Below are 56508 nucleotides of genomic sequence, written 5' to 3'. Positions count from 1 at the left end.
CACGGGCATCGGACCGTCCAGGCCGACCGGCGTGCCCCCGGGCGCGAGGGACCCCGCCCTCCCCTTCCCGGACCACGCACACGATGCGTGCCGCCGGACCGCGGAGCGAAAGCGGGCGACCAGAACGCCCAACACCGTTCGGGGCGTTCGGCTGAGCATGAACCCTGGCAACAGGAATCACTCCCGCTCAGCCCCTAGGAACGGTGTAACGGCTCGTGGACAAGGCTTCGGCGACCTCGTGGGCGGCGCGACGGGTGTGTCACGATTGAGACTTTCCACGGTGCACCCAGGGGGGAATTGGATGTACGTCAGCAGGGGGGCCAGGAGGGCGACCCGCGCACGGGTTTCCGCGGCGGTGCTGGGGGCGGCACTGCTGCTCGCCGCGTGTTCGTCCTCGGGAGAAGGAGACAAAGGGGGCGAAGGCGACAAGGTCGGTGCCGGAATCACCCAGCAGCCCAAGGAGGCCGACCCGTTCTGGGTCAACCCGGACGGCAACGCGGCCAAGCAGGTCGCGGCGTATGTGAAGAGCGGCAAGGACGACGAGGCCGAACAGATCCGCAAGATCGCCCAGCAGCCGACCGGCGAGTGGATCGGTCCGGAGAACCCGGAGCAGGAGGCACGCGGCTTCACCGAGGCCGCGGACAAGGCCGGCCGTACGGCCCTTCTGGTCCTCTACAACATCCCGCACCGCGACTGCGGCCAGTACTCCCAGGGCGGCGCCGCCGACGGCAACGCCTACCGGACCTGGATCGACGGTGTGGCGGCGGGCATCGGTGACCGCTCGGCGACGGTGATCCTCGAACCGGACGCGGTTCTGCACCTGGTCGACGGCTGCACCAAGGAGGAGTTCCACGAGGAACGCTACGACCTGCTCACCGGCGCCATCGAGAAGCTCAAGTCCCTGAAGGACACGAAGGTCTACCTGGACGCGGGCAACGCGGGCTGGGGCCACCCCGACGAGATCTTCGAGCCCTTGAAGTGGGCCGGCGTCGCCAAGGCCGACGGCTTCTCGGTGAACGTCTCCAACTTCTACTCCACCAAGGACTCCATCGCCTACGGCAAGCAGCTCTCCGCCAAGGTGGGCAACAAACACTTCGTGATCGACACCAGCCGCAACGGCAACGGCCCGTACAAGGGCGGCGACGAGAACGAACGCTGGTGCAACCCACCGGGCAGAGCGCTGGGGGAGACGCCGACGACACAGACGGCGGACCCGCTGGTGGACGCCTACCTGTGGGTCAAGCGCCCGGGAGAGTCGGACGGCGAGTGCAAGGGCGGCCCGAAGGCGGGTCAGTGGTGGCCTCAGTACGCGTTGAAACTGGCGCGAGGGTCGGACACCTAGGGACGCGACCAGCCCAAAAAAACGCTCCCGCACCCAAAAGCAAAGGTGCGGGAGCGTTTTTGGTATTACGGCACTCGAACCCACTGTGCCTTGGACGGCGTCCCCTGATCGTCATCGACGAACAGCATGTACCACCCGGACTGCACCAGATTCTTGTTCTCCGGCACAGTCACCTTCACCTTGTCCCCGGAGACCGTGAACTTCAGCTCGATGGACCGCTGATCCACATCGGTCACATGAGTGGAAGCGCTGGGCCGCATCAACCGCACCTTCTTGATCACAGAAGCCTGCGGAGAGGTGAACGTCCCGGAGGCACCCCGAGCGATCGTCTGCGGCCCCCCGGACAGCGAAGGCCGCGAATCCCGGTACAGATAGGGCGGCGTATAGATCTCGATCCGCTGCTCAAAGACACCCGGCTTGGTGTTCGCCTTGTCCCCGTACAGCGAGTCCGACCCGAAGAACATCACCCGCCCGTCCGGCAACAGCAGCGACCCGGAGTGGTAGTTGCGCCCCACGAGAGGGTCGGCCACCGACTCGAACGTGTTGGTGTCGGGGTGGTACAGCCGAGCCTGAAGGATGTTGGAGTCACCGCGTCCGCGATAGTCCTCCGACCCCCCGGACACCAGCACGCTGTCGTCGGGAAGGATCGACGCCTGCGGATACCGCGTCCCCTTCTCCAGCGTCGGCCCGTCCACGAACTTCGGGCTGTCCGCCTTCATGTCCACGATCCGCGTCCGGTTGCTGGACAGCTTGGACTCGCCGACCCCGCCGCCTCCGATCACCATGAACTTCTCGTCCTGTGCCGGCGGCAGCAGTACGGTCCCGGAGGTCTCCATCTCGTTGGCGTCGCTGAGCCCGGGGATCTTCGTGAACTTGTTGGTGTCCACGTCCCAGATGCCCGGCACCCGGCCCACGTTGTCCGGCCCGTACCCCGCGTTCGACCCCGAGTAGAAGACCTTTCCGTTCTGCATGAGGAACAGCGCCGGGTACGTCGGGAACTGACGGACCTTCGGCAGGTACGTCCACTTCTTGGTCTTCGGGTCGAAGACCTCGTTCTTGCCCGGCACCAGCTGCCCGATGTCGTCGAGCCCGGAGACACTGAGGACCTTCCCGTCGCTCAGGGTCGTGAGCGTCGGATACCAGCGTGCCTCCTTCATCGGGTCGACCTTGATGTACTTCTCGGCGACCGGGTCGAACTCGAAGGCGTCCCGGATCCCCTGGAAGTCCTTCTTGTCGAGCGCGATCTTCTGCGCGATGCCGTAGGTGTTACGGGCATCGGCCCCGGTCAGACCCTGGATCCGGTAGTTGTCCTGGGTACCCGTCTGATACTTGGCACCGCTCTTCTGCGCCTCGACGTAGATACGCCCGAGGCCGGGGTCGTTGCGCAGGAACTTCCCGGTCTTCTTGTCGAAGACCTTCGTCGCCCGCTCCACGACGACCGGGTCCTTGGAGACGAAGGTCTTGCCGTTCTCCTTGCCGGTGAACTTGGTGCCCGCCGGCAAGGTGATCGGCTGGTCCGGGTTCTCGTTGTGGACGATCATCAGGCCGCCGGCCTTGGTGACGTCACCCTTGAGCTTCTCGTACCGCTTGGTGCCACCGGCGATCAGCAGATTGCCGTTCGCGAGCTGGGTGTGCCCGGTGCAGAACAGGTCCTTCGGTGTCGGCACCTTCTTGATCGTGCCCTTGACCGGGTCCCAGATCCGGGTGTCGAACTTCTTCGCGTCGAAGTTGTCCTGGTTGTTGCCCGAGCCCGCCACCAGCAGCACCTTCCCGGTGCGCAGCAGCGCCGCGTGGATGGTGTTCTGCCGGTACTTCTCGGGGAAGTCGACGATCTCCCACTTGCCGTTCTCGGCTTTGTACTCGGGCTTGTTGATCTGGTACTGGTGGTATTTCTCCGTCCCGAAGCGGTACAGCCACGGGCCGTTCATCCCGGCCAGCGCGAGCACCACCGCCGTACCGATCGCGAGTCGACGGGCGCGGCGGCGGCCTGCACGGTCGTTCATTCCTTACGTCCCCCAAGTCCACCAAGGGCGATCTGCATGGTCTGGTCGTTGCCCCCGTCGCCTGCGGTGCCCGGGTTGGAGGCGGCGGCCCAGGTCGGCTTGTGGGCCGGGGCGTGCGGGGCCGGGGCCTGCTGGGCAGGCAGCGGCTGCGGCTGGTACTGCGCCGGAATCTGAGCCGGAATCACCGGCCCCTGGGGCTCCTCGGCGGTCGCGGCGGGTTTCTTCTTCGCCTGTCGCAGCATGTGCCGCCAGGTGAAGATCGGTGTCGCGGTGATCAGCATGGCGAAGGTCGCCCAGATGATCATCGCGGGGTGCGAGTGCCCGAGGGCGACACCGGCACCGATCGAGCCACCGAAGATCAGGATGAAGTACCAGTGGTAGCGGAAGGTCGCGAACCACCGGTCGGGGCTGGCCGAGTCGCCCTTGGGCGTCACCACGAACTTGCTCTTGCGCCGCAGCAGCGAGTCGACCAGCGCCTTCGCGTACAGCGGGGCGGACAGCGCCGACATCACCATGCCCGCGACACCGCCGGAGCCCTCGGGCTCGTGCGGGGAGACGTTGTGGCGGCGGTTCCAGATGTACAGGCCGATCTGGAGCGCGGAGGCGTTGCCGTAGAGCATCAGCCACACGGTCGGGTCGATGTTCACACCCGAGGCGCCCAGGCCCAGGAACAGCGCGCAGCTCAGGGCCGCGAGGATCCAGTTGAGGGCGGACATCGGGTAGAAGATGATCATCATCGTGTAGTTGAAGAGCTTGCTCGGCGGCAGCGAGTACCAGCCCTTCCAGTACTGCTTGAGGATCGTCTCGTACGTCCCGCGCGACCAGCGCATCTGCTGGGTGAAGAAGTCGGTCCAGGCGCTGGGGCCCTCACCGACCGCGAGCACGTCCGGGGTGTAGACCGAGCGCCACTTCCTGCCGGTCGCGGGGTTCTTGGCGCGGTGGATCTCGAAGCCGGTGGCCATGTCCTCGGTGATCGAGTCGTACAGCCCGCCGATCTGCTTCAGCGCCTTGATCCGTACGGCGTTGGAGGTGCCCACGAACATCGGGGCGCCGTACTTGTTGCCGGCGCGCTGGATCAGCGCGTGGAAGAGGAACTGCTGGGACTCGGCGGCCTTGGTGACGAAGTTGTCGTAGTTGCCGTAGACCTGCGGGCCGATCACGAAGCCGATGTCCGGGTCGCGGAAGTAGCCGAGCATCCGCTCCAGGTAGTTGGGCAGCGGCACGTGGTCGGTGTCCACGGAGGCGAAGTAGTCGTACTGGTCGCCGTGCGCGTCCAGCCAGGCGTTGTAGTTGCCGTGCTTGGTCTTGGCGCGGTGCGGGCCCTTGGGCCGGTTCCACTTCTCGACGCCCTTGCGGGAGAAGTGGTGCACGCCGAGCCGGGCGCACACCTCCTTGACCGCGGGGTCGTCGCCCTCGTCCAGGAGCCAGACGTGCATGAGGCCGCGGTGGCGGATCTTCACCGCGGCTTCCAGTGTCTTCGTCACCATCTCCAGCGGCTCCTTGCCGGGCACGAAGGAGGTGAGGAAGGCGACTCTGGTGCCGGTTTCGGGCACCACCGGGATCGGGTCGCGGGCGACCAGGGTGGCGTGCGCGTTGGACAGGACGTTCATGCAGCGGAAGAACTCGATCAGGCCGATCGAGACCAGCATGACGATGTCCAGCGCCGGCAGCCAGGAGAAGGCCGGGTACTCCCGCTCGGTCCAGTGCTCGGGCTGCAGCAGCCAGGCCAGCAGGACCAGTGAGAGCAGCGGCGCCGCGGCGAGCATCAGGGCGACCCGGATGCGGTGCGGTTCCTGCGAGATCAGCGAGCGGTACTGCACCTTGTAGGGCCGGCCCGGATCGGGCTGCGTGAGGGGGCCGGCCAGTCTGCTGTAGTGCTCGTAGTCGTATTTCGGAAGCGTCTTCTTTATCCGGCGCAGTGTGCCGGTCCGATGCGAAGGCAGCCTGAGCTGAGTGGTGTCGGACGGGTCGAAGTTCTGCCGGGCGCCCGTCGGCGTCGACGTCATGAGTCATCCCCCCACACGCGGACGAGCCGCGTGTCGTCGTTTCCTTACGCCTGCTCTGGTCCCCCTCGACCTTCACAGACGTATCAGTGGTGGGCCGCAGTCACCACAATCTTCACAGCATTAGACAGGTAACAGCGACCTTCCGGTTGCAGACGCCCCCCTCGGCGTCCTCCGAAGCGGGGCCCCTTTCCCCGCAACACCGGCAACCGGATCCTTGCCCCCCAACTGCCGCGTATCCGCAGCATCTTGAAAAACCAGGGTTCTACGGTGCTCATCATGATCGCAAGATGCGAAACGCGGTGTTTACCGGTCATACGCGATCAATGTGGCGCCTGTCATACAAGAAGGCCCCTCGCCCAGGCGAGGGGCCTCCCATGTCGGTGCGCCGCCAGGGCCTCGAGCCCCGGACCCGCTGATGCTGCGTCTTCCCGGGGGATGACCCCCCGGGCCCCCAGCCACCCCTGTCGAACCCCGGTCGCCCTGGTGTGCCGGGGCAACTCGCCCAAGCATGTCAGGCCCCCCGCTTTCGTGGGGGGCCTGGCATCGTCGGTGCGCCGCCAGGGACTCGAACCCCGGACCCGCTGATTAAGAGTCAGCTGCTCTAACCAACTGAGCTAGCGGCGCCTGCTGACCTGCAGAACTCTACCGGAAGCGGGAGGGTGCTCCGGACCCCGGTACATCGTTCGGACCGTCAGCATGCGCGTCCGGGCGACAGTTGAGAAACTGACGAATGTGCACAGTTGCGGACATATCTACCTGGAGCGTGAGGGGCGTCGCATGGGGACTCCGGTATTCGAGGAAATCGATCCCGCGAGCGACTGCGACTGCCCTGGATGCGTCCACTGGCGTCGCGTTCTCCCACGTTCGACCGGCGGTCACCCGGCCGCCACCCGAGTCGTGATCCTGGCCGCCGCGGCCTCCACCGCCTTCGGCGCGGTCCACGCGGCCCCGGCCTTCGCCGCCCCCCAAGATCCCGCCCGCCCCGGCGTTCCCGGCGTTCCCGCGGGTGACGAGCCCGACACCCCGCAGGGCGGCAAGGCTCCGCTGGACGACCCCCGCGGCAGGCCGGCGGTCGTCAAGGCGACGACCATCACCCGCGCCGACATCATCAGACGGGCCAAGCAGTGGGTCGCCGCGAAGGTGCCGTACAGCATGTCCGAGTACTGGAGCGACGGCTACCGTCAGGACTGCTCGGGCTTCGTGTCCATGGCCTGGAACCTGCCGGGCAACGAGTGGACCGGCAGCCTCGGCCAGTACGGGATCAAGATCGCCAAGGACGACCTGCAACCCGGCGACATCCTGCTCTTCCACAACACGGACAACCCCGAGCAGGGCTCCCACGTTGTCATCTTCGGCGGCTGGACGGACTACACGCGCACCTACTACGTCGCCTACGAGGAGGCCCGCCCGCACGCCCGCGAGCAGGCCACCCCGTACGCCTACTGGAGCAACTCGGACCGATACGTCGCCTACCGGTATAAGGGGCTCGCGGACGGCACCGCGGGCGCCGGGACGGATCCCGCCGAGCCCGACAACGCCAAGCCGGGCTCACCGGCCGTGACGCCCTACCCGGGGAGTGCCTACTTCGGGCCCGGGGCCCACAACAAGTACGTCACCCAGCTCGGGCGGATGCTCGTCGCACGCGGCGCCGGGCGCTACTACACCTCCGGTCCCGGACCCCGCTGGGCGGACGCGGACCGCAGGGCCACCCAGGCGTTCCAGCAGGCGCAGGGGTGGCGGGGCAAGGACGCGGACGGGCTGCCCAGGGCGCGGACCTGGACGCTGCTGGTGACGGGCGGCGGCAAGGACATCGAGGCGGGCGGTCGGACGAGGGCGGCGGGTCTGCAGGCGCCTTCCTCGCACGGCGTTCCCGGTTACCCGGGGCGTGCGATGTTCCGCCCCGGGGCGACCAACAAGTACGTCACCCAGCTCGGCAGACAGCTGGTGAAAAAAGGGTTCGGCAAGTACTACACGACCAGGCCGGGACCGCGCTGGGGCGAGCCGGACCGGCGGGGCGTCGAGGCCTTCCAGCGTGCCCAGGGCTGGCGGGGCGGCGCGGCGGACGGCTATCCGGGGCCGGAGACCTGGCGGCGGCTCTTCTCGTAGTCACCCGACGCGTCATCACCCGGCGCGTCATCTCGTCATCACCTGGCTCGTCATCACCTGGCGGTCATCACCTGTTGTGACGCATCTGGCGCGGAGGCTGGAGGCACCCATGAGCGCGACCACTTCACACACCCCCGAGTCCGAGGGGCCGTCACGGCCCGCCCGGCTCATCCAGAACGAGGCGACCACCGAGATCCCCGTCCATCTGCTCTTCCGCGACGACCCGGACCCGGTGTCGGTCCCGCTGAGGCCCGCGGTGGTGGCACGCCGGCAGGGCACCGGGGAGCAGCCCCGCCTGCGCAGAACCGGCCAGGCCACCCCGCGTCCCGCCCCCGACGTCGACCCCGGGCTGGCCGAGCGCCCCGCGCGGGTGCTGCCGGGCTCGGCGGGCGTTCTCGCCGGCGCCTGCGGACTGGCCGGGTGCGCGGTCACCTCATGGTGGGCGGGGCTGCTGCCGCCGCTCGCCTTGAAGGCTCTCAGGATCCCGGAGTTCGCGGGCGCGGGCCTCGGCCCGGCGCAGTGGGCGGCGTACGCGGGAGCCGGTGCCCTCGGCCTGTTCGGTTTCGGCGGACTGGCCTGCGGTCGTACCGGGCGCGCCTGGGTGCTCGGGATGTTCGGCCGCTACCGGGGGACCGTCCGGCGCACCGGCCTGATGTGGGTCAACCCGCTGCTGCTGCGCCGCCGGGTCGACGTGCGGCTGCGGCACTGGCGCGGCGAGCCGATGCCGGCCGCCGACGCGAGCGGGGTCGCGCTGCGGGTCGTCGTCCTCGTGGTGTGGCGGGTGCGGGACACCGCGCGGGCCACGCTGGGCGTCGACGACCACGAGAGGTTTCTGCGCGAGTGCGTGGAGGCCGCGCTCGCCCGGGTCCCGGTGGAGGCGCCGGGCTCCGGCCGCGGCTCGGTCGACGCGGCGGGGGAGGCGCTGACCCGGCTGGTGGCCGCGGAGACCGCGCCCGTCGGCGTCGAGGTCTTCTCGGTCCAGCCGCTGCGCGTCGAGTACGCCCCCGAGGTCGCCGCGGCGATGCACCGCCGCCGCATCGCCGCGCTGGACGCCCAGCACCGGGCCACCATGCTCACCTCGGTCGTGGACTCGGTGGAGGACACCGTGACCCGGCTGACCATGCGGGGCCTGGTGGAACTGGACGACTACGAACGCAAGGCGCTGGTGAAGGACTTGACGGTGGCGTTCTGCGCGGGGCGTGGCGAACAGGGCGCGTGATTGGTATGGACATGGTCAACGCACGGTAATAATCTGGGACTTGGTCTAGACCTGCAAGCTCACTGAACTTCCCCCACGTTCTCCAGGAGCGGCAGCATGCGCAAAAAGACCAAGTGGTACGCCGCCGTGGTGGGCCTCGCCACCACCGGAGCCGTCGTGCTCTCCTCCGGCGGCGCCAGCAGCCACGGCTACACCGACCTCCCCATCAGCAGGCAGAAGCTCTGCCAGAACGGCACCGTGACGAACTGCGGCGACATCCAGTGGGAGCCGCAGAGCGTCGAGGGCCCCAAGGGCTTCCCGGCCGGCGGTCCGGCCGACGGCCAGATATGCAACGGCGGCGTGAGCCGCTTCAGCCAGCTCAGCGCGCCGAGGACGCCGTCCGGCAGCGCCTGGCCGGCGACCAAGGTGACGGGCGGCCAGAGCTACACCTTCCGCTGGCAGTTCACCGCCATGCACGCGACGACCGACTTCAAGTACTACGTCACCAAGGCGGGCTGGAACCAGAACCACAACCTGGCCCGCTCCGACCTCAACCTCACCCCGTTCCTGACCGTCCCCTACAACGGCCAGCGACCTCCCTCGACCCTCTCCCACAGCGGCACCCTGCCGTCCGGGCTCAGCGGACGGCATGTGATCGTCGCGGTGTGGACGATCGCCGACACGACGAACGCCTTCTACGCCTGCTCGGACGTCACGTTCTGAGCATCACTTGAGACAGTCCAGGTGTCCCCCGGGGTAGGTTCCCCACACGATCACGCGATCGGTGCCTGACCTCGGGGGATCTGTCATGGACGCCTTCTTCTACCTCATTCCCGTCCAGATCATGGCCGTGGCCCTGTTCGGCGCGTACCTCGGGGTGCGGCGCTGGCACCGGGCGCGCAGTGCCTGGAGGAGCGGGCTGACGGCCGAGGCGCGGTGCCTGCGGGTGTACGCGACGGCGCACGGGGGCGGTGACTCCCGGGTGTACACCAGCCTGCGCCATGTGTACGAGTTCAGGGCCCGTGACGGCCGGGTCGTCCGGTTCGAGGAGGAGGGCGGTCCGGGGACGACGCTCGAGGGCGACATCGTCACCGTCCACTACGCCGACGGCCCGGATGTCGTGGCCACGGCCCGCCCGGGCCGTGGCGGGCACGGGTGCGCCGCCTGCGCGGTGGTCGCCTGCGCCGTCGTGGTCGTACTGGTCTGCATGGTCGTCATGGTCACCCTCACCGCGCTGTCCTAGACCCTCCACATCTGACGGCTCGTCAACTACCGTACACGCCCATGGAATCCAGGAGGCGTACGGTCGCGGAGCTCGTCGCCGACCGGTGGGGTGACGACCGGCCCGGACTGTGGTTCGAGGGGCGGGCGCTCACCCACCACGAGGTCGCCGCTGGTGCCGCCGCACGGGCGGCACTGCTCACCGATCTGCTGCCGGGCGCCGGGGCCCACATCGGTGTGCTGCTCGACAACACGCCCGAGTACCCGCTGTGGCTGAGCGCCGCCGCCCTCGCCCGTGCCGCCGTCGCCGGCGTCAACCCCACCCGCCGGGGCCCCGAACTGGCCCGCGACATCCTGCACACCGAGTGCCGCCTGCTGATCACCGAGGCGTCCCACCTGCCGTTGCTGCGGGACCTCGACCTCCCCGGCGTCCGTCTGCTGGTGACCGGCACCGAGGAGTGCGACACCCTCCTCGCGCCCTACGCCGACGCCGAACCCGACGCCTCCCACGCCACACCCGACGACCGGCTGCTCCTCTACTTCACCTCCGGCTCGACCGGCGCCCCCAAGGCCGCGCTCTGCTCCCAGGGCCGCCTGGCCGCGGCGGGGAGGTCGCTGGCCGACCAGTTCCGGCTCGGTCCCGACGGCGTGCACTACCTCTGCATGCCGATGTTCCACGGCAACGCCGTGATCGCCGACTGGGCGCCCGCGCTGGCGAGCGGGGCGGGGGTCGCGCTGAGACGGCGGTTCTCGGCGTCGGGGTTCCTGGCGGACGTGCGCGCGTACGGGGCGACGTACTTCACCTATGTCGGCCGGGCGATCCAGTACGTCCTGGCCACCGAGCCCCGCGAGGACGACCGGGACAACCCGCTGCGGCTCGGCTTCGGTACCGAGGCGGGGGCGGTGGACGCGGCGGCCTTCGAGCGGCGGTTCGGGGTCCGGCTGGTCGAGGGGTACGGGTCCTCCGAGGGTGGCGCGGCGATCCAGTGGGCGCCCGGCACGCCGGAGGGTGCGGTCGGGCGGGCGGGACCCGGGCTCGTCGTACTCGATCAGGAGACTCAGCAGGAGTGTCCCCCCGCACGATTCGATGCGGCCGGGCGGCTGCTGAACGGGGACGAGGCGATAGGCGAGCTGGTGAACCGGGCCCCGAACCCCTTCGAGGGGTACTGGCGCAACCCGGAGGCGGAGGCCGAGCGCCGCCGGGGTGGCTGGTACTGGACCGGGGACCTCTTCTACCGGGACGCCGACGGCTATCTCTACTTCGCGGGCCGTACCGACGACCGGCTGCGCGTCGACAGCGAGAACCTGGCCGCCGCGATGATCGAGAACATCCTCGCGCGCTACGAGGGGGCGGTGGCCGCCGCCGTGTACGCGGTGCCGGATCCGGTGACCGGGGACCAGGTGATGGCGACCATCGCCGGGACCTTCGATCCGGAGGCCTTCGTGGACTTCCTGGAAGCCCAGCCGGATCTCGGGACGAAGATGGCACCCCGGTTCGTGCGGGTGGTGGAGCGGATGCCGGTCACCGCCACGAACAAGATCCACCGGGCGCGGCTCAGGAAAGAGGGCGTGCGGTGCGCGGACCCGGTGTGGTGGCGGCCACCCGGGACACGGACGTACCGGAGACTGGAAGACGCCGAAGGGCCCCTCGCTCTCACGAGAGGCCCTTCACCGGTGCGCCGCCAGGGACTCGAACCCCGGACCCGCTGATGCTGCATCCCTCTGGGGGATAACCCCCAGACCCCCAGCCGACCTCGCGGCACCTTGAAAACCTCGAAGGGCCCCTCGCTCCCACGAGAGGCCCTTCACCGGTGCGCCGCCAGGGACTCGAACCCCGGACCCGCTGATTAAGAGTCAGCTGCTCTAACCAACTGAGCTAGCGGCGCATGACTCTCGCCCTCCGCCTTCGGCGGCTGGCGACAGAAAAATACTACCTGGTCCCGAGGGGTGCTTCTGACCAACCTCGGACGGCCGCTCTCAGATCGCCAGGGACAGCAGTACCGGCGTCGCTCCCCTGTTCAGGCGGTCCGTCGCCTGGCGGAGCCGGTGGGCCTGGTGGATCGGGAGGGACAGCGCCAGGCAGCCCACCGCGGAACCCGCCGTGATCGGGACGGCCGCGCAGACCGTGCCCACCGCGTACTCCTGGAGGTCGAGATGGGGGACCGTGGGCGGCTGGGCCTCCAGGCGGGAGAGCAGCAGCTTGTCGTTGGTGATGGTCCGCGAGGTGAGGCGGGTCATGCGGTGCCGGGAGAGGTGGTCGCGGCGGCCGTTGTGGTCGAGCTGGCTGAGCAGGCTCTTGCCGAGGGCGGTGGCGTGGGCGGAGGAGCGGAAGTCCACCCACTCGTTGACCGCCGGGGTGGCGGGACCGTCGGCGTACTGGGCGATGGTGACCTCGCCGTCGACGTACCGGCTGATGTAGACGGCCGCGCCGATCGAGTCGCGCAGTTCGTCGAGGGTGTGCTGGAGCTTGTCGCGAAGGGCCTCTTCGCGGTCGTGCGCGGAGCTCAGCCTGGTCAGGGCGGCTCCCGTCACATACGCGCCGTCGGCGACCTGCTCGACGTACCCCTCGCGGCGCAGCATCCTCAGGAGGGTGGTCAGCCGCTCCGGGTCGAGGCCGGTGGTACGGGCGAGTTCGACGTCGGTGACTCCGGCGGTGTGCCGCGCCACCGTCTCCAGGACGCGTAGTGCGTCCTGGGCCGAGTGGTACGGCGCGGTCGGTTCGTGCTTCAGCGCCACGGTTTTCCCCCTGCGCTCGCTCGGTCGCACTACTACTGGGCCGTAATCCAGACAGCGATCCCCTCCACGATAACCGGCAATAGACTTGTAGTGAGCGGCTGTTGACGAGATTCCGTCCCCGGGTCGGGCCTCTCAGCAGGGGCGCTGACACCCTGGCACATGCCAGAGACATGACCCGGGTCCGGGACCTCGAAGATTGAACGCCGTTCACCTCTTGTAGTCAGAGAACCGCGCTGAGAAATTCCCGGGTGCGGTCCTGCTCGGGCTCGCTGAAGATCTTCTCCGGCGCGCCCGACTCGATGATGCGGCCCGAGTCGAACATCAGGACCTGGTCGGAGATGTCCCGGGCGAAGTTCATCTCGTGGGTCACACAGAGCATCGTGATGTCGGTGGTGCGGGCGATGTCCCGTAGCACGTCGAGGACGCCCGCGACCAGCTCCGGGTCGAGCGCCGAGGTCACCTCGTCGAGCAGCAGCACCCGCGGCCGCATCGCCAGCGCCCGCGCGATCGCCACCCGCTGCTGCTGCCCGCCGGAGAGCTGGGTCGGCCGGGCGCCGGCCTTGTCCGCGAGGCCCACCAGGTCGAGCAGCTCACGCGCGCGTGCCTCCGCCTCGTCCTTGGACATGCCGAGCACGGTGACGGGCGCCTCGGTGATGTTGCGCAGGACCGTCATGTTCGGGAACAGGTTGAACTGCTGGAAGACCATCCCGATCTTCTTGCGCACCTCGCGCAGCTGCTTCTCCGGCGCCGGGAACAGGGTCTGGTCGTCGACCGTGACCGTGCCCTCGTCGGGCTTGGTCAGCGTCATCAGCATCCGCAGGATCGTGGTCTTGCCGGACCCGGAGGGACCGATCAGCGTCACATGCTTGCCGGAGTCCACGGAGAAGTTCAGCCGGTCCAGGACGGTGTTCGACCCGAAGCGCTTGGTCACGTTCTCGAAGCGGATCAGCTCGCTGCCGTCCACCGGCGGGTTGGCGCCTGCGTCGGGTTCTTTCATCAGGGGAGTGTCAGCGGACAAGACGTCGCTCCAGGGATCGCAGAAGAAGGGAGGCCAGATAGGAGATGACGATGAAGGCCACGCCGATCACGGTCAGCGGCTCGGTGAACTGGAAGTGCTCCTGGGCGAACAGCCGCGCCTGGCCGAGCATCTCCAGGACCGTGATGACCATCAGCATCGGTGTGTCCTTGAGCATCGAGATCACGTAGTTGCCGAGAGCCGGCACGACCCGGCGGATCGCCTGCGGCAGGATCACCACCTGCCAGGTCCGCACGCGCGGCAGGTTCAGCGCCGTCGCCGCCTCCCACTGGCCGGTCGGTACCGCCTCGATACCGGCCCGGTAGACCTGCATGGTGTACGTCGAGTAGTGCAGCCCGATCCCGATGACACCGGTGGCCAGCGCCGAGAGGGTCACGCCCCACTCGGGCAGCACATAGAACAGGAAGAACAGCTGGACCAGTAGCGGGGTGTTGCGCACGAACTCCGTGACCACCCCGACCGGCCAGCGCACGAACCGTGAGGGCGCGCGCATCAGCAGCGCCCAGACCAGGCCGAGCGCGAAGGAGATCAGCGAGCCGAGCGCGAGGGCCTGAAGGGTGACCAGCAGCCCGTCCCGGAACTGCGGCATGAAGTCGCTTACGGCACTCCAGTCCCATGTCATCCGACACCACCTCCGACGGGCTCGGGCACCTGGACCTCACGCGTGGGCTCCTTGCCGACCCCCGCCTTGAGCTTCTTCTCGAGGCCCCGCATCAACCGGGTGAGCAGGAAGGCGATCACGAAGTAGATGAGCAGCAGATACGTGTAGATCCCGGCGCTCTCCTGGAGCGCGAGCCGCACCAGGTTGCCGCTGAACGCCAGATCGCCCATGCCCATCACGGACACCAGCGCGGTGCCCTTGAGCAGCTCGATCAGCAGGTTGGAGAACGGCGGGATCATCTCCGGCACCGCCTGCGGCAGCAGGATCAGCCGCAGGCGCTGCCAGGGCGTGAAGCTCAGTGCGATCCCGCCCTCCTGCTGCGCCGGGTCGACCGCCTTGAGCGCCCCGCGCACGATCTCGGAGCCGTACGCCCCGTAGGTCAGTCCAAGTGCGAGGGTGCCCGCCCACATCGGCACCAGCTGCCAGCCGAAGGCCGGTGGCAGCACGAAGAACACCCAGAAGATCATCACCAGCGCCGAGGTCCCGCGGAACACCTCGGTGTAGAAGCCCGCGAGGAAGCGGACGATCCACAGCCGGTGGGTGCGCAGGACGCCGACCACGAAGGACACGGCGGCGGCGAGGATCGCGCTGAAGAACAGCAGCTGGACCGTCGTCCAGATGCCCTTGAGTACCAGTTCCCAGAGTCCGGAGGTCATCCGCCGCAGAGCTCCTTCGCGGTCAGGTCCGTCATCTCGGCCTGCGTGAACCCGAAGGGCTTGAGGACCCGGAACAGCTCCCCGCTCTTCTTCAGCTTCCGCAGTTCGGCGTTGAAGGCGTCCCGCAGGTTGGTCTCGGTCCGGCGGAACGCGAAGGCGCCCCCGTCGACGTGCGGCTTGCCGCCGACGGTCGGGGTGAAGGCCTTCGTGGCCTCCGCCTTGGCCGATTTCTTCACCACCTCGCGGGTGGTGAGCGCGGTCCCGGCGAACACGTCGACGCGTCCCGCCTCCACGGCGTTCAGCCCCGCGACCTGGTCCGGCACGATCAGGATGTCGCTTTCCTTGTATCCCGCCTCGACGGCGTACCCGATCTCCGCGTAGCCGGTCCCGGTGGCGAACTTCGCCTTCTTCTCGACGACGTCCTTGTAGTTGTGAAGACCTTTGGGATTTCCCTTGCGCACGATGAAGGAATCGAGCATCTGGTAGTCGGGATCGGCGAAGATCACCTGTTCACAGCGTTCCGGGGTGACGTACATCCCGGCCGCCACGACATCGAACTGCTGAGAATTCAGCCCGGGAATGAGCGAGCCGAACTCGGTGGGCACGGGCTGCACCTTGTCCACCCCGAGCCGCTTGAATATGACCCTCGCGAGTTCTGGTGCCTCGCCGGTGAGGTCGCCGTTCTTGTCGATGTATCCGAACGGGATCTCACCCGCGATTCCCAGCCGTACGACACCTGCCGCCCTGAGCCGGTCGAGCAGTTCACCACCTCCCGTGGTCGAGGCGGTGGCCACGCGTGAGCAGCCCGCGGCGCCCAGCGCACCGAGCGCCGCTACCCCCGCGAGCAGCGATCGGCGGGTGGTCCCGGATATGTGTTCGCCATGTTCCAGTGGTGGAGCCATGGCGGCGCGGCTACCCGACCGGATGCGACTTATGCAGATCGATTTGAGCCCCGTTCCGGACCGAGGCCCTCTTGACCGGCGGGGGACCATGGAATGCATGGCTGACCGCTACATCGAAGTCTCGCTGGTCAAGCGGGGAATCACCGCCACGGCAAAGCTCCTGGACGATCGGGCGCCGATCACCTGCGCGGCCGTATGGGATGCCCTCCCGCTCGCCGGTGACGTCTATCACGCGAAGTACGCACGCAACGAGATCTACGCCCTTTTCCCGCCTTTCGCAGAATCAGAACCACCCCTGGAAAATCCGACAGTTACTCCGATTCCCGGAGATCTCTGCTATTTCTCCTTCGCGGGCACCGAACTCGGCACCAAGTCCTACGGCTACGACCGCGAGGTCCGTGCCGGCACGACCGTCGTCGACCTGGCCCTGTTCTACGAACGCAACAACCTGCTCCTGAACGCCGACGTGGGCTGGGTGCCGGGGATCGTCTGGGGCCAGGTGGTGGACGGACTGGACGCCCTGGCCGAGGGCTGCAACGACCTCTGGCGCGCGGGCGCCCTCGGCGAGAGCCTGCGTTTCAGCCGGGCGTGACGCTCCTTACGCCGACCGGGGCGGGTGGCCGGATGCCTGCCGTTTCCGCCTCGTAGAGTGCGTGAGCCGCCCGTAGCACCAGGTCGTCCCGGTGCCGGGCCGCCACGATCTGGAGTCCCACCGGCAGCCCGTCGGCGTCGGTCCCCACCGGGACGGACGCCGCGGGCTGCTGCGTCATGTTGAAGGGGTAGGTGAAGGGCGTCCAGCCCGTCCACCGGTGGTGCCCCGAGCCCTTCGGGACCTCCGTGCCCGCCTCGAACGCGGTGATCGGAAGGGCCGGAGTGACCAACAGGTCGTAGGAGTCGTGGAAGCGGCCCATCCGGCGCCCGAGTTCCATCCGGACGTCGACCGCGGCCAGGTAGTCGAGCGCACTCATGCGCGCCCCCAGGCCGCAGATCGCCCGGAGCCCCGGGTCCAGCACCTCCCGCTGGTGCGGCCCGAGATGCTGGGTCACCCGGGCCGCCCCGCTGAACCACAGGGTGTGGAAGGCGTCCACCGGGTCGGCGAAGTCGGGATCGGTCTCGGTGACGTACGCGCCGAGTCCGGCCAGGCGCTCCACGGCCCGCCGTACCGCCGCGGCCACCCCGGGCTGTACGGCCACCTGGCCGCCGAGGGACGGCGAGTACGCGACCCGCAGCCCGCGCACCCCGCCCGACAGGGCCGCCGTGAACGGACCGGCCGCCGGGCCCAGTGCCGACCAGTCACGGGAGTCCGGCACCCCGATGACGTCGAGGAGCAGTGCCGCGTCGGCCGCGTCGCGGGTCATCGGGCCCACGTGGGCGAGGGTGCCGAAGGCGCTCGCCGGGTACAGCGGCACGCGGCCGTATGTCGGCTTGAGGGCGAAGATCCCGCAGAACGCGGCCGGTATACGGACGCTGCCCCCGCCGTCCGTGCCGAGCGCGAGCGGCCCCGCGCCCAGGGCCACGGCCGCCGCGGCGCCCCCGCTGGAACCGCCCGCGGTGCGCGTCGGGTCGTAGGGATTGCGCGTCACGCCCGACAGCGGCGAGTCCGTGACCCCCTTCCAGCCGAACTCGGGGGTCGTGGTCTTGCCGAGGAAGACCGCTCCCTGCTCGCGCAGCCGGGCGACGGACGGCGCGTCCTCGTCCCAGGTGCCGCTCTCCGGGATCGTCCTGGAGCCCTTCAGCGTCGGGGCGCCGCGCAGCAGCAGGATGTCCTTCACCGTGACCGGGACACCGTCCACCGCCCCGGACGGCTCCCCCCGTCGCCAGCGGTCGGCCGAGGCGCGGGCCTGCGCCAGGGCCTCCTCGCCGGTCAGCCGCACGAACGCGTTCACCTCCGGCTGGATCCGTTCGGCCCGGTCCAGAGCCGCCCGGGTCGCCTCCACGGGGCTGAACTCGCCCTTGCGGTAGCCCTCCACGAGTTGTATGGCGGTCAGTTCGGTGAGGTCCTGCATGTGCCCCTCCGCTCGACGTTCAGTGCCCCGGCACGTACCCGCGTTGCTTGTCGACCACGTTCGGCAGTGATCTGCCCGCCTCCCAGCGGTCGTACAACTGCAAGAACTGCGTGCCGAGTTCATCGCGCCAGCCGACCGTGTCACCGCTCATGTGCGGGGACACGATCAGGCCCGGCACCTGCCACAACGGACTGTCGGACGGCAGCGGTTCGGTGTCGAACACATCGAGGGCGGCCCCGGCGATCCACCGCTTGGACACCGCCTCCACCAGCGCGTCCTCGACGACCAGCTGGCCCCGGCCGATGTTGATGAACCGCGCGGAGGGCTGCATCATCCCGAAGCGGCGGGCGTCGAACATGCCGTGTGTGTCCGCGGTGAGCGGGGCGGCCGCGATCACCCAGTCGGCGCGGGCCATCAGACGGTCGAGGTCGTCGGGGCCGTGGATCCCGGTGCGGGAACGCCGGCCGACGAGGGCGGTGGTGACACCGAGCGCCTTGAGGGTGCTCACGATCGCCCGGCCGATGGGCCCGGAACCAACCACACAGGCACGGGTCCCGGCCACCCGCTGGGACTCCCGGTGCCGCCACACGCCCTCCCGCTGCAGCTCCAGCGTCCGGGGCAGGTCCTTCGCCATCGTCAGGACCAGCGCGGCGACGTACTCGGCGATCGGCTGGTCGAAGACCCCGCGGGCGTTGGTCACCACGGTGTCGGAGACGGCGAGTTGCGGGCACATCAGATGGTCCACGCCCGCGCTCGCCGTGTGCACCCAGCGCGGCCGCGGGCCCTCGCCCGGCCACGCGTCACGCACCGCGGTCGAGGTGAAGTCCCAGACCAGCAGCACGTCGGCGGACGGCAGCCGCTCGGCGAGCGTGGTCCCGTCCGCGTGCTCGATCCGGGCCCGGCCGGTGAGCGTTCCGAGCCGGGGCAGGGGGTCGGCGTCAAGGACGAGAAGGGTGGGGACGGACATCGAGGCACCGTTTCTACGGATTATCGCGGGGGCTGCCGGGCGTCTGACATGGGCGGGAACGCCGGCGGTGACACCGGTGTGACGTGAGCGTGACATGGGCGGATTGACCACGCTCGCACCCGAACCTACCTTCGTCAACACGGGCGTTGTGCACGTTCCGCTGTCCCCCCGTCTCTCACCGTGAGGCCGGTCTCTGCCATGGACGTTTCTTTTCTAGGTGGTCCGCGCCCCCAGCGCGGTGTCGGTGTCGTCGCCCCCTTCGACTTCGCGCTGGATCGCGAGCTGTGGCGGTGGGTCCCCGACGAGATCTCGCTCCATCTGACCCGCACCCCGTACGTTCCCGTCGAGGTCAGCCTCGACCTGGCCCGTCTGGTCAGCGAGCACGAGACCCTGCACGAGGCGGTGCGCACGCTCAACGCCATCGCCCCCGAGGTGGTCGCCTACGCCTGCACCTCCGGCAGCTTCGTCGGCGGGATCGCCGGGGAACGCGCCATGTGCGCGGCCATGACCAGGGCGGGCGCGGTCCCGTCGCTGACCACGTCCGGCGCCCTCCTGGACGCCCTCGCCGAACTCGGCGTCCGCCGGGTGGCGCTGGTGACGCCGTACACGGTGTCGGTGACCAGGTCGCTGGAGGAGTACGTCGCCGAGGCGGGCGTCTCGGTCACCGGATGCGCCTACATGGGCCTGACCCGGCACATCTGGAAGGTGCCTTACCGCCAGGTCTCCGAGATGGCCCACAAGGCCGTACGGGGCGACGCCCAGGCGCTGTTCATCAGCTGCACCAACCTGCCGACGTACGACGTCATCCCGCAACTGGAAGCGGAACTGCGCATACCAGTGATCTCGGCCAACCAGGTGACGATGTGGGCCGCGCTGCGCCGACTGGGTACCCGAGCCGTGGGACCGTACCAGGCGCTGATCGATCCGGCGGCGAGGTGCGGCCCCGTGCGCCCGGAGATTCCGGGACTGCCGGAAGTCCGGGGCCTGCCGGACGAAGAGCAGCAGCAGGAAGGCTGGACATGACCGCTCTCGGATTCCTCTACCCGGGCCACTCCGCCGAGGACGACTATCCGCGCATCGAACAGCTCCTGGGCAGCGACATCCGCCTGGACGTCGTCCACACCGACATCGGCACCGACGCGCACCGCGTGGACGCCCTCCTGGAGATGGGCTCGGCCGAACGGCTCGCCGCGGGCGTCGAGGGACTGCGCATGTCGGGCGCCGAGTCCGTCGTCTGGGCCTGCACCAGCGGCAGTTTCGTCTACGGCTGGGAGGGCGCCCACGAGCAGGTGCGCACCCTCGCCCTCGCGGCCGGCATGCCCGCGTCCTCGACGTCGTTCGCCTTCGTGCACGCGGCCCAGGAGATCGGGGCCGGGCGGGTGGCGGTCGCGGCGACCTACCCGGACGACGTGGCGGGCCTGTTCGCGGAGTTCCTGCGGGCGGGCGGAGTCGAGGTCCTCCAGGTCCGCGGCGCCGGGATCATCACCGCCGCGGAGGTCGGCACCTGGGGCGAGGAGGAGGTCTTCGCGCTGGCCCGGGAGGCCGACTCACCGGACGCCGAGGCGGTGCTCCTCCCGGACACGGCCCTCCACACGGCCAGCCACATCCCGGCCCTGGAGAAGGAGCTCGGCAAACCGGTCCTCACCGCGAACCAGGTCACGGTCTGGGAGGGGCTGCGGCTGACGGACCGCCGGGTGAACGCTTCGGCCCTGGGGGCGCTGTTCACCAGGGAGCCGATCGTCCAGGTGTGAGACGCGCCTGTTCAGGGTTCACCGCCGACGGTCCTGGGCGGCCTCGGCGGTGAGTTCCGTGTGCATGGCGCGCAGTCGCCGGTGCTGACGGTTTCCGTACAGGACGAGCCAGCCCAGGAAGACCGCGGCGAACAGGAACATGCCGAGGGTCTGCGGCAGGGTCGCGGTCAGGGCCGTCAGCACCACGACCGCGCAGGACAGGACGGCGAGGACGACCTGGGCGGCGACCCGGTGGCGGGTGCGGTGCAGACGCCGCTCGACCAGGTCGCGCATGGCCTGCCGCTCCTGCGGCGCCGTGGGGACCTCTCCCCGGCGCAGCTTCCGGTCCAGCGACACCAGGCCGTCCACGGAGCCTCCGGCGGCCCGCTTCTCCCGGCGCCGCACGACGAGCATGACGCCGATCCCGCCGACCGACCCGAACACCACGTACCGCAGGGCGGAGGCGATCGAGCGCTCCGGGGACAGCAGCAGGACCACGACGCACGCGACCAGGAGGGACAGGACGACCTGGACCCACACGTGCTTGCCGAGAAAGGAGTTGACGCGTTCCACGGCCTGCCTCCCCCGTCACATCCGGTCACGGCGGCGGACGGCACGCAACCGCATCGTCAGGCCGACGGCCAGCAGCACCAGGGCCACCGCGCAGTAGGCCCACGAGCCGGTGCCGCGCACGGCGTCGACGGCGGCCAGGACCGCCCACAGGGCGGCGACGACACTCAGCGCGGTCCACGCGATGTCGGCGATACGGATGGACAACTGGGCGCGCTGTCTGGTGCCGGGTTCGAGCGGTCCGAGTTCCGACGGCCGCGACGGGTTCTCTCGCGTCATGGCGATCCCTCCCGAATTGTGGATTTGTGCGCTCTGAGTACCCGGGGGCCGGTGCGGCAAGCGGTCGACGCAGGTCGGGATGTGGAAGCCGACGCTCCAGGAATCCTCGGTCCCGTCCGGGAATAAACGGGGACACTCTCCTGTTATCTCCTGACTGACAGCGCACGGCTCATGAGCAGGAGGCACCCCACCGTGGCGGAAGACGAGATCCGAGGTACTGCACAGGGCACCGCCCCCGTACCTCTCTCGGTACTCGACCTGGTCACCGTCGGCGCCGGACGCACGGCCACCGACGCCCTGCGCACCAGCGTCGCCATCGCCAAGCTCACCGAGTCCCGCGGCTTCCACCGCTACTGGGTCGCCGAGCACCACTCCATGCCGGGCGTGGCGTCCTCGTCCCCCGCGGTGATCCTCGCCCACCTCGCCGCCCACACCACCCGCATCCGGCTCGGCTCGGGCGGCGTCATGCTCCCCAACCACGCCCCGCTGGTGATCGCGGAGCAGTTCGGCACGCTGGAGGCGATGGCCCCGGGACGGATCGACCTGGGCCTCGGACGGGCGCCCGGCACGGACGGCGCCACCGCCGCGGCCCTGCGCCGCGCCGACAGCCTGCACGAGGGCGCCGACGACTTCCCCGAGCAGCTCGCCGAGCTCACCCGCTTCCTGGACGACGACTTCCCCGACGGCCACCCCTACCGCCGTATCCACGCCGTACCCGGCCCCGTCCAGGCGACCTCACCCGGCGGCGTCCAGTCCCCGCACCGCCCGCCGCTCTGGCTGCTGGGCTCCTCCGGCTTCAGCGCCCGGCTGGCCGGCTCCCTCGGCCTGCCCTTCGCCTTCGCGCACCACTTCTCGGCGCAGAACACCATCCCGGCCCTGGACCTGTACCGCGAGTCCTTCCGGCCCTCCGCGGTCCTCGACGAGCCGTACGCCCTCATCGGAGTCTCCGCCCTCGCCACCGACGACGAGAAGGAGGCCCGCCGCCAGGTCCGCGCCGCCGCGCTCAGCATGATCCGGCTGCGCACCGGCCGCCCCGGCCTGGTCCCCACCCCCGAGGAGGCGGAGGCCCACGAATTCAGCCCGATGGAGGAGGAGTTCGCGAGCTCCTGGAACGCCAACGTCATCCACGGCACCGCCGACGAGGTCCGCTCCGGCCTCGACGACCTCCACAAGCGCACCGGCGCCGACGAGTTGATGCTCACGGGCAACGCGCACGGCGGTGACGTACGCCTGCGCTCCTACGAGCTCGTCGCGGACGCCTACGGACTGCCCACGACCCGCTAGGCCTTCACGCCCATCAGCCCGGAGATACGATCCGGCGACACCGGCCGCGAGTACAGCCAGCCCTGGCCGGTGTCGCAGCCGATCCGGCGCAGCCGGGTGGCCTGGGCCGAGGTCTCGACGCACTCCGCGGTGACGGTGAGGCCGAGGCGGTGGGCGAGCTGGATCATCGCCTCGACGACGACCTCGTCGGCCGGGTTCGGGGGGACGCCCTCGCCCTCGTACTGGAAGCCGCGCACGAAGGAGCCGTCCAGCTTCAGGACGGAGACCGGCAGGCGGCTGAGATAGGCGAGGTTCGAGTAGCCCGTGCCGAAGTCGTCGATCGCGATGCCGACGCCCATGTCGCTCAGCGCCTGGAGGGCCTGGAGCGGGCGGCCCGCCGAACCCATCACCGCCGACTCGGTGAGTTCGAGCTGGAGGAGATGGGGCGCCAGGCCGGTCTCCGCGAGGGTCTTCGCCACGTCCGCGACCAGGTCGGAGTCCCAGACCTGACGGACCGCCACATTGACGCTGACGAAGATCGGCGGCTCGTCGGGGTGGTCGAGCTGCCATGAACGGGCCTGGCGGCAGGCGGTGTCGAGGATCCAGCGGCCGAGCGGGACGATCGAGCCGTCCTCCTCGGCCAGTGCGATGAACCGATTCGGCGTCAGCATCCCGAACTGCGGGTGGTTCCAGCGCACCAGCGCCTCGACCCCGCGCAACCGACCGTCCTCCATGCTCACCAGCGGCTGGTACTCCAGCTGGAACTCGCCGCGCTCGATGGCGGGACGGAGCGTGGAGGCCAGGGCCTGGCGCGTCATGCGGTGGGCGTTGCGCTCGGGGTCGAAGAGCGTCCAGCGGTCCCGGCCGTCCGCCTTGGCCCAGTACAGCGTGGTGTCGGCGGCCTGCATCAGACACGTCGCCGAGGTGCCCTCCGCCCGCCGCTCGACGACCCCGATCGACGCCGACACCGACATCCGGTTGCCGGAGACGTCGAAGGGCGCCTGGACGGCCTTCAGCAGGGACTCGGCGAGGTCGGCGAGCTGTTCGGTGCCGGTGGAGTCCTCGACGAGCAGCGCGAACTCGTCACCGCCCAGCCGCGCCACCAGGGGAGCGGTCGCCCGCCCCTGGCCGGCCTCGTCCGCGCAGCGCGTGAGCCGCTCGGCGACGGCGGCCAGCAGCCGGTCGCCGACCCGGTGGCCGAGGGTGTCGTTGACGGCCTGGAACCCGTCGAGGTCCAGATAGCACAGCCCGATCCGGCCCGTGCCGCCCTGCTCGTACGACTCCGGCTCCAGCGCGGCCGTCAGCCGCTCGAAGAACAGCGTGCGGTTGGGGAGCCGCGTCACCGGGTCGTGCATCTGCAAGTGCCGCAGCCGGGCCTGGAGTTCACGACGGGCCGTGATGTCGGCGACGGACAGCAGGACGCCGGGGGACCCCTGGGAGCCTTCGGCCAGCGGCGTGATCGTGATCTGCGCCCACACCGAGTGCCCGTCGGGATGCTTGAGCCGCCGCTTGCAGCGCAGCTTCGCCTGCCGGCCGCGCAGCACCTCGCGGTAGGAATGCCAGGTGCGGGCGTCCGAGGTCAGATCCACCAGGTCGGCGGCCTGGGCCCCGGCCAACTCCTCCGGTACGGCGCCGAGCAGCTCGCCGAAGGCGGGATTGGCGTCGACGACCGTGCCCTCGCGGTCCACTACGGCCATGGCCAGCGGCGCCGCCTCGAACGCGGCACGGTGCGTCGGGGGCTCCGTGCGAGCAGGTGTCGTGATATCACTCTCTGTTACGGCCGACCCGTCGGGGTCTGCCGCGGGCGCCGGCCCTTCGGACGTTCCGTTCACCGCTAGCTCCCGCAGTGCACTCGATCGCTGTCCGCGCAGGAAAGTGTGCCGATCATAGAGGCTGCCCCCGGGCCCTTCCAGCCATTGCCCACTCCGGAGGACCGGCAACCCCTTCTGGCAGATCGTTTCTGCCCGCAGCTGGACGGGTTCTTGGGTCTTGGGACCGGTTGTGACGTTCCGTGAGCGATTCGGGGGTGTCGGCCGGTCCGGCAGGTCGCGCCATCTCACTCGTCCGGTGCAGATAAACAGGGCGTACTACTGCAAAACCACACAGGCTGGGTGCGGTATCCCGTGAAACCGCTCCCGGAGGTCCCGTTGCCGCGCCCGTTTCCGCGCACACTCCCGCGCCCCCGACTGCGCAGCACCGCCGCCGTGTTCACCACCATGGCGGCCCTCGCCTCCACCTCCCTCGTCACCGGCCCCTCGGCCGCCGAACCCTTCTCGTCCGAGCCCTGCACCCTGGAGCGCACCGAGGCCCACCACTCGGAGGGCCTCGACACCTGGAACACCGCCTATCCGCGCCCGGCCCGCGCCCTCGACGCGGTCATGGTCTTCCTGTCCTTCCCGGACGCCTCGCCGGTGACCGCCCCCGCCCAGCTGGCCGCCGATCACTTCCCGGCCACCACCCGCTTCTTCCAGCACGCCTCCTACGGCCGCTTCACCCTGCGCCCGCACCCGCTGCGGCACTGGATCCGGATGCCGCGCCCGTCGACGGCCTACGCCATACAGCGCGACTGGAGCGCCGCGGACCGGGGGGCCTACCTGCGCGACGCGCTCGCCGCGGCCGACGGGCAGGTCGACTTCTCGCGCTATGACGTCGTCTACTTCGTCGCCGACCCGGACGCGCCCGGCGTCGACTCGGACGCCACGAAGGTCGTCAACCTGGACGTACCGCTGCGCGCCGACGGCACGGACATCCGCCGGGTGGTCACCGTCTTCGAGAAGCACCCGCCGGACCGCCTGGTCCTGGCCCATGAGACGGGGCATGTGTTCGACCTGCCGGATCTCTACCACCGGCCGATGGACGGCAAGGGCGACTGGGACACCTATGTCGGTGACTGGGACCTGATGGGCAGCCAGTTCGGGCTCGCCCCGGATCTGTTCGCCTGGCACAAGTGGAAGCTGGGCTGGCTGGAGCGGCGGCAGGTGGTGTGCGTACGGGGGCCGAAACCGACGCGGCTGACGCTGGAGCCGCTGGGGGCCGGTCCTGGCAACGCCGGGATCTTCGGGCCCGGTCGCGGCACCAAGCTCGCGGTCGTGCGTACCGGGGCCGACAGTGCGCTCGCCTTCGAGGGACGCGCGGCGATGGGCGACGACGCGGCGGCCTGCCGGCAGGGTGTACTGATCTACCGCGTCCACAGCGGCGCCGCGTCCGGCGGCGGCCCGATCCAGGTGATCGACGCCCACCCCCGTACCGAGGCCTGCTGGGAGAACTCCGTCTACCCACCCCTCGCGGACGCCCCCGTCGACATCGGCGAGACCTTCACGGTCCCGGGCGAGCACGTACGCGTGAAGGTGACCGGACGAACGGCCACCGGGGCGTGGCACGTGGAGATCGCGCTCGGGTGACTTCCCGGCCGACGGCGCGGTGGGCCACGGGGTGTGGGTGGCGGAGCCCCCACAACGCGCGGCGCAGCCGCGCAGAAACGTCGAGGGCGAGGCCGGTTCGCGCTTTCCGCGAACACGCCTCGCCCTCGACATCGTGCGCCGCCAGGGACTCGAACCCCGGACCCGCTGATGCTGCATCTTCCAGGGGGCGACCCCCGGACCCCCGGCCGCCCTGCGGTGCCGTCAAGAATGAAGGCCCCCCGCAGTTGCGAGAGGCCTTCACTGTCTGTGCGCCGCCAGGGACTCGAACCCCGGACCCGCTGATTAAGAGTCAGCTGCTCTAACCAACTGAGCTAGCGGCGCCTGCTGACGTCGTAGACCTTAGCATCCTGATCGGCGGGGGGAAAAATCGATATCCGCACGGCGGCGCGAGCCGCTCGTACCGCCGCCCAGAGCAGGATTTCCGGGCCCGGCAGCCAGGGGTGGCGGGTGTCGGGGGCGACCAGCCAGCGGGAGGTCGGCGTGGATTCCGGGGCGCTCAGCGGGGCCGGGACGGTGACCGCGTCGCCGATGCCGTGGCACAGCAGCGGCGGGATCGCGGCCGTACGGCCGATCTCCTCCCACCGCAACAGCGACGGCAGCCGCTGAGCCGTGCCGGGCGCCGCGAACAGCAGCATTCGCGCCCGGAGTGTCGCCACCGGCCCCGAGCCCGGCCCCTCCTCCCAGAGCCGGTCGAGCATCCGGCGTCCGAAGATCGCGGGGGCGCTCACCACGTCGAAGGCGGTGCCGCAGGGCAGAACGACCGGGGCCGCGGGGCGCTCCTCCCACAGCGCGAGGGTGCTGCGCGGGTACGTGCCCGCCGAGGCGAGCCAGGCGGCTCCCTCCGCGGTGACGCCGGAGACGTCGAAGCGTGTGTCGGAGAGCGGTTCGTCGCGAGTGCTCATGCCACCTACATCTACCGGGCGTGAGCAGGCCGTTCCACAGGGTTGCGGAAAATCGGGACAGGAGGGGCCGAGGAGGGGTATCTTGCCTGCCTGGCATATGCCAGGGATTGTTTCGGCGGCTATGGCGCGGCGGCGAGGGCGGTGCCCGTGGCTCACACGGGGTCGGCGTGCCCCGCTCCGCCCTCCGCGCCCCGCAGCAGATCCCGGCCGAACTCGACCATCTTCTTGGCGTAGTCCTCGGTCCACTCCGCGCGCTCGGCGATGTCGGCCGTCGTGAGCCGGTCGAAGCGCCTGGGGTCGGCCAACTGCGCCGCCGCCATCGCCTGGAACTCCACGGCACGGTCCGCCGCCGCACGGAAGGCGTGCGCCAGCTCGGTGGACCGGCTCAGCAGCGCGCGCGGGTCGTCCATCGACTCGAGGTCGAAGAAGTGCTCCGGGTCGTCGGCCACCTGTGCGGGCTCGAACAGCAGGGGCGCGGGGCGCAGCCGCGGTTCGTTCCGACGCGGCGTGGGCTCCGCCATGTCTTCATCCTCCTCGTACGTCGTCCGTACCGGCGGCCCGTCTGTGCATGGGCCACCGTCCATTGTCCCGCGCCCATGCAAGAGGGCGGGGCGCCTCCGGCGGTACCAAGGTCTACGGCCCGCGCGATGTTCCCGCTCACGGTCGCCAGGCCACCCGGTGCTCCGCCAGCCGTGCCAGTACCGCGTGGTTCGCCTCCCAGCCGTCCGGAAACTTCACCAGCGTCCCCAGCTGGACCGGCTCCGTCGACGGGTAGTCGTCCAGGAGCTCGCTCACGCCCGCGCGGCACACCACGACGCACGCGTGGCGGTGTCGGGAGGCCAGGACGCACAGGCGGCCCGTCTCCAGATGGAAGGCGGTGGCGTCGGGGCGGCCGGAGAGGGGGTGGAGGACGACCGTGACGTCGTACTCGCGGCCCTGAAGACGGTTCGCGGTGTCGACGGTGACGTCCATGACGCCGAGGTCGGCGAGCGCCGCGCGGACGGCCGCCGCCTGGTCGCGGTGGGCCGTGCCCACGGCGATGCGGTCGGCGGTGAGCGGCGCGGGGTCCGGCGAGCGCTCCGACGTGGCCGCCCCGCCCCGGTCCAGCAGCCGTCGCACGACGGTCGCGACGGCCCGTACCGCCTCGGGGTCCGTGCGCGGAGTGTGCCGCGCGGGCAGCTCCAGCAGGCCCCAGCCGGACTCCGCCGCCGCGTCGATCACCCGGTCCGGGCCCGAGCCGTCAGAGGGGACGCCGAAGGTGAGCCGGCGGTCGCCGTGGTCCGTGCCGCTGCGGAAGGGCGTGTACGGGTAGAAGGCGTCCGAGACCAGGGGCGCGGCCGAGGCGGGCAGCCGCCAGGACACCGGCAGGCGGTGCTGGGGCAGCTCCGGGTTGTGGGCCAGCAGGGTCGTCACCGCCGAGGCCGAGGGGTCGTACGACAGCCCCGCCCACTGCTCGCTGCCCACGATCGCGAACGGGTCCAGCTGCCCGGGGTCGCCCACGAACAACGCCCGCTCGAACAGCCCCGCCACCGCCAGCAGCGCGTCCGAGCGCATCTGGTACGCCTCGTCCACGATCGCGTGCGCCCACGGCTCGTCGACCTTCACATGCCCCCACTTGGCGGCCGTGGAGATCACCACGGGCAGCCCGGTCAGATCACCCGCCTTCGCCGACTTCCGTACGTTCGCCAGCGCGTCCAGCGCCTTGTCGTACGGGTCGGCGTCACTGCTGTGCAGCCGCCCGACCGGCAGTTCGGGATTCTTCTCGGCGAGCCGCAGGACCAGATCGTCCACCTGGGCGTTCGTCTGCGCCACGACCATCAGGGAGCGCCCCGCGTCGGCCAGTTCCAGCGCGGCACGGACGACGAGGGTGGACTTGCCGGCGCCGGGCGGGGAGTCGACGACGACACCTCGGTGGGTGCCGTGCAGGGTGTCGCGGAGGATCGCGTCGGTGGCGCGGGCGGCTTCGGCACCGGGGTCGAAGGTCCGGGTGGTCACAGGAGGTCCTCCGGGGTCAGGGGATCGGCGGTCTCCTGCACGGCCTCACCCGGCGGCCCGCCGTGCGTCCACGGTGTGTCCTCCGGGTCCGGCAGCTTCGCGCCGCCGCGCTGCTCGTGCTCGAAGAGCGTGAAACACACCCGGTCGCCCTTCTCGGGCACGGACCCGGTCTCGGGCTCCTTGCCGCGGCCCATCTTGTCGAGGATCTTGAGGACGACGAGGGCGCCCTCCTCCTCGTACCCCACGAACTCGGCCGACTGTGGCTTCCCGCCCAGCGCGCGGTACACCTTGGCCCGCTCGCCCAGATGCGGCCGGTCGTCGGTCCGTACGGTCACCAGCGGGCGCGGGCTCGGCCGCTTGCCCTCGCTGTACGTCATCACGACGTCCGTGACCTCCCCGGCGAACGCCTCCCCGGCCAGCCGCCGCCCCGCCATCACCAGCGGGTCGTCGAGCGCCTCCTGCGCCTCCAGACGAGCCTGTTCGCGCTCGCGCGCGGCGAGCTTGTTGGCGGCGGTGACCGCGTCGTCGCGGCGCGGCTGCGGGGGCTCGCCCGCCACGACCCGGTCGCGGTGGCTCGTGAACGACCAGCGGTCGCGCGTCCACCGCTCCTCGGCGTGCGCCCCCTCGGGCAGCGTCCGCAGCAGGTCGATGCCCCGCCACACCGCGTCCCAGGTCGGCCGGGTGCGACTCGCGACCAGGGCCCGGATCTCCTGCTCGGCGGCGGTGAGCGCGCCGAGCCGGTCGTCGGCCTCCAGACCGTCCTCGGCGGCGGCGAGGGCGGTACGCGCGCGGTCGTAGCGCAAGAGGGCCGGGGCGAGCAGCTTGTTGTCGAACGCCGGGTCGGTGGCGGGCCCCGCGGGCGGGTGCAGCAGCTGGCCGTGGTCGTCCCGGGCGAGCTCGGCCTCCAGCGCGGCCTCGGCGCCCGAGCGGCCCTGCGGCGGGTCGATCCACGAGAGCAGCGCCCCCAGGTGCTGGTCCTCCAGCGTGGACTGGCCGGTGGACCAGTGCCGGCCCAGTACGTCCGTCATCGCCAGCAGCAGCGAGGAGCCGGGCACCCGGGCCCGCTCCCCGAAGTGGGTCAGCCACCGGCCCAGCAACGGCACCCGGGGCGGGGCCGGATACGGGGTCTCCGGGTCCTGCTCCGCCGTACGCCGGAAACGCATGGAGCGTCCGAGCAGCCGTACGAAATCGATGCCCGCGCGGCTCGGCAGGATCAGCTGCGGGGCGTCCGCGCACAGCTCGACCTCGACCTTGACCCGCTTGCCGGTCTCCGGATCGGTCTCATTGCGCTCGGCGGACTCCACCGATTCGGCGTATCCGTCGACGTACGGCAGCACGATGTCCGCCAGCTCGGCCAGGAACGCGAACCTGAGCTCCCGGTCCCGCGGCTGCGGTACGACCAGGAGCTGCGGCGCGTCCCGGTCGGTGCCCACGAGCGCGCCCAGCGGGGCACCGGCCTCGCCCGCGGTGGTGAGCGGGACGAGGACGAGGGGGCGGTCGGAGAGGTGGCGGTGAAGGACGGTCGCGGCGGGCTGGGCGCGGCCGGTGCTGACGGCTTCGAGGCGGGCGAGGGTGGCGATCAGCGACACGCGGTCACCCCCAGCGCCTCCGCGCGCAGGTCGGCCGCCCTGCGCAGGGCGGCCACCGCCGGATCGTCCGGATCGCCGGCCTCGCCGCGGGCCGCGGCCAGGACCTCCTCGACCGTCGTCAGGCCGCCCAGTTCCGCGCGTACCGGGCGGCCCAGGGAGGTCACCGCGCCGGCCGCGCGGGAGCGGTCCCGGCAGTGGAAGGCCAGTTCGCACGCGGACAGGCATTCGGGGGCGTAGGTCGCCGGGACCGACTCGACGGCCGCGGTCAGTTCGGCGGCGGGCTGGTCGGGGTCGAAGCAGGTGCCGTCGGGCAGGGCGTCGGCGATGTCCTGGATGCGGGTGAGACGGGCCAGCTGGCGGGCGGTGACCGTGCGCTGCTTGCGGATGTCGACGGCCGAGGCGGTGGGCAGGTTGGAGAAGTCCTTGGGGCAGACCAGCAGAACCCGGTGGCGGACCCTCGGAGCCGGTTCCAGACGGGCGGCGACCTCCTCCAGTGCCAGGACGTACACCGCGGCCTGGCGGGCGGCCGCGCCCACCTTCGCCGGGTCCGCAGAACCGTCCAGCATCGGGAAGGACTTGATCTCCACGACCGTCCAGCTGCCGTCCGGGTGCACGACCACCGCGTCCGGTTCCAGGAAGGCGGGGGAGCCGGCGACGTCGAGCGCGAGCATCGGGTGGTCGAGCAGCGTCCAGGTGCCTGCTGCCGCTGTGGCCTCGCGCAGGGCCAGGGCCGTACGCGCGGTACGGCCCTCGGGGCCGATCGCGGTGAGGTCGGGGACCCGGGCGTCGGCGGGGGGCTGCGCGGTGCGGTCCAGCCGCTCGTGCACCAGCCGCAGCAGCTCCGCGCCGCCGTCCGCCTTGACCTTCGCCTCGAAGGCGTTGCCCCGCGTCAGGGCGAACTGCGACTGCCCGAAGGCGGACGGCGCGCCCAGCGCGCTCGCCACCGCCGTCTTGTTCACCCCGGCGCCGTCGAGGATCGCGCGCCGCTTGCACCCGGGGTTCGCGGCGAGGGCCGCGAGGGCGCGCGCGTCCAGTGCCTTGGCCGCTACCTCGGGCCCGCGCAGCTCAGCGAGCCGCTGCCGGAGCGCCGTCCCCCGCTTCCGCGGGAGAGGTACTCGGCTCGGTTCCGCTTCCGAAGCCTGACTCGCGCTGCCGTGGAATGTGCTCACCCGCGGAAGTCTGGCATCCGTCACTGACAATTGAGGGCTCCGCGTCCCGCGAGACGGCGGTGACGGGGGCTATCCGGGCCCGGACGCCCGCCGTGGCCCGCTCCGCGGCCCGTGTGACGTACGGGGCGAGCAGGAACCCGACGCCCATCACGGCCGCGCCCGCGACCGCGTCGAGGAAGTAGTGGTTCGCGGTGCCCATGACCACGATCGTGGTGATCAGCGGGTAGGCGACGGCCGCGACCTTCGTCGTACGCGTCCTGCCGTAGCGCCACAGCATCACACCGCACCACAGGGCCCAGCCGACATGCAGGCTCGGCATGGCCGCGTACTGGTTCGTCATGCCGCCCATACCCCGCGGGGCGCTCGCCTCGCCGCCCCACCAGCCGTACGAGCTGTACTGGGCCATCGTGTCGACGAAGCCGTGGCTCGCGGACAGGAGGCGGGGCGGGCAGGTCGGCAGCAGGGTGAAGCCGATCAGACCCATGAACGTGGACGTCATCAGCCAGGTGCGGGCCGCGCGGTAGTGCAGGGCGCGCGAGCGGAAGAGCCAGACCAGGATGGCCGGCGTGACCAGGTAGTGCAGCGAGGCGTACCAGAAGTCGGCCGGTACGCCGATCCAGGTCTGGCTGGTGAACAGCCGGTTGAGCGGATGCTCGGCGTTGAGGTAGAGGAACTTCTCGACCTTGAGGATCGCCAGGCCGTGGTCGACGGCGCCCGTGACATCGCCTCTGGCGAGGAGCCGGCCGGCGCTGTAGCAGGCGTACACCAACAGGATCAGGGGCAGCTCGGTCCACCAGCGCAGCCGCGTGTCCGGGACTGCCTCGGTGCCTGGTGTCTCGGTCAGCGGCATCCGATCCTGTCCCCCTTCGTTTCGCGCGGCGTCCGGCGGTCCTTGACCGGTCGTGCCACTTTACGGCGTATGTGCGGGCCCATGTGGAGTGCCCCCACGCAGCGCCTTCGGCCCTCAAAGACGCTGAGATCGCCCGTCGGGTTGCTCCTGCACAGCGTGCGCGATGATGGAGGGGTTCCGCCTCCGCTTTCCCCCGGAAAGGTCTCTTCATGGCTCCGCGCATCCTGCTGGCCCGGCACGGACAGACCGAGTGGTCGCTGTCCGGCAAGCACACCGGCAGGACCGACGTGCCGCTCCTGGAGGAGGGACGGCGGGGCGCCAAGCTGCTCGGCGAGCGGCTGCACCGCGCCCCCCACGACGGTCTCCCCGGGGTGGAGATACGCACGAGCCCGCTGGCACGCGCGCGGGAGACCTGTGAACTCGCCGGGTTCGCGGAGCGGGCGGCCACCTGGGACACGCTCATGGAGTGGGACTACGGCGCGTACGAGGGCATGACCCCCGACGAGATCCAGGCCGTCCGGCCGGGGTGGCTGATCTGGCGGGACGGTGTGCCGGACGGGGAGTCCCTGGCGGAGGTCACCTCGCGCGCGGACGAGGTCGTCGCCTGGGCGCGTTCCGCCGACCGGGATGTGCTGGTGTTCGCCCACGGGCACATTCTGCGGTCCATCGGGGCGCGGTGGCTGGGGTTGCCGATCGACTTCGCGGCGCGGGTGCGGCTGAATCCGACGTCCCTTTCGGTGCTGGGCTGGGCTTATGACGAGCCGGCGATCGAGAGCTGGAACGACCTGGGGCATCTGGGCTCGTAGTCGGGCGCGGATCCGCCGTGGCGACCAGCCCCCACCGGCTCGCAGCCGGACAACGACCCGCTCACGCGGTCCTCGGCATCGACGCATGACGTTCCAGGAACGCCGACACCCCCGACGCCCGCCGATGAGGCAGCAGCACCCTCGCCGTTCCCGCCAGCATCGTCTGGATCCTGGACGACTGGACCTCGCCCAGCAGATCCAGGACCCGCAGCCCCGCCGCCGCACTCTCGTCGGGGTGGCCGCCGCGGGCCAGGTCGTCGGCCAGTTCGGCCGTGTACAGCGCGATGTTGCGGGTGAAGTGCGGATCCTGGAGATCCGCCGCCCGGCCCGCGTGCCGGGCGGCCCGGCGCCAGTCGCCCAGCGTCGACCAGCACTGCGCCTCCAGACCCTCCAGCTCGGCCTCGCCGTAGAAACTCATCCACTCGGGGTCGGCGTCCGAGAGGCCTCGTTCGAAGAAGGCCTGCGCGCGGGCGAGAGCCTGCTCGCATCCCGTGCGGTCGGCGAGTCCCGCCCAGCCGCCCGCCTCGCGCAGCGCGAGCAGCGACATCAGTCGGGGCGAGCCCAGGGGCCGGGCCACCCGTTGCGCGGCCTGTGCCGCCCGCACCGCCTCACGCGGCCGTCCCGCGTCGCGCGCGAGGAAGGCCGTGTTGCAGAAGGCGTGCGCCTCCAGAGCGTCGTCACCGGTCACCCGGGCCGTCGCGAGCGCCTCCGCGTAGTGCGAGCGGGCGTCGTCGAAGCGTCCCGAGTCGTGGGCCAGCCAGCCCACCGAGATGGCGAGTTCGCCCGCGCCCGAGTGCAGTCGGTCCGCGGTCGTCTGCCGGATCGCGCCGGCGTCCAGCAGCGCGTAGGCGGCGCGCAGTGGAGCCGCCGCGCGCCGGTACAGGCCGTCCGCGCCGTGCCGGTCGTCGAGCAACCGGATCCTGCGCACGGCCTCTTCCAGGGCGCCCGCCTCGCCCGTCCCGGCGCGGCGGACCGGCCGTCCGGCGGCCGTGGCGTCGACGGCGAGCCCGAGGGGGCCCAGTGAGGCGGCGGCCACCGTGGCGCCCCCGCCGGTCATGAATGCGCGACGCAGCACGTCGCTCTCCTCGTAGTTGTCGTACGTCTCGTCTGGGTCTTGCGTGTCCTGCGTGTCCTGCGTTTCTTGCGGGTCATACGGCTCGTACGTCCCCTCTGTCTCACTCGCCGGACGCGCCCGGCGTCCGCGTACGGAGGCGCGGGGCGCGAAGCCCAGGTCGGTGAGTGTGCGGCCGGGGAACATGTGCAGGAACACCCGTTCGTACGCGTAGTTGGGGCAGCGGATCTCGCCCGCCTCGACGCGGCCCACATAGCGCGCGTCGCAGCTGACCCGCTCGCCGATCTCGCGCGCGGCCCGTCGAACCGCCGCGGCGAACTCGGCCGGCGAGCGCTGTCCGCGCAGGCGCCGGAACGCGAGGTTCGGCCGCGGTGGGGTGGGGGACTGGGACGAGGTCACCATTGACGACGCCATGGCCGGGTCCTCTCGTGCGAACCGTCGAACCATGCCGGAGGTGGGTGAGTTGACTGGTTTGTCAGTGTGACGCCCTGTTTCCGGCGGGCAAGAACGTACCTGCTGTGTCCGGGTCGCGATGCGGGGTTTGGCTACAAACCGGATATCTCATCCGGGATCTGCCATGAACTGCCATCCTTTGCGGCGGACTTCTGCCGTAGCCGTTGACGCGGGCGCGCGTTGAAATTCTCGGAGTCGGACGAGGGTTCCTTGATGGAGGCCGCGATGGAGATCAGCCAGAGCGTCGATCCTTGTACGCCGGTGTCCTGTGACGTGGTCACGGTGCCGACACGACACGGCCTGGAGGCCGTCGACATCCTGCGGCGGGGGGTGGGGGACGGGGTCGGGCCGGTGCTGCATGACGACGGCGGCCAGACGTTGGGATTCTTGGTGCCGCCGGGGACCGCGGCAGGTTGGGACATGCCGGGGAGTACGTGCACGGAGACGGACGGCCGGGGTCTGCGGCTGGCTCCGGAGCCTCCGGTGGCGGGATCGGACTGGCTGCTGCCACCGGGAGACGCCGACCTGGCGACGGACCCGGCGGTGCTGCGGGCAGCGCTGGGCGAGGCGGCGAGACTCATCGAGGCCGCGGACAATTGCCAGTGAGTTCGCCGGTCTGAGGGGGCCCCACCGGCCCGCGGCCGCGTGACCACCCGCTGCTGCGGATAATGGCGGAGTGGGAAAGTCCAGAAGGTCCGCCGAAGCCGTCGTAGAACCCGTGGACGGCGGCCTCGCCGAGCTCATCCCCGACCGCGAGCGCACACACGCGTGGACGCTGCTCATCGACGGCGCCCCGCAGTCCCACGTCGACCTGGACGACCCGACCCACCTCTCCTTCGAGTACCAGCGCCGCCTCGGCCACGTCATCGACCTCGTCGCGCCCCCCGGCAAGCCCGTGCACGCCGTGCACCTCGGCGGAGGCGCCTTCACCCTCGCCCGGTATCTCGCCGCCACCCGCTCCCGCTCCACCCAGCAGGTCGTCGAGCGGGATGCCGCTCTGGTCCAACTGGTCCGGCGGAAGCTCCCGTTGGAGCAGAACGCGCGGATACGGGTGCGGTCCGTCGACGCGCGCGAGGGCCTCGCCAAAGTGGCCGACGGGTGGGCCGACCTCGTGATCGCCGATGTGTTCAGCGCAGCCAGGACCCCGGCCCATCTCACCTCCACCGAGTTCCTCGACGAGGTCCGCCGGACCCTCAAGCCGGGCGGGTACTACGCCGCCAACCTCGCCGACGGACCGCCGCTCGCCCATCTCCGCGGCCAGATCGCCACCGCCGCCGCCCGCTTCCCCGAACTCGCCCTCGTGGCCGACCCGACGGTCCTGCGCGGAAAACGCTTCGGCAACGCCGTCCTGATCGCCTCCGACACCCCCCTGCCGCTCGCGGAACTGACCCGCCGCGCAGCCTCCGACCCGCACCCCGGCCGCGTCGAACACGGCAAGTCGCTCCTCGACTTCACCGGAGGCGCCGCGGCCGTGACGGACGCCAGAGCGGTGGCCTCACCCGCCCCGCCGGCCTCCGCCTTCAGATGACCCCATGCCCGGGCAGGTGACGTTCGCCCGTCAGGCGCGGCGTCCGGTGCGAGTAGGGGCACCACCTCTGCGGGAGCGTGCCGGGCGTCACGACGGGTCAGACCACCTGCCGGGGCACTAGTACGTGCCGATCTCCACCCGCGGCGGTCCGTCGTGCCAGGTGCAGAACACCGACACCCGGTCCGCGCCCGAGGTGAACTCCACCCGGATCCACGACTCCGTCTTCCACACCTGCATCGACCACCCCGTGCCCGGCGTCGCGGACACCAGGGCCGCCGACTTCTCGCCGAGGTCGAAGACCGCGCGGCCGCCGTCGGTGTCGTAGCTCCTGACCTGACCGGAAGCCGTGGGAGAAGGGCTCTTCGAGGGCGGCGGGCTCGCGGACGTGGCACTCGGCGCCGGTGACGGGCTCTTCGACGGGGCCGGCCGCTTCGCCGGGCTCGGTGAGGCCAGCGGCTTCGACTCCTGTGTCGTCGCCTCGGCCGCGGTGATGGGCAGGGCGCGCGGCGGATCGTAGGCCGTGCCCGCCATGACCGTGTGGACGCCCCACCACGACAGCGTGACCGCCGCGCCCGTGGCGAGCGTCCAAGCCAGTACGTGTACGAGTCCTCTGCGCATCGCGGGCCATACTGCCTCAGGCACCTCACCGAGCGCACCCGGACCGAGTTGTCCACAGGCGCCGGAAGAGGTCCCCCGCATGGCGTACGGTGCCGCGCATGGCAAGTGTGCTCGTGGTCGAGGACGACCAGTTCGTTCGCTCGGCGCTCATCCGGCACCTGACCGACGCGGCACACACCGTGCGCAGTGTCGGCACGGCACTGGAGGCGCTGCGCGAGGTCGCCCATTTCCGTTTCGACGTGGTCATCCTGGACCTCGGACTGCCCGATCTGGACGGGTCCGAGGCCCTGAAGATGCTGCGCGGGATCACCGACGTCCCGGTCATCATCGCCACCGCGCGGGACGACGAGACGGAGATCGTCCGACTGCTGAACGCCGGGGCGGACGACTACCTCACCAAGCCCTTCTCGGTCGAGCACCTCTCCGCCCGCATGGCCGCCGTCCTACGGCGGTCCCGTGCCGCCGGCGGTGACGGACCGCCGGAGACCGTGCTGCGCGTCGGCGGCCTGAGCGTCGACCCGCTGCGCCGCCAGGCCGAGCTGGACGGCGTCCGACTCGACCTCACCCGCCGCGAGTTCGACCTGCTCGCCTTCCTGGCCGCCCGCCCCGGGGTGGTCGTGCCCCGCAAGGAACTCCTCGCGGAGGTCTGGCAGCAGTCCTACGGCGACGACCAGACGATCGACGTCCATCTGTCGTGGCTCAGGCGCAAGTTGGGGGAGACGGCCGCGCAGCCCCGCTATCTGCACACCCTGCGGGGCGTCGGCGTGAAGCTGGAACCACCGGGCGGGGGGCTGTCGCTGTGAGATGGGCTCTGGTCAAGGTCTGCCTGGCGGTCACCACCATGGTCGTGGTCGCCTTCGCCGTCCCGCTCGGCCTGGTCATCAGGGAGATGGCCCGGGACCGCGCGTTCTCCAACGCCGAGCGGCAGGCCGCCGCCGTCGCCCCGGCGCTGTCCATCACCACCGACCGCGATCAGCTGGAGCGGGTCGTCGCCTCCGCGGGCTCGGACTCCGGGATGGCCGTCCACATACCGGCCGACGGTGACCGGAAAAGCGGTCAGAAGGCCGTCGACATCGGGCGGCGGCGGGCCGCCGCCGCCGACATCGCGACCGTGCGGAAACTGGGCCGCGCCTCGACCACCGAGGTGCCCGGCGGCTCCACCCTGCTCCAGCCGGTCGCGCTCAGCTCCGGCGAGATAGCCGTCGTCGAGGTGTACGTCCCCGAGTCGGAGGTGAGCAACGGCGTCGGGACCGCCTGGGCGGTGCTCGCGGGCGTCGGCATCGCGCTCGTCGTCGGCTCGGTCGCGGTCGCCGACCGGCTCGGCGTACGGATGGTGCAGCCCGCTCAGAAGCTCGTCGAGGGCGCCCACGAACTGGGGGAGGGGAAGCTGGGGTCGAGGGTGCCGGAGGAGGGGCCGACCGAACTGCGGCTGGCGGCGGTCGCGTTCAACTCCATGGCCGACCAGGTCGTACAACTGCTGGCGAACGAGCGCGAGTTGGCTGCCGATCTGTCCCATCGGCTGCGCACCCCGCTGACCGTGCTGCGGCTCAACGCGGCCTCGCTCGGGGACGGGCCCGCCGCGGAGCAGACCCGGGCCGCGGTCGCGCAGCTGGAGCGCGAGGTCGACACCATCATCCGTACCGCCCGCGAGGCCAAGCCGCAGACGGCGGCCGCCGGGCCCGGCGCCGGGTGCGACGCGGCCGAGGTGGTCCGGGAGCGGATGGGGTTCTGGTCCGCGCTCGCGGAGGACGAGGGCCGCAAGTGGCGGGTGGCCGGCACCGAGCGGCCGGTGCGCATACCTGTGGCCCGGGCGGATCTCGCCGCCGCGCTGGACGCTCTGCTCGGCAACGTCTTCCGGCACACCCCGGAGGGCACCGCCTTCGCGGTCGACGTGCACAACGGCGAGGACGCGGTGATCGTGCTCGTCTCCGACGCGGGGCCCGGCATCCGCGACCCCGAGGCCGCGATGGCGCGCGGGCGGGGTTCGGGCAGCGCCGGGTCGACCGGGCTCGGGCTCGACATCGTGCGGCGGCTCGCCGAGTCGACCGGCGGGGACGTACGGATCGGGTCCTCGGTGCTGGGCGGCACCGAGGTGCGGATCTGGATCCAGCTGGACGGACGGGAACCGGTGCGCCGGGGACACCGGGTGCGCCGACGTCGAACGGGCAGATTGGTCTCGACCTTTAACCGACCCCGATCCCTTCCTTAAGGGCGCCCTAAGATCCTCAACCCCCGTCCTGATCAGGCCATTTGCCCGATTCCGGCTCGCTAGCGTGCCGCGTCATGAGCATGCATCGGCGCAAGGTGAGTGGCAGGAACAAGTTGATCGGCGGGGCGGTGGCCGCCGCCGTGGTCGGGGGTGGCGCGGTCCTCGTCACCGGTACCGCCCAGGCAGCCGGGGTCGGCGTGGCGTACACCAGGACCAGTGACTGGTCGACGGGTTACACCGCGCAGTACGTCGTCACCAACAACAGCGGTGCGGCGGACAAGGACTGGAAGCTGGAGTTCGACCTGCCGAGCGGATCCACGCTCGGTTCCCTGTGGAACGGGGAGTCCGGAGTGAGCGGGCGGCACGTCACGGTGAAGCCGCCCCGGTGGGACACGGACGGTCTGGTCGCCGGTGAGTCGGTCACGGTCGGGTTCGTGGTCAACGGCACGGGCGATCCCACAGGCTGTCGCATGGACGACGCCGACTGCGCAACCGACGGCGACGACACCCCCACGCCCACTCCTACACCCACTCCCACACCCACCTCCACCGCTTCCCCCACGGAGAGCACCGGCTTCGCCCCCTACGTCGACACCTCCCTCTCTCCCGCCTTCGACCTCCTGGCGAGCGCTGCGTCCACCGGCGTCAAGAACTACAACCTCGCCTTCGTCACCGACGGTGGCGGCTGCACGCCCAAGTGGGGCGGGGTCACCGACCTGGCGAGCGACGCCGTGGGCCAGCAGATCGGCGCACTGCGGGCGAAGGGCGGGGACGTCCGGGTCTCCTTCGGCGGCGCCTCCGGCTCCGAGCTGGCCACGACCTGCTCCTCGGCGGACGCGCTGGCGGCGGCGTACGGGAAGGCCGTGGACGCGTACGGCCTCACCAAGGTCGACTTCGACGTGGAGGGCGGGGCGCTGCCGAACACGGCCGCGAACACCCGGCGGGCGCAGGCGATCGCGAAGCTCCAGTCGCAGCACCCCGGACTGGATGTCTCCTTCACCCTCCCGGTCATGCCCGAGGGCCTCACCCAGGACGGCGTGGACCTGCTCGCGAACGCCAAGTCGAACGGCGTCGAGATCGACACCGTCAACATCATGGCGATGGACTACGGGCCCTCGTACAGCGGAGACATGGGCACCCACGCCGAGCAGGCCGCTACCGCCACCCAGGCACAGGTCAAGGGCGTTCTCGGGCTGTCCGACAGCGCGGCCTGGAACGCCGTCGCCGTGACGCCCATGATCGGGGTCAACGACGTGGCCTCGGAGATCTTCAAGGTCGACGACGCCTCCCAGCTGGTGGCCTTCGCCAAGGCGAAGGGCCTGGGCGGGCTGTCGATGTGGTCCGCCACGCGGGACAAGCAGTGCTCCGGCGGTGCGAAGCCCTCGGCCGACGCGACGTGCAGCTCGATCGTCCAGGACGCGTTCGCCTTCTCGAAGACCTTCGCCGCCTACAGCTGACCCCGTCGCCGACCGGGCTCCTGTGTCACCGATAGGCAGGGATGTCGGTCACGTTTCGACAAATCGGGCCGATAGCTATTGACGCATGACCTGACATAACGCTGTCATTGCGCCACCGTGTTCGGTCAAGTTGATTTCTGGTTGATTACGACCGGTCTCCAAACCCTCCATGATCGAACCCCTGCCTTCAGGAGCCGTACATGCGTGATCTCTCGTCTTCCCTGCCTTCGCCCAGCCGCCGCGGTCTGCTCAAGGGCATGGGTGGCGCCGCCCTGCTCGGAGCGGGCATCCCGTTGCTGTCCGCCTGTGGCAGCAGCGGCAGCTCCAGCGACCCGAAGACCGTGAGTCTGGGTTCGAACGCGTCGGACGCGGTGCCGAAGAAGGCGTTCGCCGAGATCTACGCGGCCTTCCAGAAGCAGTCCGGGATCACGGTCGACGTGAACACCAAGGACCACAACACGTTCCAGGAGCAGATCAACTCGTACCTCCAGGGCACGCCGGACGACGTGTTCAACTGGTTCGCCGGGTACCGGATGCAGTTCTTCGCGGCCAAGAACCTCGCCTCCCCGATCGACGACGTGTGGGAGAAGATCGGGGGCAACTTCCCGGACGCCATGAAGAAGCTGTCCAAGGGCGCGGACGGCAAGTACTACTTCGTGCCGCTGTACACGTACCCGTGGGCGATCTTCTACCGCAAGAGCGTCTTCCAGCAGCACGGCTACGAGGTTCCGACCACGTGGGACCAGCTGGTCGCCCTGTGCAAGCAGATGAAGAAGGACGGCCTGGTCCCGATCGCGTTCGGTGACAAGGACGCCTGGCCGGCGATGGGCACCTTCGACCAGATCAACTTCCGCCTCAACGGCTACGACTTCCACGTGGAGCTGATGGCGGGCAAGGCCGCGTGGACCGACGCCAAGGTCAAGGCCGTCTTCGACCACTGGGCCGAGCTGCTGCCCTACCACCAGGACGGTTTCATGGGCCGGACCTGGCAGGACGCGGCGCAGACGCTGGTGTCCAAGAAGGCCGGCATGTACCTGCTGGGCTCGTTCGTGGCGCAGCAGTTCGCCGACAAGGCGGACCTGGACGACCTGGACTTCTTCGCCTTCCCGGAGATCAACTCCGCGTACGGGCAGGACACCGTGGAGGCGCCCACCGACGGCTTCATGGTCTCCAAGGCGCCGAAGAACAAGGCCGGCGTCGCCAAGCTGCTCGAGTACCTGGGCACCCCGGCGGCGGAGCAGATCTACCTCAAGGCCGACTCCAGTGTGGTGGCCGCCTCCAGCAAGGCCGACACCTCCTCCTACACGCCGCTGCAGAAGAAGGCGTACGAGATGATCTCGGGCGCCAAGAGCCTGACCCAGTTCATGGACCGTGACTCCCGTCCCGACTTCACCTCGACGGTGATGCAGCCCTCGCTCCAGAAGTTCCTGCAGAACCCCAAGGGCGTCGACAGTCTGCTGTCCTCGATCGAACGCCAGAAGAAGACGATCTTCGCGTCCTCCTGAGCTGAGCGGCAAAATGACTACCGACACGAACATGAAGAGCCCGGAGGCGGCCGCCGTGCCGCCTTCGGGCCCCGCGCCGGTCAAGAAGCGGGTCCCGCGGGGGCACAAGCGCCTGCTGACCCGCCGTGACCGCATCACGCTCGGCTTCATGGCCGGCGTGCCCACCGTCCTGCACGTGGCCCTGGTCTGGGTCACCGCGCTGGCCTCGATCGCCCTGGCATTCACCAGCTGGGACGGCATCGGCTTCGGCTCCATCAAGTGGGTCGGCCTGGACAACTTCAAGCAGCTGTTCAACGACAACCCGCAGTTCTGGCCGGCCGTCGAGCACAACGTCATCTGGTTCGTGGTGCTCATCCTGATCCCGACGCCGTTCGGCCTGTTCCTGGCCGTGCAGCTGGACAAGAAGATCCGTTTCTCCCGGGTCTACCAGACCGCGTTCTTCCTGCCGGTCGTGGTCTCGCTCGCGGTCACCGGGTTCGTCTGGCAGCTGGTCTACAACCCCGACACCGGACTGATCAACAGCCTGATCGGGGCCAACAAGCCCGGCCACTACATCGACTGGATCGGCGACCCGCACCTGAACCTGTGGGCGGTGCTGATCGCCGCGTCCTGGCGGCACACCGGCTACATGATGATCCTGTACCTGGCCGGCCTCAAGGGCGTCGACCCCTCGCTGCGGGAAGCGTCCTCGCTGGACGGCGCGAACGAGTGGCAGACGTTCAAGAACGTCATCTTCCCCACCCTGCGCCCCACCAACACCGTCGTCCTGGTCGTCACCATCATCGAGGCGCTGCGCGCCTTCGACCTGGTCTTCGTCTTCAACAAGGGCGCCCAGGGCACCGAGCTGCTGTCGATCCTGATCACCAACAACATCATCGGCGAGTCCAGCCGCATCGGCTACGGCTCCGCGATCGCGGTGGTCCTGCTGGTCATCTCCCTCGTCGTGATCATCCCGTACCTGATCTCGACCTTCCGCAAGGAGCGCAGCGCATGAGCACCCCCACCGTCGCGCTCGGCGCCAAGCAGCGCACCCCCCTGCGCCCCGCCCGGATCCTGCTGCACGTCTTCCTGATCGGCACCTCGCTGGCCTGGCTCGCCCCGCTGCTCTGGGCCGTCTTCGCGGCCCTGCGCCCCTACAGCGAGACCAGCACCAAGGGCTACGTCTCCTGGCCGGACAAGCTGAACTTCGACAACTTCAAAAACGCGTTCGAGCAGTCCGACATGCTCCACTACTTCGGGAACACACTGCTCATCGCGGTCCCGGCGGTGCTGGTCACCCTGCTGGTGTCGTCGATGGTCGCGTTCTACGTCTCCCGCTTCGACTTCCGGCTGAACATCTTCCTGCTGCTGGTCTTCACCGCCGGCAACCTGCTGCCGCAGCAGGTCATCATCACCCCGCTGTACCGCATGTACCTGCTCATCGACCTGCCCGGCATCACCATGAGCGGCAAGCTGTACGACTCCGCACTCGGCCTGGTCCTGATCCACGTGGCGTTCCAGTCCGGGTTCTGCGCCTTCGTACTGTCCAACTACATGCGCATGCTGCCCCACGAGCTCACCGAGGCCGCCCTGGTCGACGGCGCCTCCGTGTGGCGGATGTACTGGCAGATCGTGCTGCCGCTGTGCAAGCCCGCGATGGCGGCCCTGGGCACCCTGCTGTCCATCTGGATCTACAACGACTTCTTCTGGGCCATCGTGCTGATCTCCACCGGCGAGAACATGCCGATCACCTCGGCCCTGAACAACCTCTCCGGCCAGTACTTCACCGACCCCAACCTGGTCGCCGCCGGCGCCCTGCTCACCGCGATCCCCACCCTGATCGTGTACTTCGTGCTCCAGCGCCAGTTCGTCAGCGGACTGACCCTCGGCGCCAACAAGGGCTGACCGCCCGCACCTGAGAGAGAACCACCGTGCCCCACCCCTTCACGCCGCTCGCCTCCGTGCCCGTGGATCCCCGAAAGGCCCGCGTCCACGAGGAGGGCTGGCAGTCCTGGAGCCCCAGCGGCGTCTACGCCCTCGGCGACCAGCCGTACCGTCCGACGAACGAGAACTGGGCGACGGTCTGCTACCGCCCGGGTGTCACCGTCCCCGAAGGCGCCTTCCAGGGCGAGGGGCTGCTGGCGCTGGACCCGGGCGACGGATCGCCGGTACGGCTGTGGGCGGCGACGGACCCGCTGCACGAGGTCCCGTCGATCCGCCTGGTCGCCGAAGGCTCCGTGGCGGAGGTCTCCGCCGACGGCCCGGTGAAGGAGTTCACGGGTACGGACATCCAGTCGGCGCTGGCCGAGTGGGCCGCCGGACTCGGGGTCGAGGCCCCGCGCCCGGCGCCCACGGTCTGGTGCTCCTGGTACGAGTACTTCACCGGCGTCACCGAGGACGACATCCACGAGAACCTCCGTGCGATGGACACCCTCGACCTGCCCATCGACGTCGTCCAGATCGACGACGGCTACCAGAAGGCCCTCGGCGACTGGCTCACCCTCTCCGGCCGCTTCCGCTCCCGCGCGGCCATCGCCGACGCGATCCGGGCCCGGGGCCGCCGCGCCGGCATCTGGACGGCCCCCTTCCTGGTCGACCCGGCCGGTGACCTGGCCGCCGAGCACCCCGACTGGCTGGTCGAGGACCTCGACGGAGGCTTCCTGCACGCCGGCCGCAACTGGGGCCACGACCTGTGCGTCCTGGACACGACCCGCCCCGAAGCGGCGGAGTACCTGGCGTCGGTCTTCAGGACCCTGGTGTCCGAGGGCTACGACTACTTCAAGGTCGACTTCCTGTACGCGGGGGCGCTGGAAGGCGTACGGCATTCCTCCGAGGACGCGCTCACGGCGTACCGCTCCGGGATCGAGCTGATCCGCGAGGCCATCGGCGAGGACGCCTACCTGCTCGGCTGCGGCGCGCCCGTCCTGCCCTCCATCGGCCTGTTCGACGCGATGCGGGTCAGCCCCGACACGGCCCCGCACCGGCGCCCCGAGGCCGACGACTACAGCCAGCCCGGCCAGGACCCGGCGGAGTTCACCGGCGTCGGCCGCCAGTGGCAGCACGGCCGGCTCTGGGTCAACGACCCGGACTGCCTGATGGCCCGCCCGGCCGTGGAGACCCGCGAGCGCTGGGCGGCCCACGTGGAGGCGACGGGCGGCCTGATGGCGTCGAGCGACCGCCTGCTGTCGCTGGACCAGTGGGGCGTGGAGACGACCCGGCGGCTGCTCGCGGGAGACGCCCGATGATCCCGGAGGGCATCGCCTACGGCGGCGACTACAACCCCGAGCAGTGGCCCGAGGAGGTCTGGGCCGAGGACGTACGCCTCATGCGCGAGGCGGGCGTGAACATGGTCAGCGTCAACATCTTCGCGTGGGCGTTCCTCGAACCCCGCGAGGGCGAGTACGACTTCGCGCGCCTCGACAAGATCCTCGCCCTGCTCCACGAGAACGGCATCGCCGCCGACCTGGCGACGCCCACCGCGGCCCCGCCGGCCTGGTTCTTCCGCAAGCACCCGCAGGCGCTGCCGGTCGACAGGGACGGCAGGAGACTGTCGTACGGCAGCCGCCAGACGTTCTGCCCGTCGAGCCCCGCCTACCGGGAGGCGGCCCTGCGGATCACCCGGGTGCTCGCGGAGCGGTACGCCGACCACCCGGCCGTCGTGATGTGGCACGTCCACAACGAGTACGGCTGTCACAACGCGGAGTGCTACTGCGACGCGAGCGCGGAGGCGTTCCGGGCGTGGCTGCGGTCGCGGTACGGCGATCTGGAAGCCCTGAACCACGCCTGGGGTACGGCCTTCTGGAGCCAGTGGTACTACGACTGGGACGAGATCATCCCGCCCCGCGCCACCGGCGCTGTGCCCAACCCGACCCATCAGCTGGACTGGCGCCGCTTCTGCAGCGACGCGCTGCTGGCGCTGTGCAAGGCGGAGCGTGAGGTGCTGCGGGAGGCCGCCCCCGCGGTGCCGGCCACCACCAACTTCATGGTGATGTACAACTTCGACGCGCTGGACTACTGGCGCTGGGCACCGGAGCTGGACGTCGTCTCCAACGACCACTACCTGCGTTCCACCGACCCCGAGTCGCAGATCGACATCGCGCTCAGCGGCGACCTGGTCCGTTCGCTGGCGGGCGGCCCGTGGCTGCTGATGGAGCACTCGACGGGCGCGGTGAACTGGCAGCCCGTCAACCGGGCGAAGAATCCCGGTGAGTTGCGCCGCAACGCCCTGGGGCACGTCGCCCGAGGTGCCGACGGCATCGCCTACTTCCAGTGGCGGGCCGCGAAGGCGGGCGCCGAACAGTGGCACTCGGCGATGCTCCCGCACGCCGGCACCGACAGCCAGATCTGGCGGGACGTGGTGGCGCTGGGCGCGGACCTGAAGGCACTGGCGGAGGTGCGGGGCAGCACCAGCCCCGCCTCGGTCGCCGTCGTCTGGGACTGGAACGCCCGCTGGGCCCTGGAACTCCCCTCCCAGCCCAGCGAGTCGGTGCGCTACCTCGACATGGTCCGCGCCTGGTACGAGCCGCTGTGGCGCTCCGGCGTGGCCGTGGACTTCGTCCACCCGTCGGCGGACCTGTCGCGGTACCGCCTCGTCCTCGCGCCCGCCCTCTACCTGGTCGACGACGCGGGCGCGGAGAACCTGACCGGCTTCGCGTCGGGCGGCGGCACCCTGGTCGTCGGCTTCCACAGCGGGGCCGTCGACACCAACTGCCATGTCCGCCTGGGCGGTTATCCGGGCGCCTTCCGCGAGGCACTCGGCGTCAGCACGGACGAACTGTTCCCGCTGCTGCCGGACGAGTCCCTCGGCCTGAGCGGCGGGGGTACGGCGTCCCTGTGGTCGGAGCGGGTCGCGCCCGCCGGAGCGGAGACCGTCACGTCGTACACCTCGGGCCCCCTCACCGGAGTTCCGGCGGTCACCCGGTACACCTACGGCGAGGGCGTGGCCTGGTACCTGGCGACCCACCCGGATCCGGAGACCCTCGCCGGGTTGCTGGACCGCATTCGCCGGGAGGCGGGAGTGGAGCCGGTGCGAGAGACACCGGACGGTGTCGAGGCGGTGCTGCGGAGGGGCGAGGACGCCGACTACCTCTTCCTGATCAATCACGGGGACCGGGATGCTGAGGTCGAGGTCCGGGCCGGGGCTACGGAGCTGTTGGCGGGCAAGCCGGTCGGGGCCGGCGCGGTGACGGTCGCGCCGGGGGACGTCCTGGTCGTACGGGAGCCGTGAGGACGAGAGCGGGGAACGGCTGAGGCGATCCGTCAGCGGGTCGGCAAGCGAGAGTTTTCCGCATTCATCACCGCGGCCGTGGAGCGCGAGCTGTGCGGCCAGATCCTCGACGAGTATCTGGCGGACTACGAACATCGCAACGGGCCGATCTCCGAGCAGGAGCAGGAGAGCGCCCGGCGTGTCCTCGGCGAGGTCTTCGCCGAGGAGGGCCAGTGGCCCGCCGCAAGCTGAGCCACGAAGGCACACTCGTCCTTGACCGCGAGGGCCTTTCGAAGCTTGTCGGCGACGACGAACGAGTCGTGGCCCTTGTCGCCGAAGCACGCAAGCGCGGCATGGAGGCGGTGATCAGCGCGCTCACCGTCATCGAGGCCGTCCATCGACGGACGGACAAGGCCCGGCTTGCGTGGGTCCTGTCCGGGCTGCGGATCGTGCCCGTCGGTGACGAGGAGGCGAAGGCCGCCTCCGCTCTCTTGATCAACGCCGGTCTTCACGGCCACAAGTATGCGATCGATGCCGCAGTCGCGGAGATGGCGCTGCGGCAGCATCGGCCGGTGGTCATGCTCACTTCCGATGTCGACGACACGTCCAAGCTCTGCGGGGAGCGGTACGCCTTGTCGTCGTACAGCCCGTGCTCGCAGCCGGTGCGTGGAGTGGAGACTTGTCGCATCTGAGCACAGGAACAGGGCCAGGACCTCTGCTGGCGCCGCACCGCGGTCGAACTGGGCGGTGGACTGCGCACGAGCCCTGCCCACCGCACGACGGAGTGGAATGGGGCGAGGCGCTGTCGCGACGTGACGAATGTGCCGGGGCGCGGCACCCCCCTCGGCTGCCGCGCCCCGTTCCCCGACCCCCGTCTCCGCGGTGGCTACTGGATGCTCTGGACCTCCGGGAGCGTGCCCGTGCGGGCTGCCCGGCCGTACCAGAGGGCGCTGGACTTGGGTGTCCGTTCCAGCGTCGCGTAGTCCACGTAGACCGCGCCGAAACGCTTCTCGTAGCCGTACGCCCACTCGAAGTTGTCCAGCAGGGACCACAGGTAGTAGCCCCGGACGTCCGCGCCGTCGGCGATCGCGCGGCGGACCGCGGCGAGGTGGCCCTGTAGGTAGGCGATCCGCTCGGGGTCGTGGACGCGGCCGTCGGGGTCGGGCTTGTCGTCGTAGGCCGCGCCGTTCTCCGTGATGTACAGCGGCAGACCCGGGGCCTCGCGGGTGTAGCGCATGATCAGGTCGTGCAGGCCCGTCGGGTCGATCGTCCAGCCCATCTCCGTGCGCTCACCGGGGGTCTGGTGGAAGGTGACGTCGTCCGCCCCGGGCCACGGGGAGTGCGCGCTGCTGCCGTGACCGTCGGCGCGCGGTGCGCTTGTCTCCGCGTCGGCGGCCGAGACCAGTGCCGGCGTGTAGTAGTTGAGGCCCAGCGCGTCCAGCGGCTGGTTGATCAGGGCGAGATCGCCGTCCTCGACGAACGACCAGTCCGTGATCAGCTCCGTCGCCGCGAACAGCGTCTGCGGATACGCACCGTGCAGGATCGGCCCGTGGAAGACACCGTTGGCCAGGTCGTCGATCTTCTGCGCCGCCGCGAGGTCCGCCGCGTCCTGCGAGAAGGGCCTGACCACCGAGGAGTTGAGGCTGAGCGCCACCGAGTTGCGGGCCGGCATCGACCCGCGCAGCGCCGAAGTGCCCAGTCCGTGCGCCAGGTTCAGCGTGTGCGCCGCCTTCAGCGAGGCCGCGGGGTCCGTACGGCCCGGCGCGTGCACCCCGGACGCGTAGCCCAGGAAGGCCGCGCACCACGGCTCGTTGAGGGTGATCCACTGTTCCACCCGGTCGCCGAGCGCCTCCCCGACGATCTGCGCGTACTCGGCGAAGCGGTAGGCCGTGTCGCGCTCCGGCCAGCCGCCCGCGTCCTCCAGCTCCTGGGGCAGGTCCCAGTGGTAGAGCGTCACGGCCGGCTTGATGCCGTGCGCGAGGAGCTCGTCCACCAGCCGGCGGTAGAAGTCCAGACCCCGCTGGACCGCGGGGCCGCGGCCCGTCGGCTGCACCCGGGACCAGGAGATCGAGAAACGGTACGCCGTCAGGCCGAGGTCGGCCATGAGCGCCACGTCGTCGCGGTAGCGGTGGTAGTGGTCGACAGCGATGTCACCGTGGTCGCCGCCGGCCGTCTTGCCCGGGGTGTGGCTGAAGGTGTCCCAGATGGAGGGCGTACGGCCGTCCTCCCGCACCGCCCCCTCGATCTGGTAGGCGGAGGTCGCGGCGCCCCACAGGAAGGCGGGGGGAAAGGTCACCGGGCCGGCCGGCGTTTCGGACTCAGGCATGGAAGCGCTCCCATTGGAGGTCGTCAGAGCGACTGATGGAGGGGGAGGGGAAGGGGCCGAGGCGGCGCCGGCCCGGCCCCAGGAGTGATGGCGGAAAAGCCGTAGGACGGGTGTCAGCCCTTGATCGCGCCCTGCATGATGCCGCCCACGATCTGCTTGCCGAACAGGATGAAGGCGATCAGCAGCGGCAGCGTGCCGAGGAACGCGCCCGCCATGATCACGGCCTGGTCGGGGACATAACCCGTGCCCAGCGAGTTGAGGGCGACCTGCACGGTCGGGTTCTGCTGGTTCAGGGCGATGATCGGCCACAGGAAGTCGTTCCAGGCGAACACGAAGGTCAGCAGCCCGAGCACGGCCATCGCCGGCCGCGCGGCCGGGAAGACCACGTGCCACACCACCCGGATGCTGCTCGCCCCGTCCACCCGGGCCGCCTCGATCAGCTCGCTCGGCAGCGCCTGCAACAGGTACTGCCGCATGAAGAAGGTGCCGAAGGCCGTCACAAGAGTGGGCAGGATGACCGTCTGGAGCTGGTTCGACCACCCGAGGTCGGCCATCCACAGATACAGCGGTACGACCGCCAGCTGCGGCGGGATCATCATCGTGCCGATCGTCAGCAGCAGCAGAAAGCCCGAGAACCTGAACCGCAGCTTGGCGAAGGCGAATCCGGCGAGCGTGGAGAACAGCACGGTGCTGATGGTGATGGCGCCCGCGACGATCACGCTGTTGAGCATCGCGGTGCCGAGACCGGCCTCGTCCCACGCGGTCTGCATGTTCTTGAACAGGTTCCCGCCGAACCACAGCGGCGGCGGCGTCTCGGCGAGCCTGTGGTCGGTGCGCGAGGCCGCGATCGCCGTCCACACCAGGGGCGCCAGCGAGACGAGCGCGAAGACCGCCAGGACCAGGTAGGTCACCGGGCCCGCGTGCAGCTGCTTGCCCGCGCCCATCACCCGACGGGAGGCGCCCCGCTTCTTCCCTGCCTGAGGTTCTGTCTGAGGCAGCGTCAGTTCACTGGTGGTCATTGGGTCTTCCTCAGACGTCGGGTGACCAGCAGGTTGATCGCGGCAACGATCAACAGGATCAGGAACATGGACCAGGCGATCGCGGACGCCTTGCCGAGGTTGCCGATGATCCAGCCCTGGTCGTACATGTACAGGCCGAGCGTCTGGTACTGGTGCTCGGAGCCGCCCTTGGAGCCGCTGACCCCGCCGAACAGCAGAGGCTCACCGAAGAGCTGGGTCGCGCCGATGGTGGAGACCACCACCGTGAACAGGATGGTCGGCCGAAGCTGCGGGACCGTCACATGGATGAACTGCTGCCAGCGGTTGGCCCCGTCGATCGCCGCCGACTCGTACAGGTCGGCCGGGATCGCCTGCATCGCGGCGAGGTAGATCAGCGCGTTGTAGCCGGTCCACCGCCAGATCACGATCGACGACACCGCGAACTGCGAACCCCAGTCGGACTCACGCCAGTTGATGGGATCGATGCCCACGAAGTCGAGGAGCCAGTTGACCATGCCGCCGTCCCACGAGTACAGCAGCGTGAAGACGAGGGTCGCCGCCGCCACCGAGGTGGCGTACGGGGTCAGCATCACGACCCGCCAGACGGTCGAGCCGCGCAGCCGGTAGTTGAGCAGGTGCGCGAGTCCGATCGCCGCCATCAGCTGCGGCACGGTCGAGATCACACCGATGGTGAAGGTGTTCTTGAGGGCGTTCCAGAAGAAGTCCGAGGACAGCAGGTTCTGGTAGTTGTCCAGGCCCGCCCAGGTCTGGGTGTCCAGCGAGGACAACTGCACGTCGTGCAGCGAGTACCAGACCGTGTACAGCAGCGGGATCAGCGAGAACGCCCCGAAGATGACGAAGAAGGGGGCGATGAACACGTACGGCGACGCTTTCATGTCCCAGCGGTACAGCCGGCTGCGCCAGGGGCTCTTGCCCTCGGGCGGCGTACCGTGACCGTGAGCGCCCCGGGCCGCGCCCGGCTGGGAGCCGGGCGCGGCCTCGGCGCTCGACGCGGGATGCGCGAGTGCCTGCTTGGGGCTTGTCACTGGCCGAGCACGTCCTTGATCTCGTTCGTGGCCGCGTCCCAGCCCTGGTCGGGCGACTTGCCCTTCTGCTCGACCTGGAGGATGCCGATGTCGGTCAGCGCGGTGTTGATCGGCTGGTCCTTGACGCCGAAGACCTGCGCCGGGATCGTCTTCGCCGCGTCGGAGAAGATCTGCGTGATCGGCGCGTTGCTGAAGAACTCCGTGGTGGCGGGGGCCGCCTTCAGAGTCGAGTACGCCGACGGGGCCGACGGGAAGCTGGCCTGCTTGGCGAAGACCTTCGCCTGCTGCTCGGGCGCGGTCAGCCACTTGGCCAGCGCGATGGCTTCCTTCTGGTGCTTGCCCGCCGTCGGCACGCCGATGAAGGCGCCGCCCCAGTTGCCCGCGGTCGGCGCGGCCGCCACGTCCCACTTGCCCTTGCCCGCCTCGCCGGACTTCTCCTGGATGTAGCCGATCATCCAGGCGGGGCAGGCCACGGTGGCGAAGGAGGCGTTCGCGTAGCCCTGGTCCCACGGCTTGTCGAACTGCTTGAGCTTCGCCGACATGTTGCTGGTCGCCACGGACATCGCGACGTCCCAGGCGTTCTTCACGCCGTTGGACTTGTCCCAGATGACCTTGCCGCTCTTGTCGTAGTAGCGCTCGCTCTCACCGTTGAGGACCGCGTTGTAGACGGAGGAGGCCGAGTCCACGAACTTGGTGCCGCTCGGCGCCTTCTTCATGTACTCCTTGCCGACGGCGACGTACTTGTTCCAGTCGCCCTTCCACTGCGCGGCGAGCTTGGTGCGGTCCGTCTCCAGACCGGCCTTCTCGAACAGGTCCTTGCGGTAGCAGATCGCCATCGGGCCGATGTCGGTGCCGAGCCCGATGAGCTTGCCGTCCGCGGTCGTGGCCTGGGCGTTCTTCCAGTCCAGCCACTGCGACTTGTCGACCTCCTTGCCGAGGTCGACGAACTTGGAGCCCTGCGTCTGCACGGCCTCGGTGATGTTGCCGACCTCGATGGCCTGGATGTCGTCCGTGCCGGAGCCGGCCTGCAACCGGGTGAGGACCTTCGGCCAGTAGACGTCGGTCCGGGTGGTGACGTTCTCCTTGATGGTGATGTCCGGGTGCAGCTTCGTGTACTCGTCGTAGAGACCGGCCTGCTTGTAGCCGAAGACTCCGAAGGTGCCGACGGTCAGCGTGGTCTTGCCGCCGCCCGAGTTGTTGCCCGAGCCCGACGAGTCGTCGCTGTCCGAGTCGCCGGCACAGCCGGCCAGCACTCCCGTAGTCAGTGCGGCGACGGCCGCCAGGGCCAACAGCCGGTGGGACCGGCGGGTAGTCGTGCGCATTGCGTCCTCCTGTTGCCTGACGTGCCGACCCCCCGGCCAACTGCGTTGTTGGACCCGTTAGTTCTTGCTGCGGCTCGGGCGGGGAACGTGCGGGATATTTATGTGTCAGGTACCGTGGGAGCGCTCCCACAAGTGATGTGTTGAAGGTTCGCGGGTTGGAGCGAGGGTGTCAAGGGAGTGCGCGAGGGGAGATGCCTTCAGTTATCAGCCTGTTAACTGGAACCACTCGGCCCGCCCCGGCGCTCGCGCACAAAGCAGTGGGGTGCGGGGCCACCGGCCCCCGTGACCGTCACGTCCACACACGGGACTGTTAAATTCCAGGCCAGCTTAGAGACACGGTGGGAAGGCGGAGCCCATGGCAAGCCACGGAGCGCGGAGCCGAAGCGGTGGCCGGCCCACCCTCGAAGAGGTGGCCGCGCGCGCCGGCGTCGGCCGGGGGACCGTTTCCCGGGTGATCAACGGCTCGCCCCGGGTCAGCGACGCCACCCGCGCGGCGGTCGAGGCGGCGGTGGCAGAGCTCGGGTACGTCCCGAACACCGCGGCGCGCGCCCTGGCGGCCAACCGCACCGACGCGATCGCACTGGTCGTGCCCGAACCGGAGACGCGGTTCTTCGCAGAGCCGTACTTCTCGGACATGCTGAAGGGTGTGGGCGCCGAGATCTCGGACACCGAGATGCAGCTCCTGCTGATCTTCGCGGGTAGTGACCGCGAACGCCGGCGCCTGGCCCAGTACCTGGCGGCGCACCGGGTCGACGGTGTCCTGCTGGTGTCGGTCCACGCCGACGATCCGCTTCCCGACCTGCTGTCCCAGCTGGAGATCCCGGCGGTGATCAGCGGCCCGCGCTCGGCGGCGGAAACCCTCCCGTCCGTGGACTCCGACAACTACGGCGGCGGCCGCTCGGCCGTGGAGCACCTCCTGGCGGGCGGCCGCCGCGCGATCGCGCACATCACCGGCCGCCTCGACGTGTACGGCGCCCAGCGCCGCGTCGACGGCTACCGGGACGCGCTGCGCGACGCGGGCCACGAGGTGGACGAGCGGCTGATCGAACCCGGCGACTTCACCGAGGAGGGCGGACGCCGGGCCATGACCAGGCTGCTGGCCCGCCGCCCCGACCTGGACGCGGTCTTTGCCGGCTCGGACGTCATGGCGGCCGGCGCCCGCCAGGTCCTGCGCGAGGAGGGGCGCAGCATCCCCTCCGACGTGGCCCTGATCGGCTACGACGACTCGGCCATAGCGCGCCACATGGACCCGCCCCTGACCAGCGTCCGCCAGCCCATCGAGGAGATGGGCCGCCACATGATCGACCTCCTCCTCACGGAGATCGCCGACCGCCGCCCGGCGGTCTCCCGGGGCCTGGAGCGCAGACAGGTGGTCCTGGCCACGGAACTGGTGGCGCGGGCGTCGTCCTGACGTCGGCGAGTCGCGGCGGGGGTGACCACGCGCCACAGCAGCATCAAGAGGTTGAACGCAAGGATCACCCTGGAAGGCCATGACCGCCCATCCCCTGCTGGACGTCGACGAGATCCACGGGACCGAGCCGTACCTGCGGACCGTGGGTCAGGTGTTCCGTTCGTTCCGCGAACAGGACTCCGGCTGCCTCTCCCACGGAGTCCGGCTCCCCGACGGCACCCGCTGGTTCGTGAAGGAGGCCACGACCGACCGCGGCCGGCGCTCGCTCGACCGCGCCTGGTCCTTCCACCGCACGGTCCGGCATCCGGCGATCGTCCCGCAACTGCACCGGATCACCGTGGGAGACCGCCGTACGGCCGTCGTCATGCCGTGGCACGACGGCGAGATCCTCTACGACCGCACCGCGCGCGCCCGCTTCCGCGCCCTGCCCCTCGCCCGAGTCCACCACGCCCTGGACCGCATCCTGGACGCCCACCTCGCCGTCGAGGCCGCGGGTCAGGTCGCCGTGGATCTCTACGACGGCGCCTTCCTCTACGACTTCGGCGCCCACGAGCTCCACCTGATCGACCTGGACGAGTACCGCCCGGGCCCGTTCGTCCTGACCGAGGACCGCCTGCCGGGCTCCACCCGCTTCATGGCCCCCGAGGAGTGGCGGCGCGGAGCCACCATCGACCTCCGCACCACCGTCCACCTCCTCGGGCGCACCGCCCGCCTCCTCCTGGACGCCGGCCCGGGCGAGGACGCCTTTCGCGGTACGTCCGCACAGCTCGCGGTCGTCGAACGGGCCACGCGTCCGGAACCTGGCGAACGGTTCGACGGCGTAAGGGAGTTGGTCGAGGCGTGGCGGGCGGTGTCGTAGCCGAGTGGCTCAGGCGGTCTTGAAGTAGTGGCCCGCCTCCAGGTCCGGGATCAGCGCGGGGTGCTCCGGCTGCCAGTCCAGCAGCTTCCGGGTGAGCGTGCCGGACGCCCGCATGTCGATGGAGGCGAAGCGGCCGAGCCAGCCGAAGTGGTCCATCGCCTCCTCGGGGGCCACGCTCGTGACCGGCACCCCCAGCCCCCGCCCGACGGTCTCGGCGATCTCGCGGAACGGCACTCCCTCGTCCCCGATCGCGTGCAGCCGTACGCCCGCCGGTGCCGCCTCCAGGGCCAGCCGGAACAGCCGGGCCGCGTCGAGCCGGTGCACGGCCGCCCAGTGGTTGGAGCCGTCGCCCACCATGGCCGAGACGCCCTTGTCGCGCGCCAAGTCGATGAACATGGGCACGAAGCCGATGTCGCCCTCGCCGTGCACGCTCGGGGGAAGCCGCAGCACCGACGAGCGCACCCCGCGCTCGGCCAGCGCGAGCGTGGCGAACTCCGAGGCATGCCGGTGCTTGGCGGGGGAGTCCGGGTCGGCCGGGTCCTCCTCGGTGCCGAGGCGCCCCGGTGCCGTCAGCAGGCCTGAGGTGACCACGAAGGGCTTGCCGGTGCCTTCGAGGACGGACCCGATGGCCTCGATCGCCCGCAGGTCGGCCTCGCCGGAGGTGGTCAGGTCGGTGAAGTCGTGGATGAACGCGAGGTGGGCGACCCCGTCGGCCGCCTCGGCACCCCGGCGCAGGCTGTCGAGGTCGTTCAGGTCCCCGCGGTGCGCCTCCGCTCCCGCGGACTTCAGTGCCTCCACGGCCCGGTCCGAACGGGCCAGGCCCAGGACCTCGTGCCCGGCGTCGAGGAGTTCACGGGTGACGGCGGAACCGACGAAGCCGGTCGCACCGGTGACGAATACACGCATGGTGATCCTTCGCTGTGACGAGTGAGGGTCCCAGCGTGCGGAGGAGAGACCGGGCGAGTCCAAAGCTTGTTCCGCATTGCGCAATACGTATCAGGCATGACAGCAGGTGGCAGCCTTCTCTGCGGGAACCGGTCGGGAACCCCGGCGTACGCTTCGGGCATGACCGACCTCGACCTCCGGCTGGTCCGGTACTTCACG

Annotated in this window: 52 protein-coding genes, 3 tRNA genes and 1 pseudogene (2 of these 56 cut by a window edge); 28 read left to right on the top strand and 28 right to left on the bottom strand. The window is 70.3% G+C overall.

Features of this window, described 5'->3' with window-relative positions; all coding sequences use genetic code 11:
- Positions 1–198: pseudogene (locus tag QF027_RS18560) on the top strand (IS200/IS605 family accessory protein TnpB-related protein) (its annotated part extends 60 nt beyond the left edge of the window); the annotation flags it as partial.
- 103 nt (positions 199–301) lie between these two features.
- On the top strand, positions 302–1342 hold the full coding sequence (locus QF027_RS18555) for a glycoside hydrolase family 6 protein (RefSeq protein WP_307075721.1): 1041 nt from the start codon (positions 302–304) through the stop codon (positions 1340–1342).
- A 65-nt stretch (positions 1343–1407) separates the two neighbouring features.
- Here QF027_RS18555 and QF027_RS18550 read toward each other — a convergent pair whose 3' ends face one another.
- The 3 genes from QF027_RS18550 to QF027_RS18540 all read right to left on the bottom strand — a co-directional run bounded on the left by QF027_RS18550 (position 1408) and on the right by QF027_RS18540 (position 5975).
- Positions 1408–3345 carry a kelch motif-containing protein gene (locus QF027_RS18550; RefSeq protein ID WP_306980792.1) on the bottom strand — a complete coding sequence of 646 codons (1938 nt, stop codon included), beginning with the start codon at positions 3343–3345 and terminating at the stop codon, positions 1408–1410.
- Positions 3342–5351, bottom strand: a complete 2010-nt coding sequence (locus QF027_RS18545) for a glycosyltransferase family 2 protein (RefSeq protein WP_307075719.1) — start codon at positions 5349–5351, stop codon at positions 3342–3344. Before QF027_RS18545 ends, QF027_RS18550 begins: the two co-directional genes overlap by 4 nt.
- Before the next feature lie 550 nt (positions 5352–5901).
- Positions 5902–5975, bottom strand: a tRNA-Lys gene (locus QF027_RS18540).
- 153 nt (positions 5976–6128) lie between these two features.
- Between QF027_RS18540 and QF027_RS18535 the strand changes: the two genes are divergently transcribed.
- The 5 genes from QF027_RS18535 to QF027_RS18515 all read left to right on the top strand — a co-directional run bounded on the left by QF027_RS18535 (position 6129) and on the right by QF027_RS18515 (position 11586).
- Positions 6129–7457 (top strand): peptidoglycan-binding protein, encoded by a 1329-nt coding sequence (locus tag QF027_RS18535; RefSeq protein WP_307075717.1) that lies wholly within the window; start codon positions 6129–6131, stop codon positions 7455–7457.
- A gap of 109 nt (positions 7458–7566) precedes the next feature.
- Complete coding sequence (locus tag QF027_RS18530; RefSeq protein WP_307075715.1) at positions 7567–8676, top strand: SPFH domain-containing protein; 1110 nt, start codon at positions 7567–7569, stop codon at positions 8674–8676.
- 96 nt (positions 8677–8772) lie between these two features.
- Positions 8773–9378, top strand: coding sequence for a lytic polysaccharide monooxygenase auxiliary activity family 9 protein (locus QF027_RS18525; RefSeq protein WP_306980801.1), 606 nt, complete (start codon positions 8773–8775; stop codon positions 9376–9378).
- An 85-nt stretch (positions 9379–9463) separates the two neighbouring features.
- Positions 9464–9898, top strand: a complete 435-nt coding sequence (locus QF027_RS18520) for a hypothetical protein (protein WP_307075712.1) — start codon at positions 9464–9466, stop codon at positions 9896–9898.
- Positions 9899–9939: 41 nt separating this feature from the next.
- Complete coding sequence (locus QF027_RS18515; RefSeq protein WP_307075710.1) at positions 9940–11586, top strand: AMP-binding protein; 1647 nt, start codon at positions 9940–9942, stop codon at positions 11584–11586.
- Between the two features lie 102 nt (positions 11587–11688).
- On the opposite strand, the gene QF027_RS18510 is transcribed toward QF027_RS18515, so the two are convergent.
- From QF027_RS18510 to ehuB, 6 genes are all read right to left on the bottom strand, one after another.
- Positions 11689–11762 (bottom strand) — tRNA-Lys (locus QF027_RS18510).
- A 91-nt stretch (positions 11763–11853) separates the two neighbouring features.
- A complete protein-coding gene (locus QF027_RS18505; protein ID WP_306980806.1) occupies positions 11854–12612 on the bottom strand; it encodes an IclR family transcriptional regulator in 759 nt (252 codons plus the stop codon).
- Positions 12613–12832: 220 nt separating this feature from the next.
- The gene (gene ehuA / locus QF027_RS18500) at positions 12833–13609 is read right to left on the bottom strand and encodes an ectoine/hydroxyectoine ABC transporter ATP-binding protein EhuA (RefSeq protein WP_306980809.1); all 777 of its coding nucleotides are present in this window, start codon (positions 13607–13609) and stop codon (positions 12833–12835) included.
- A 10-nt stretch (positions 13610–13619) separates the two neighbouring features.
- Entirely contained in the window at positions 13620–14270 is a 651-nt protein-coding gene (gene ehuD, locus QF027_RS18495; RefSeq protein ID WP_306980811.1) for an ectoine/hydroxyectoine ABC transporter permease subunit EhuD, read from the bottom strand.
- Positions 14267–14965 (bottom strand): ectoine/hydroxyectoine ABC transporter permease subunit EhuC, encoded by a 699-nt coding sequence (gene ehuC / locus QF027_RS18490; protein WP_069764127.1) that lies wholly within the window; start codon positions 14963–14965, stop codon positions 14267–14269. The genes ehuD and ehuC overlap by 4 nt, the downstream gene beginning before the upstream one ends.
- Positions 14962–15867, bottom strand: coding sequence for an ectoine/hydroxyectoine ABC transporter substrate-binding protein EhuB (ehuB, locus tag QF027_RS18485; RefSeq protein WP_306980815.1), 906 nt, complete (start codon positions 15865–15867; stop codon positions 14962–14964). Before ehuB ends, ehuC begins: the two co-directional genes overlap by 4 nt.
- A gap of 97 nt (positions 15868–15964) precedes the next feature.
- Here ehuB and QF027_RS18480 point away from each other — a divergent pair, with 97 nt between their 5' ends.
- Positions 15965–16459 carry a DUF3830 family protein gene (locus QF027_RS18480; RefSeq protein WP_057610926.1) on the top strand — a complete coding sequence of 165 codons (495 nt, stop codon included), beginning with the start codon at positions 15965–15967 and terminating at the stop codon, positions 16457–16459.
- Here the strand turns inward: QF027_RS18480 and QF027_RS18475 are convergent.
- Together QF027_RS18475 and QF027_RS18470 are read right to left on the bottom strand one after the other, a co-directional pair.
- Positions 16446–17873 carry an amidase gene (locus tag QF027_RS18475; RefSeq protein ID WP_306980818.1) on the bottom strand — a complete coding sequence of 476 codons (1428 nt, stop codon included), beginning with the start codon at positions 17871–17873 and terminating at the stop codon, positions 16446–16448. The two genes, QF027_RS18480 and QF027_RS18475, sit on opposite strands and share 14 nt — an antisense overlap.
- A 19-nt stretch (positions 17874–17892) precedes the next feature.
- Complete coding sequence (locus QF027_RS18470) at positions 17893–18840, bottom strand: D-2-hydroxyacid dehydrogenase (protein WP_306980820.1); 948 nt, start codon at positions 18838–18840, stop codon at positions 17893–17895.
- Positions 18841–19038: 198 nt separating this feature from the next.
- On the opposite strand from QF027_RS18470, the gene QF027_RS18465 reads away from it, so the two are divergent.
- Both QF027_RS18465 and QF027_RS18460 read left to right on the top strand, forming a co-directional pair.
- Positions 19039–19863: a maleate cis-trans isomerase family protein gene (locus QF027_RS18465; protein ID WP_306980822.1), complete on the top strand. Its 825-nt coding sequence runs from the start codon at positions 19039–19041 to the stop codon at positions 19861–19863.
- Positions 19860–20591 carry a maleate cis-trans isomerase family protein gene (locus QF027_RS18460; RefSeq protein ID WP_306980825.1) on the top strand — a complete coding sequence of 244 codons (732 nt, stop codon included), beginning with the start codon at positions 19860–19862 and terminating at the stop codon, positions 20589–20591. Before QF027_RS18465 ends, QF027_RS18460 begins: the two co-directional genes overlap by 4 nt.
- A gap of 18 nt (positions 20592–20609) precedes the next feature.
- On the opposite strand, the gene QF027_RS18455 is transcribed toward QF027_RS18460, so the two are convergent.
- Together QF027_RS18455 and QF027_RS18450 are read right to left on the bottom strand one after the other, a co-directional pair.
- On the bottom strand, positions 20610–21143 hold the full coding sequence (locus QF027_RS18455; RefSeq protein WP_307075708.1) for a hypothetical protein: 534 nt from the start codon (positions 21141–21143) through the stop codon (positions 20610–20612).
- Between the two features lie 15 nt (positions 21144–21158).
- Positions 21159–21419 carry a hypothetical protein gene (locus QF027_RS18450; protein WP_306980829.1) on the bottom strand — a complete coding sequence of 87 codons (261 nt, stop codon included), beginning with the start codon at positions 21417–21419 and terminating at the stop codon, positions 21159–21161.
- A 171-nt stretch (positions 21420–21590) separates the two neighbouring features.
- On the opposite strand from QF027_RS18450, the gene QF027_RS18445 reads away from it, so the two are divergent.
- Complete coding sequence (locus QF027_RS18445; RefSeq protein WP_306980831.1) at positions 21591–22703, top strand: LLM class flavin-dependent oxidoreductase; 1113 nt, start codon at positions 21591–21593, stop codon at positions 22701–22703.
- On the opposite strand, the gene QF027_RS18440 is transcribed toward QF027_RS18445, so the two are convergent.
- The gene (locus tag QF027_RS18440) at positions 22700–24514 is read right to left on the bottom strand and encodes a putative bifunctional diguanylate cyclase/phosphodiesterase (RefSeq protein ID WP_307075706.1); all 1815 of its coding nucleotides are present in this window, start codon (positions 24512–24514) and stop codon (positions 22700–22702) included. The two genes, QF027_RS18445 and QF027_RS18440, sit on opposite strands and share 4 nt — an antisense overlap.
- 315 nt (positions 24515–24829) lie before the next feature.
- Between QF027_RS18440 and QF027_RS18435 the strand changes: the two genes are divergently transcribed.
- Positions 24830–26083 (top strand): M6 family metalloprotease domain-containing protein, encoded by a 1254-nt coding sequence (locus QF027_RS18435; protein ID WP_306980835.1) that lies wholly within the window; start codon positions 24830–24832, stop codon positions 26081–26083.
- A 268-nt stretch (positions 26084–26351) separates the two neighbouring features.
- Here QF027_RS18435 and QF027_RS18430 read toward each other — a convergent pair.
- From QF027_RS18430 to QF027_RS18400, 7 genes are all read right to left on the bottom strand, one after another.
- Positions 26352–26425 (bottom strand) — tRNA-Lys (locus QF027_RS18430).
- Positions 26416–27006: a bifunctional DNA primase/polymerase gene (locus QF027_RS18425; protein WP_306980837.1), complete on the bottom strand. Its 591-nt coding sequence runs from the start codon at positions 27004–27006 to the stop codon at positions 26416–26418. The genes QF027_RS18430 and QF027_RS18425 overlap by 10 nt, the downstream gene beginning before the upstream one ends.
- Positions 27007–27158: 152 nt before the next feature.
- Positions 27159–27527, bottom strand: coding sequence for a hypothetical protein (locus tag QF027_RS18420; RefSeq protein ID WP_306980839.1), 369 nt, complete (start codon positions 27525–27527; stop codon positions 27159–27161).
- 136 nt (positions 27528–27663) lie between these two features.
- Complete coding sequence (locus QF027_RS18415) at positions 27664–29001, bottom strand: AAA domain-containing protein (protein ID WP_306980842.1); 1338 nt, start codon at positions 28999–29001, stop codon at positions 27664–27666.
- Positions 28998–30590 (bottom strand): hypothetical protein, encoded by a 1593-nt coding sequence (locus QF027_RS18410; protein WP_307075704.1) that lies wholly within the window; start codon positions 30588–30590, stop codon positions 28998–29000. The genes QF027_RS18415 and QF027_RS18410 overlap by 4 nt, the downstream gene beginning before the upstream one ends.
- Complete coding sequence (locus QF027_RS18405) at positions 30581–31759, bottom strand: hypothetical protein (protein ID WP_307075701.1); 1179 nt, start codon at positions 31757–31759, stop codon at positions 30581–30583. The genes QF027_RS18410 and QF027_RS18405 overlap by 10 nt, the downstream gene beginning before the upstream one ends.
- Positions 31656–32609 (bottom strand): phosphatase PAP2 family protein, encoded by a 954-nt coding sequence (locus QF027_RS18400; RefSeq protein ID WP_307075699.1) that lies wholly within the window; start codon positions 32607–32609, stop codon positions 31656–31658. Before QF027_RS18400 ends, QF027_RS18405 begins: the two co-directional genes overlap by 104 nt.
- Positions 32610–32818: 209 nt before the next feature.
- On the opposite strand from QF027_RS18400, the gene QF027_RS18395 reads away from it, so the two are divergent.
- The gene (locus QF027_RS18395) at positions 32819–33415 is read left to right on the top strand and encodes a histidine phosphatase family protein (RefSeq protein WP_306980851.1); all 597 of its coding nucleotides are present in this window, start codon (positions 32819–32821) and stop codon (positions 33413–33415) included.
- A 61-nt stretch (positions 33416–33476) separates the two neighbouring features.
- On the opposite strand, the gene QF027_RS18390 is transcribed toward QF027_RS18395, so the two are convergent.
- Positions 33477–34901: a tetratricopeptide repeat protein gene (locus QF027_RS18390; RefSeq protein WP_306980853.1), complete on the bottom strand. Its 1425-nt coding sequence runs from the start codon at positions 34899–34901 to the stop codon at positions 33477–33479.
- Between the two features lie 264 nt (positions 34902–35165).
- Here QF027_RS18390 and QF027_RS18385 point away from each other — a divergent pair, with 264 nt between their 5' ends.
- Positions 35166–35546, top strand: coding sequence for a hypothetical protein (locus tag QF027_RS18385; RefSeq protein WP_306980854.1), 381 nt, complete (start codon positions 35166–35168; stop codon positions 35544–35546).
- A 70-nt stretch (positions 35547–35616) separates the two neighbouring features.
- Complete coding sequence (locus QF027_RS18380; RefSeq protein ID WP_306980856.1) at positions 35617–36468, top strand: spermidine synthase; 852 nt, start codon at positions 35617–35619, stop codon at positions 36466–36468.
- Positions 36469–36585: 117 nt separating this feature from the next.
- Here the strand turns inward: QF027_RS18380 and QF027_RS18375 are convergent, their stop codons facing one another.
- Positions 36586–37086: a hypothetical protein gene (locus tag QF027_RS18375; protein ID WP_307075698.1), complete on the bottom strand. Its 501-nt coding sequence runs from the start codon at positions 37084–37086 to the stop codon at positions 36586–36588.
- 98 nt (positions 37087–37184) lie between these two features.
- Here QF027_RS18375 and QF027_RS18370 point away from each other — a divergent pair, with 98 nt between their 5' ends.
- From QF027_RS18370 to QF027_RS18325, 10 genes are all read left to right on the top strand, one after another.
- Positions 37185–37889: a response regulator transcription factor gene (locus QF027_RS18370; RefSeq protein WP_306980860.1), complete on the top strand. Its 705-nt coding sequence runs from the start codon at positions 37185–37187 to the stop codon at positions 37887–37889.
- Positions 37886–39295 (top strand): sensor histidine kinase, encoded by a 1410-nt coding sequence (locus QF027_RS18365; protein WP_307075696.1) that lies wholly within the window; start codon positions 37886–37888, stop codon positions 39293–39295. The genes QF027_RS18370 and QF027_RS18365 overlap by 4 nt, the downstream gene beginning before the upstream one ends.
- A 74-nt stretch (positions 39296–39369) precedes the next feature.
- On the top strand, positions 39370–40752 hold the full coding sequence (locus QF027_RS18360; RefSeq protein WP_307075694.1) for a glycoside hydrolase family 18 protein: 1383 nt from the start codon (positions 39370–39372) through the stop codon (positions 40750–40752).
- 200 nt (positions 40753–40952) lie between these two features.
- Entirely contained in the window at positions 40953–42257 is a 1305-nt protein-coding gene (locus QF027_RS18355; RefSeq protein WP_306980867.1) for an ABC transporter substrate-binding protein, read from the top strand.
- Between the two features lie 13 nt (positions 42258–42270).
- Entirely contained in the window at positions 42271–43251 is a 981-nt protein-coding gene (locus QF027_RS18350; protein WP_307075692.1) for a carbohydrate ABC transporter permease, read from the top strand.
- Complete coding sequence (locus QF027_RS18345) at positions 43248–44141, top strand: carbohydrate ABC transporter permease (RefSeq protein ID WP_306980871.1); 894 nt, start codon at positions 43248–43250, stop codon at positions 44139–44141. Before QF027_RS18350 ends, QF027_RS18345 begins: the two co-directional genes overlap by 4 nt.
- A gap of 26 nt (positions 44142–44167) precedes the next feature.
- Positions 44168–45481, top strand: coding sequence for a glycoside hydrolase family 36 protein (locus QF027_RS18340; RefSeq protein ID WP_307075690.1), 1314 nt, complete (start codon positions 44168–44170; stop codon positions 45479–45481).
- Complete coding sequence (locus tag QF027_RS18335; RefSeq protein ID WP_307075688.1) at positions 45478–47463, top strand: beta-galactosidase; 1986 nt, start codon at positions 45478–45480, stop codon at positions 47461–47463. Before QF027_RS18340 ends, QF027_RS18335 begins: the two co-directional genes overlap by 4 nt.
- Positions 47464–47541: 78 nt before the next feature.
- On the top strand, positions 47542–47694 hold the full coding sequence (locus tag QF027_RS18330; RefSeq protein ID WP_307075686.1) for a hypothetical protein: 153 nt from the start codon (positions 47542–47544) through the stop codon (positions 47692–47694).
- The gene (locus QF027_RS18325) at positions 47676–48134 is read left to right on the top strand and encodes a DNA-binding protein (RefSeq protein WP_307075684.1); all 459 of its coding nucleotides are present in this window, start codon (positions 47676–47678) and stop codon (positions 48132–48134) included. Before QF027_RS18330 ends, QF027_RS18325 begins: the two co-directional genes overlap by 19 nt.
- A 194-nt stretch (positions 48135–48328) precedes the next feature.
- Here the strand turns inward: QF027_RS18325 and QF027_RS18320 are convergent, their stop codons facing one another.
- From QF027_RS18320 to QF027_RS18305, 4 genes are all read right to left on the bottom strand, one after another.
- Positions 48329–49768, bottom strand: a complete 1440-nt coding sequence (locus QF027_RS18320; protein ID WP_307075681.1) for a GH1 family beta-glucosidase — start codon at positions 49766–49768, stop codon at positions 48329–48331.
- A gap of 113 nt (positions 49769–49881) precedes the next feature.
- On the bottom strand, positions 49882–50787 hold the full coding sequence (locus QF027_RS18315; protein ID WP_306980879.1) for a carbohydrate ABC transporter permease: 906 nt from the start codon (positions 50785–50787) through the stop codon (positions 49882–49884).
- Positions 50784–51812 (bottom strand): carbohydrate ABC transporter permease, encoded by a 1029-nt coding sequence (locus QF027_RS18310; protein ID WP_307075679.1) that lies wholly within the window; start codon positions 51810–51812, stop codon positions 50784–50786. Before QF027_RS18310 ends, QF027_RS18315 begins: the two co-directional genes overlap by 4 nt.
- Positions 51809–53134: an ABC transporter substrate-binding protein gene (locus tag QF027_RS18305; RefSeq protein ID WP_306980884.1), complete on the bottom strand. Its 1326-nt coding sequence runs from the start codon at positions 53132–53134 to the stop codon at positions 51809–51811. Before QF027_RS18305 ends, QF027_RS18310 begins: the two co-directional genes overlap by 4 nt.
- A 355-nt stretch (positions 53135–53489) precedes the next feature.
- Between QF027_RS18305 and QF027_RS18300 the strand changes: the two genes are divergently transcribed.
- The gene (locus QF027_RS18300; protein WP_306980886.1) at positions 53490–54545 is read left to right on the top strand and encodes a LacI family DNA-binding transcriptional regulator; all 1056 of its coding nucleotides are present in this window, start codon (positions 53490–53492) and stop codon (positions 54543–54545) included.
- Positions 54546–54624: 79 nt separating this feature from the next.
- Positions 54625–55404 (top strand): serine/threonine protein kinase, encoded by a 780-nt coding sequence (locus QF027_RS18295; RefSeq protein WP_306980887.1) that lies wholly within the window; start codon positions 54625–54627, stop codon positions 55402–55404.
- A gap of 9 nt (positions 55405–55413) precedes the next feature.
- Here QF027_RS18295 and QF027_RS18290 read toward each other — a convergent pair whose 3' ends face one another.
- Positions 55414–56310, bottom strand: a complete 897-nt coding sequence (locus tag QF027_RS18290; protein ID WP_307075677.1) for an SDR family oxidoreductase — start codon at positions 56308–56310, stop codon at positions 55414–55416.
- A 159-nt stretch (positions 56311–56469) separates the two neighbouring features.
- On the opposite strand from QF027_RS18290, the gene QF027_RS18285 reads away from it, so the two are divergent.
- Positions 56470–56508, top strand: the 5' portion of a protein-coding gene (locus QF027_RS18285; protein WP_306980892.1) for a LysR family transcriptional regulator. The gene runs 837 nt beyond the window's last position; the window shows 39 of its 876 coding nt (coding positions 1–39); its start codon is at positions 56470–56472; its stop codon lies beyond the right edge, outside the window.

This window comes from Streptomyces canus (genome assembly GCF_030816965.1).
In the GTDB taxonomy this organism is placed as follows: Bacteria; Actinomycetota; Actinomycetes; order Streptomycetales; family Streptomycetaceae; genus Streptomyces; species Streptomyces canus_E.
Note: the sequence above shows the minus strand (reverse complement) of the source record. Positions and strands in the feature narration are given on the sequence as shown.

Bases quoted from the DNA above. Each gene is read 5' to 3' on its own strand.
- QF027_RS18555 (WP_307075721.1), top strand. From the start codon at position 302: ATGTACGTCAGCAGGGGGGCCAGGAGGGCGACCCGCGCACGGGTTTCC.
- QF027_RS18550 (WP_306980792.1), bottom strand. From the start codon at position 3,345: ATGAACGACCGTGCAGGCCGCCGCCGCGCCCGTCGACTCGCGATCGGT.
- QF027_RS18545 (WP_307075719.1), bottom strand. From the start codon at position 5,351: ATGACGTCGACGCCGACGGGCGCCCGGCAGAACTTCGACCCGTCCGAC.
- QF027_RS18535 (WP_307075717.1), top strand. From the start codon at position 6,129: ATGGGGACTCCGGTATTCGAGGAAATCGATCCCGCGAGCGACTGCGAC.
- QF027_RS18530 (WP_307075715.1), top strand. From the start codon at position 7,567: ATGAGCGCGACCACTTCACACACCCCCGAGTCCGAGGGGCCGTCACGG.
- QF027_RS18525 (WP_306980801.1), top strand. From the start codon at position 8,773: ATGCGCAAAAAGACCAAGTGGTACGCCGCCGTGGTGGGCCTCGCCACC.
- QF027_RS18520 (WP_307075712.1), top strand. From the start codon at position 9,464: ATGGACGCCTTCTTCTACCTCATTCCCGTCCAGATCATGGCCGTGGCC.
- QF027_RS18515 (WP_307075710.1), top strand. From the start codon at position 9,940: ATGGAATCCAGGAGGCGTACGGTCGCGGAGCTCGTCGCCGACCGGTGG.
- ehuA (WP_306980809.1), bottom strand. From the start codon at position 13,609: ATGAAAGAACCCGACGCAGGCGCCAACCCGCCGGTGGACGGCAGCGAG.
- ehuD (WP_306980811.1), bottom strand. From the start codon at position 14,270: ATGACATGGGACTGGAGTGCCGTAAGCGACTTCATGCCGCAGTTCCGG.
- ehuC (WP_069764127.1), bottom strand. From the start codon at position 14,965: ATGACCTCCGGACTCTGGGAACTGGTACTCAAGGGCATCTGGACGACG.
- ehuB (WP_306980815.1), bottom strand. From the start codon at position 15,867: ATGGCTCCACCACTGGAACATGGCGAACACATATCCGGGACCACCCGC.
- QF027_RS18480 (WP_057610926.1), top strand. From the start codon at position 15,965: ATGGCTGACCGCTACATCGAAGTCTCGCTGGTCAAGCGGGGAATCACC.
- QF027_RS18475 (WP_306980818.1), bottom strand. From the start codon at position 17,873: ATGCAGGACCTCACCGAACTGACCGCCATACAACTCGTGGAGGGCTAC.
- QF027_RS18470 (WP_306980820.1), bottom strand. From the start codon at position 18,840: ATGTCCGTCCCCACCCTTCTCGTCCTTGACGCCGACCCCCTGCCCCGG.
- QF027_RS18465 (WP_306980822.1), top strand. From the start codon at position 19,039: ATGGACGTTTCTTTTCTAGGTGGTCCGCGCCCCCAGCGCGGTGTCGGT.
- QF027_RS18460 (WP_306980825.1), top strand. From the start codon at position 19,860: ATGACCGCTCTCGGATTCCTCTACCCGGGCCACTCCGCCGAGGACGAC.
- QF027_RS18450 (WP_306980829.1), bottom strand. From the start codon at position 21,419: ATGACGCGAGAGAACCCGTCGCGGCCGTCGGAACTCGGACCGCTCGAA.
- QF027_RS18445 (WP_306980831.1), top strand. From the start codon at position 21,591: ATGAGCAGGAGGCACCCCACCGTGGCGGAAGACGAGATCCGAGGTACT.
- QF027_RS18425 (WP_306980837.1), bottom strand. From the start codon at position 27,006: ATGAGCACTCGCGACGAACCGCTCTCCGACACACGCTTCGACGTCTCC.
- QF027_RS18420 (WP_306980839.1), bottom strand. From the start codon at position 27,527: ATGGCGGAGCCCACGCCGCGTCGGAACGAACCGCGGCTGCGCCCCGCG.
- QF027_RS18400 (WP_307075699.1), bottom strand. From the start codon at position 32,609: ATGCCGCTGACCGAGACACCAGGCACCGAGGCAGTCCCGGACACGCGG.
- QF027_RS18395 (WP_306980851.1), top strand. From the start codon at position 32,819: ATGGCTCCGCGCATCCTGCTGGCCCGGCACGGACAGACCGAGTGGTCG.
- QF027_RS18390 (WP_306980853.1), bottom strand. From the start codon at position 34,901: ATGGCGTCGTCAATGGTGACCTCGTCCCAGTCCCCCACCCCACCGCGG.
- QF027_RS18385 (WP_306980854.1), top strand. From the start codon at position 35,166: ATGGAGATCAGCCAGAGCGTCGATCCTTGTACGCCGGTGTCCTGTGAC.
- QF027_RS18375 (WP_307075698.1), bottom strand. From the start codon at position 37,086: ATGCGCAGAGGACTCGTACACGTACTGGCTTGGACGCTCGCCACGGGC.
- QF027_RS18370 (WP_306980860.1), top strand. From the start codon at position 37,185: ATGGCAAGTGTGCTCGTGGTCGAGGACGACCAGTTCGTTCGCTCGGCG.
- QF027_RS18360 (WP_307075694.1), top strand. From the start codon at position 39,370: ATGAGCATGCATCGGCGCAAGGTGAGTGGCAGGAACAAGTTGATCGGC.
- QF027_RS18355 (WP_306980867.1), top strand. From the start codon at position 40,953: ATGCGTGATCTCTCGTCTTCCCTGCCTTCGCCCAGCCGCCGCGGTCTG.
- QF027_RS18350 (WP_307075692.1), top strand. From the start codon at position 42,271: ATGACTACCGACACGAACATGAAGAGCCCGGAGGCGGCCGCCGTGCCG.
- QF027_RS18345 (WP_306980871.1), top strand. From the start codon at position 43,248: ATGAGCACCCCCACCGTCGCGCTCGGCGCCAAGCAGCGCACCCCCCTG.
- QF027_RS18335 (WP_307075688.1), top strand. From the start codon at position 45,478: ATGATCCCGGAGGGCATCGCCTACGGCGGCGACTACAACCCCGAGCAG.
- QF027_RS18320 (WP_307075681.1), bottom strand. From the start codon at position 49,768: ATGCCTGAGTCCGAAACGCCGGCCGGCCCGGTGACCTTTCCCCCCGCC.
- QF027_RS18315 (WP_306980879.1), bottom strand. From the start codon at position 50,787: ATGACCACCAGTGAACTGACGCTGCCTCAGACAGAACCTCAGGCAGGG.
- QF027_RS18305 (WP_306980884.1), bottom strand. From the start codon at position 53,134: ATGCGCACGACTACCCGCCGGTCCCACCGGCTGTTGGCCCTGGCGGCC.
- QF027_RS18300 (WP_306980886.1), top strand. From the start codon at position 53,490: ATGGCAAGCCACGGAGCGCGGAGCCGAAGCGGTGGCCGGCCCACCCTC.
- QF027_RS18295 (WP_306980887.1), top strand. From the start codon at position 54,625: ATGACCGCCCATCCCCTGCTGGACGTCGACGAGATCCACGGGACCGAG.
- QF027_RS18290 (WP_307075677.1), bottom strand. From the start codon at position 56,310: ATGCGTGTATTCGTCACCGGTGCGACCGGCTTCGTCGGTTCCGCCGTC.